General features: G+C 60.2%; 50 protein-coding genes, 1 tRNA gene and 2 riboswitches (2 of these 53 only partly in view). Of the genes, 34 read left to right on the top strand and 17 right to left on the bottom strand.

What is annotated here, in order from left to right; translation table 11 throughout:
- The 5 genes from JCM17207_RS04690 to JCM17207_RS04670 form a co-directional block, all read right to left on the bottom strand.
- Nucleotides 1–1,063, bottom strand: the 5' portion of a protein-coding gene (locus JCM17207_RS04690; protein ID WP_238316505.1) for a 6-phospho-beta-glucosidase. 374 nt of this gene lie to the left of the window's left edge; only the first 1,063 of its 1,437 coding nucleotides appear in the window; its start codon is at nt 1,061–1,063; the stop codon falls past the left edge of the window.
- 141 nt (nt 1,064–1,204) lie between these two features.
- A complete protein-coding gene (locus JCM17207_RS04685) occupies nt 1,205–2,536 on the bottom strand; it encodes a PTS sugar transporter subunit IIC (RefSeq protein ID WP_238316504.1) in 1,332 nt (443 codons plus the stop codon).
- Between the two features lie 88 nt (nt 2,537–2,624).
- Nucleotides 2,625–2,945: a PTS sugar transporter subunit IIB gene (locus JCM17207_RS04680; RefSeq protein ID WP_273494276.1), complete on the bottom strand. Its 321-nt coding sequence runs from the start codon at nt 2,943–2,945 to the stop codon at nt 2,625–2,627.
- Nucleotides 2,946–2,964: 19 nt separating this feature from the next.
- Entirely contained in the window at nt 2,965–3,282 is a 318-nt protein-coding gene (locus tag JCM17207_RS04675; RefSeq protein WP_238316502.1) for a PTS lactose/cellobiose transporter subunit IIA, read from the bottom strand.
- Between the two features lie 334 nt (nt 3,283–3,616).
- Nucleotides 3,617–4,363, bottom strand: a complete 747-nt coding sequence (locus JCM17207_RS04670) for a MurR/RpiR family transcriptional regulator (protein ID WP_238316501.1) — start codon at nt 4,361–4,363, stop codon at nt 3,617–3,619.
- Between the two features lie 249 nt (nt 4,364–4,612).
- On the opposite strand from JCM17207_RS04670, the gene JCM17207_RS04665 reads away from it, so the two are divergent.
- The 10 genes from JCM17207_RS04665 to JCM17207_RS04620 all read left to right on the top strand — a co-directional run bounded on the left by JCM17207_RS04665 (nt 4,613) and on the right by JCM17207_RS04620 (nt 16,949).
- Entirely contained in the window at nt 4,613–5,965 is a 1,353-nt protein-coding gene (locus JCM17207_RS04665) for a sugar transferase (protein ID WP_238316500.1), read from the top strand.
- A 240-nt stretch (nt 5,966–6,205) separates the two neighbouring features.
- The gene (locus tag JCM17207_RS04660; RefSeq protein ID WP_238316499.1) at nt 6,206–7,522 is read left to right on the top strand and encodes a glycosyltransferase family protein; all 1,317 of its coding nucleotides are present in this window, start codon (nt 6,206–6,208) and stop codon (nt 7,520–7,522) included.
- Nucleotides 7,503–8,720 carry a glycosyltransferase gene (locus JCM17207_RS04655; RefSeq protein WP_238316498.1) on the top strand — a complete coding sequence of 406 codons (1,218 nt, stop codon included), beginning with the start codon at nt 7,503–7,505 and terminating at the stop codon, nt 8,718–8,720. The genes JCM17207_RS04660 and JCM17207_RS04655 overlap by 20 nt, the downstream gene beginning before the upstream one ends.
- A gap of 6 nt (nt 8,721–8,726) precedes the next feature.
- The gene (locus JCM17207_RS04650; RefSeq protein ID WP_238316497.1) at nt 8,727–9,821 is read left to right on the top strand and encodes an EpsG family protein; all 1,095 of its coding nucleotides are present in this window, start codon (nt 8,727–8,729) and stop codon (nt 9,819–9,821) included.
- A 17-nt stretch (nt 9,822–9,838) separates the two neighbouring features.
- Nucleotides 9,839–10,993 carry a glycosyltransferase family protein gene (locus JCM17207_RS04645; protein ID WP_238316496.1) on the top strand — a complete coding sequence of 385 codons (1,155 nt, stop codon included), beginning with the start codon at nt 9,839–9,841 and terminating at the stop codon, nt 10,991–10,993.
- Nucleotides 10,994–11,036: 43 nt separating this feature from the next.
- Nucleotides 11,037–12,419, top strand: coding sequence for a lipopolysaccharide biosynthesis protein (locus JCM17207_RS04640; protein WP_238316495.1), 1,383 nt, complete (start codon nt 11,037–11,039; stop codon nt 12,417–12,419).
- A 40-nt stretch (nt 12,420–12,459) separates the two neighbouring features.
- A complete protein-coding gene (locus JCM17207_RS04635) occupies nt 12,460–13,506 on the top strand; it encodes a polysaccharide biosynthesis protein (protein WP_238316494.1) in 1,047 nt (348 codons plus the stop codon).
- Complete coding sequence (locus JCM17207_RS04630; protein ID WP_238316493.1) at nt 13,503–14,702, top strand: polysaccharide biosynthesis C-terminal domain-containing protein; 1,200 nt, start codon at nt 13,503–13,505, stop codon at nt 14,700–14,702. The genes JCM17207_RS04635 and JCM17207_RS04630 overlap by 4 nt, the downstream gene beginning before the upstream one ends.
- A 30-nt stretch (nt 14,703–14,732) precedes the next feature.
- Complete coding sequence (wecB, locus tag JCM17207_RS04625) at nt 14,733–15,872, top strand: non-hydrolyzing UDP-N-acetylglucosamine 2-epimerase (protein WP_238316492.1); 1,140 nt, start codon at nt 14,733–14,735, stop codon at nt 15,870–15,872.
- Between the two features lie 12 nt (nt 15,873–15,884).
- Nucleotides 15,885–16,949 carry an NAD-dependent epimerase/dehydratase family protein gene (locus JCM17207_RS04620; protein ID WP_282449846.1) on the top strand — a complete coding sequence of 355 codons (1,065 nt, stop codon included), beginning with the start codon at nt 15,885–15,887 and terminating at the stop codon, nt 16,947–16,949.
- A gap of 10 nt (nt 16,950–16,959) precedes the next feature.
- Here JCM17207_RS04620 and JCM17207_RS04615 read toward each other — a convergent pair whose 3' ends face one another.
- The 6 genes from JCM17207_RS04615 to JCM17207_RS04590 form a co-directional block, all read right to left on the bottom strand.
- A complete protein-coding gene (locus JCM17207_RS04615; RefSeq protein ID WP_238316491.1) occupies nt 16,960–17,658 on the bottom strand; it encodes a VanZ family protein in 699 nt (232 codons plus the stop codon).
- Between the two features lie 113 nt (nt 17,659–17,771).
- Nucleotides 17,772–19,235, bottom strand: a complete 1,464-nt coding sequence (locus tag JCM17207_RS04610; RefSeq protein WP_238316490.1) for a polysaccharide biosynthesis tyrosine autokinase — start codon at nt 19,233–19,235, stop codon at nt 17,772–17,774.
- 21 nt (nt 19,236–19,256) lie between these two features.
- Nucleotides 19,257–21,272 carry an MSCRAMM family protein gene (locus tag JCM17207_RS04605; RefSeq protein WP_238316489.1) on the bottom strand — a complete coding sequence of 672 codons (2,016 nt, stop codon included), beginning with the start codon at nt 21,270–21,272 and terminating at the stop codon, nt 19,257–19,259.
- On the bottom strand, nt 21,269–22,825 hold the full coding sequence (locus JCM17207_RS04600; protein WP_238316488.1) for an EAL domain-containing protein: 1,557 nt from the start codon (nt 22,823–22,825) through the stop codon (nt 21,269–21,271). Before JCM17207_RS04600 ends, JCM17207_RS04605 begins: the two co-directional genes overlap by 4 nt.
- A gap of 88 nt (nt 22,826–22,913) precedes the next feature.
- A riboswitch (cyclic di-GMP riboswitch) is annotated at nt 22,914–23,000 on the bottom strand.
- Between the two features lie 11 nt (nt 23,001–23,011).
- The gene (locus JCM17207_RS04595) at nt 23,012–24,091 is read right to left on the bottom strand and encodes an HD-GYP domain-containing protein (RefSeq protein ID WP_238316487.1); all 1,080 of its coding nucleotides are present in this window, start codon (nt 24,089–24,091) and stop codon (nt 23,012–23,014) included.
- A gap of 96 nt (nt 24,092–24,187) precedes the next feature.
- Complete coding sequence (locus JCM17207_RS04590) at nt 24,188–25,363, bottom strand: GGDEF domain-containing protein (protein WP_238316486.1); 1,176 nt, start codon at nt 25,361–25,363, stop codon at nt 24,188–24,190.
- 247 nt (nt 25,364–25,610) lie between these two features.
- A riboswitch (cyclic di-GMP riboswitch) is annotated at nt 25,611–25,702 on the top strand.
- A 57-nt stretch (nt 25,703–25,759) separates the two neighbouring features.
- Between JCM17207_RS04590 and JCM17207_RS04585 the strand changes: the two genes are divergently transcribed.
- The 24 genes from JCM17207_RS04585 to JCM17207_RS04470 all read left to right on the top strand — a co-directional run bounded on the left by JCM17207_RS04585 (nt 25,760) and on the right by JCM17207_RS04470 (nt 53,512).
- Entirely contained in the window at nt 25,760–27,607 is a 1,848-nt protein-coding gene (locus JCM17207_RS04585) for an ABC transporter ATP-binding protein (protein WP_238316485.1), read from the top strand.
- Nucleotides 27,588–28,733 (top strand): nucleotidyltransferase domain-containing protein, encoded by a 1,146-nt coding sequence (locus tag JCM17207_RS04580; protein WP_238316484.1) that lies wholly within the window; start codon nt 27,588–27,590, stop codon nt 28,731–28,733. The genes JCM17207_RS04585 and JCM17207_RS04580 overlap by 20 nt, the downstream gene beginning before the upstream one ends.
- 153 nt (nt 28,734–28,886) lie before the next feature.
- Nucleotides 28,887–29,966, top strand: coding sequence for a branched-chain amino acid aminotransferase (locus tag JCM17207_RS04575; protein WP_238316483.1), 1,080 nt, complete (start codon nt 28,887–28,889; stop codon nt 29,964–29,966).
- Between the two features lie 251 nt (nt 29,967–30,217).
- Nucleotides 30,218–30,988 (top strand): alpha/beta hydrolase, encoded by a 771-nt coding sequence (locus JCM17207_RS04570; RefSeq protein WP_238316482.1) that lies wholly within the window; start codon nt 30,218–30,220, stop codon nt 30,986–30,988.
- A 48-nt stretch (nt 30,989–31,036) separates the two neighbouring features.
- Nucleotides 31,037–31,789: an esterase family protein gene (locus tag JCM17207_RS04565; RefSeq protein WP_238316481.1), complete on the top strand. Its 753-nt coding sequence runs from the start codon at nt 31,037–31,039 to the stop codon at nt 31,787–31,789.
- Nucleotides 31,790–31,886: 97 nt separating this feature from the next.
- Nucleotides 31,887–33,092 carry an ATP-grasp domain-containing protein gene (locus tag JCM17207_RS04560; protein WP_238316480.1) on the top strand — a complete coding sequence of 402 codons (1,206 nt, stop codon included), beginning with the start codon at nt 31,887–31,889 and terminating at the stop codon, nt 33,090–33,092.
- Nucleotides 33,093–33,187: 95 nt separating this feature from the next.
- On the top strand, nt 33,188–34,015 hold the full coding sequence (locus JCM17207_RS04555) for an MYG1 family protein (RefSeq protein ID WP_238316479.1): 828 nt from the start codon (nt 33,188–33,190) through the stop codon (nt 34,013–34,015).
- Nucleotides 34,016–34,017: 2 nt separating this feature from the next.
- A complete protein-coding gene (locus tag JCM17207_RS04550; protein ID WP_238316478.1) occupies nt 34,018–34,872 on the top strand; it encodes a GNAT family N-acetyltransferase in 855 nt (284 codons plus the stop codon).
- A 309-nt stretch (nt 34,873–35,181) separates the two neighbouring features.
- Entirely contained in the window at nt 35,182–36,414 is a 1,233-nt protein-coding gene (locus JCM17207_RS04545; RefSeq protein ID WP_238316477.1) for an argininosuccinate synthase, read from the top strand.
- A 340-nt stretch (nt 36,415–36,754) separates the two neighbouring features.
- A complete protein-coding gene (argH, locus tag JCM17207_RS04540) occupies nt 36,755–38,155 on the top strand; it encodes an argininosuccinate lyase (RefSeq protein ID WP_238316476.1) in 1,401 nt (466 codons plus the stop codon).
- Nucleotides 38,152–39,090, top strand: coding sequence for an N-acetyl-gamma-glutamyl-phosphate reductase (gene argC / locus JCM17207_RS04535; RefSeq protein WP_238316475.1), 939 nt, complete (start codon nt 38,152–38,154; stop codon nt 39,088–39,090). Before argH ends, argC begins: the two co-directional genes overlap by 4 nt.
- Before the next feature lie 22 nt (nt 39,091–39,112).
- On the top strand, nt 39,113–40,339 hold the full coding sequence (gene argJ / locus JCM17207_RS04530; RefSeq protein ID WP_238316474.1) for a bifunctional glutamate N-acetyltransferase/amino-acid acetyltransferase ArgJ: 1,227 nt from the start codon (nt 39,113–39,115) through the stop codon (nt 40,337–40,339).
- Nucleotides 40,340–40,434: 95 nt separating this feature from the next.
- Complete coding sequence (argB, locus tag JCM17207_RS04525) at nt 40,435–41,289, top strand: acetylglutamate kinase (protein WP_238316473.1); 855 nt, start codon at nt 40,435–40,437, stop codon at nt 41,287–41,289.
- Nucleotides 41,290–41,354: 65 nt separating this feature from the next.
- Entirely contained in the window at nt 41,355–42,569 is a 1,215-nt protein-coding gene (locus JCM17207_RS04520; RefSeq protein WP_238316472.1) for an aspartate aminotransferase family protein, read from the top strand.
- Nucleotides 42,566–43,480, top strand: a complete 915-nt coding sequence (gene argF, locus JCM17207_RS04515) for an ornithine carbamoyltransferase (protein ID WP_238316471.1) — start codon at nt 42,566–42,568, stop codon at nt 43,478–43,480. The genes JCM17207_RS04520 and argF overlap by 4 nt, the downstream gene beginning before the upstream one ends.
- Nucleotides 43,481–43,569: 89 nt before the next feature.
- Nucleotides 43,570–43,660, top strand: a tRNA-Ser gene (locus JCM17207_RS04510).
- Between the two features lie 260 nt (nt 43,661–43,920).
- A complete protein-coding gene (locus tag JCM17207_RS04505; protein WP_238316532.1) occupies nt 43,921–45,597 on the top strand; it encodes a sensor histidine kinase in 1,677 nt (558 codons plus the stop codon).
- A 2-nt stretch (nt 45,598–45,599) separates the two neighbouring features.
- Nucleotides 45,600–46,376, top strand: a complete 777-nt coding sequence (locus tag JCM17207_RS04500) for a response regulator transcription factor (RefSeq protein ID WP_238316470.1) — start codon at nt 45,600–45,602, stop codon at nt 46,374–46,376.
- 136 nt (nt 46,377–46,512) lie between these two features.
- Nucleotides 46,513–47,577 (top strand): extracellular solute-binding protein, encoded by a 1,065-nt coding sequence (locus tag JCM17207_RS04495; protein ID WP_238316469.1) that lies wholly within the window; start codon nt 46,513–46,515, stop codon nt 47,575–47,577.
- A gap of 24 nt (nt 47,578–47,601) precedes the next feature.
- Entirely contained in the window at nt 47,602–48,690 is a 1,089-nt protein-coding gene (locus JCM17207_RS04490) for an ABC transporter ATP-binding protein (RefSeq protein WP_238316468.1), read from the top strand.
- On the top strand, nt 48,677–50,332 hold the full coding sequence (locus JCM17207_RS04485; RefSeq protein ID WP_238316467.1) for an ABC transporter permease: 1,656 nt from the start codon (nt 48,677–48,679) through the stop codon (nt 50,330–50,332). The genes JCM17207_RS04490 and JCM17207_RS04485 overlap by 14 nt, the downstream gene beginning before the upstream one ends.
- 394 nt (nt 50,333–50,726) lie before the next feature.
- Entirely contained in the window at nt 50,727–51,128 is a 402-nt protein-coding gene (locus JCM17207_RS04480) for a hypothetical protein (protein WP_238316466.1), read from the top strand.
- Complete coding sequence (locus JCM17207_RS04475) at nt 51,022–51,858, top strand: hypothetical protein (RefSeq protein ID WP_238316465.1); 837 nt, start codon at nt 51,022–51,024, stop codon at nt 51,856–51,858. Before JCM17207_RS04480 ends, JCM17207_RS04475 begins: the two co-directional genes overlap by 107 nt.
- 151 nt (nt 51,859–52,009) lie before the next feature.
- Entirely contained in the window at nt 52,010–53,512 is a 1,503-nt protein-coding gene (locus tag JCM17207_RS04470) for a beta-glucuronidase (RefSeq protein ID WP_238316464.1), read from the top strand.
- Between the two features lie 64 nt (nt 53,513–53,576).
- Here the strand turns inward: JCM17207_RS04470 and JCM17207_RS04465 are convergent, their stop codons facing one another.
- The 6 genes from JCM17207_RS04465 to JCM17207_RS04440 form a co-directional block, all read right to left on the bottom strand.
- Nucleotides 53,577–54,983: a radical SAM/SPASM domain-containing protein gene (locus JCM17207_RS04465; RefSeq protein ID WP_238316463.1), complete on the bottom strand. Its 1,407-nt coding sequence runs from the start codon at nt 54,981–54,983 to the stop codon at nt 53,577–53,579.
- A gap of 123 nt (nt 54,984–55,106) precedes the next feature.
- Complete coding sequence (locus JCM17207_RS04460) at nt 55,107–55,286, bottom strand: hypothetical protein (RefSeq protein ID WP_238316462.1); 180 nt, start codon at nt 55,284–55,286, stop codon at nt 55,107–55,109.
- 69 nt (nt 55,287–55,355) lie between these two features.
- Nucleotides 55,356–56,780 (bottom strand): radical SAM/SPASM domain-containing protein, encoded by a 1,425-nt coding sequence (locus tag JCM17207_RS04455; RefSeq protein ID WP_238316461.1) that lies wholly within the window; start codon nt 56,778–56,780, stop codon nt 55,356–55,358.
- A 142-nt stretch (nt 56,781–56,922) separates the two neighbouring features.
- A complete protein-coding gene (locus JCM17207_RS04450) occupies nt 56,923–57,093 on the bottom strand; it encodes a hypothetical protein (protein WP_238316460.1) in 171 nt (56 codons plus the stop codon).
- A gap of 86 nt (nt 57,094–57,179) precedes the next feature.
- Nucleotides 57,180–57,617 (bottom strand): S24/S26 family peptidase, encoded by a 438-nt coding sequence (locus JCM17207_RS04445; RefSeq protein ID WP_238316459.1) that lies wholly within the window; start codon nt 57,615–57,617, stop codon nt 57,180–57,182.
- Nucleotides 57,601–57,671, bottom strand: partial view of a PqqD family protein gene (locus tag JCM17207_RS04440; RefSeq protein WP_238316458.1) — the 3' end only. 211 nt of this gene lie beyond the right edge of the window; the window shows 71 of its 282 coding nt (coding positions 212–282); its start codon lies beyond the right edge, outside the window; it ends in the stop codon at nt 57,601–57,603. Before JCM17207_RS04440 ends, JCM17207_RS04445 begins: the two co-directional genes overlap by 17 nt.

The raw sequence follows: 57,671 nt of genomic DNA, 5'->3' as shown, positions 1-57,671 counted from the left end.
GCAGGCCCACCGGGTCGATCTGCCAGCCCCAGTCCGAAGCCTGAACAAAGGGGTTGCGGACCAGATCTGCCCGCTCGTTGTAGTCGTACTGGGGGTTTGAATCCTTGTGGGCGATGGCAAAGGTCATGTAATAGCTGAAACCGATGTAGTCCACACAGCCGGCTTTGAGGGCGGCCAGGTCCTCTTCGGTGATATCCATCTGATAGCCCTTCCGCTCCCACAGCTTGAGGATGTTCGGGGGGTAGAAGCCCTTGGCGTGAACGTCCATGTAGTAGAACCGGCGCTGCATGGCCCGCTCGGCCATCAGCACATCCTCCGGCTTGCAGGTGGCCGGATAGATGGGGGTCATGGCGATCATGCAGCCGATCTGGAGGCCCGGGTCGATCTCGTGGCCTTTTTTCACAGCCAGGGCGCTGGCCACCAGCTCGTAGTGGGCGGCCTGGTACATCAGCTGCTCGTGGTTGTCCCCCGGGGCGCAGATAAAGCCGGAGTTGAAGTACATGCTGTGGTCGTCGGCAAAGTTGGCCTGGTTGTTGATCTCGTTGAAGGTCATCCAGTATTTGACTTTGCCCTTGTACCGCTCAAAGCAGACCGTGGCAAACCGGACAAAGAATTCGATCAATTTCCGGTTTTTCCAGCCGCCGTAGGCGGTGGTCAGGTGGAGGGGCATCTCAAAGTGGGAGAGGGTGACCACCGGCTCGATGCCATATTTCAGGCACTCGTCGAAGAGGTCGTCGTAGAACGCAAGACCTGCCTCGTTGGGGGTCAGCTCGTCCCCGTTGGGGAAGATCCGGGCCCAGGCGATGGAGGTGCGGAAGCACTTGAACCCCATCTCGGCGAAAAGGGCGATGTCCTCTTTATAGCGGTGGTAGAAGTCGATGCCCTCGTGGTTGGGGTAGTACTCCCCTTCGAGGATGCCGTCGGTGACCCGGCGGCGGGCGGTGGCGCTGCCGGCGGTGACCACATCGGCGATGCTCAGGCCCTTGCCGCCTTCACGGTAGCCGCCTTCCAGCTGGTGTGCGGCGACCGCGCCGCCCCAGAGAAAATTCTTCGGGAAACTCATGCAAACTGCCTCCTTTTAGCAGGCTTAAAGATGGGGTGCCCCCCCTGAGACGCCGAAGGCCCTGCCCTTTTTCAGAGAGCAGGGCCTTTGGCTTGCCGTCAGGAATGGAATCTTTCGTTCGGCCCCGTGAGGGGCGGTGGATTATTCGACGCTCTCAGCCTCTTTGGCGATGTTGGCCTTGGCAGCTGCCGCCACAAAGGGCATATAGATCAGGGTGCTGACCACGACGCAGAGCACACCGACCACCAGCGAGAGGACGTTGTGGCCGCCGGAACCCAGGAAGGGAATCAGGAAGCCGGGGGTGGTCCAGCCCACGTCCAGAGTGACGGGCGGGATGATCTGGAACACGATGGTGCACAGATAGCCGATGATGTTGCAGACCAGCGGGGTGGCGATGAAGGGGATGGCGTAGATGGGGTTCATGACGATGGGCAGACCAAACATCAGGGGTTCGTTGATGTTGAACAGGCCAGGGGCCAGAGCCAGCTTGCCGATGGTCATCTGGGTCTTATCCTTCCGTGCGACCAGGAAGATGGCGATGATCAGGCCCAGGGTAGCGCCCGAGCCGCCGGTGTTGCCGAAGGCGTCGTTGATGGAAGCCCAGGTCAGGGGGAAGGGACAGCCCACGGTGGTGCCGGTGGTGCCGTAGTAAGCCAGGTTGGCCACGCCCTGCTCAGCGAACATCACGCTGCGGATGGCGCTCAGAGTGTTGGGGCCGTGGATGCCCAGAATCCACAGGAACTGCTGGGCCAGGGCGAAGATCAGAACGGTGAAGATGTTGTTGCCCAGGCTGCGGAAAGGCACCTGGATGGAGTTGTAGATGATGTACTGGATGCCGCCCTCGGTGAAGCTGTTGAACAAAAAGCTCAGGATGCCGGACACCACAAAGACGATGATGATGGGGATGACCAGGTTAAAGGACTGGGCCACGGCGGGCGGGACGCTGTCGGGCATCTTGATCCGCAGCTTCTCGTTCTTGGCCAGGGCGGGCACAGCCTCGCCCACCAGCAGGCCCACCAGGATGGCCACGAACAGACCCTGGGCGCCCATAAAGGTCATGGGCAGAGCGCCGCTCTCCTCATAGGGCGGGTAGATGATGAAGAAGACGCCCACCGCGCAGATAGCGCTCAGCAGGGTGTCGCCGCCTTTGGTCTCGGCCAGCTTATAAGCGGTCAGGAACACGATCAGCAGGGACATGATGTTGGTGGTGCCCTGCAGGATGGGGGTCAGAGTGGCCTGGTAGTCCGCCAGGTTGGGGATCAGGCTGCCCAGGTGCAGGATCTTGGCGATAAAGCCGTTGGGGTCCAGCACTGCGTAGTTGACCAGCATGACCAGCGAGCCGGCCAGGGTCATGGGGAACGCCAGGGTGAACGCGTCACGCACAGCCGCCACATGGCGCTGGCCGTTGATTTTGGCCGCAACCGGCACCAGCGTGGCTTCCATGGCGGACTGCATTTTGTCCATCATTGCCATGAGATATTTCCTCCTCTTTTTAACAGTGCCGTCTTTCGGCGGCCCTGCGGTTTCTGTGGTTTTGCGGGGGTGAGCAGCCGGCAGCCGCTTATTCCTTGCCGGCCAGCTTGAGGGCGAACTCCAGCACCTTCTTGCCGTTCATGGTGCCGTAGTCGGTCATGGGGATCACATCCACAGGCACGCCCTTGGGGTCGCAGATCTTCTTGGCGGCGGAGAGCTTATAGCGGATCTGGGGGCCCAGCAGAGCCACGTCGATGCCGTCGGTCTCCTCGTTCATCTTGGTTTCGCCGGCGGCCTCGATGTCGGCCTCCAGGCCCTTCTCCTTGGCGGCGGCCTTCATCTTATTGACCAGCAGGCTGGTGGACATACCGGCGGCACAGAACAGACGAATCTTAATCATAACAACAATCTCCTTTGCTTTTTTGCAGTTACTGGGCCATCTTGCGATAGACGGCGATGAACTTTTCTGCCAGGTCGATGACCACCATGGCGGTCATCAGGTGATCCTGGCCGTGGCACATCAGCAGGCTCATGGGCACGCTGCCGCCGTTGATCTCGGTCTGCACCAGCTCGGTCTGGAAGTTATGGGCCGCGTTGATGGTCTCGTGGGCGGCGGCAATTTTCGCATCCGCCTCGTCGAACTGCCCCTGCTGGGCCAGCTCGATGGCCTCCATGGCCAGGCTCCGGGCCTCGCCGCTGTTGACCACCAGGTTCATCACAATCGCATCGGTCAGATTCTCATCCATCTTGTTTTTCTCCTTTCTCAAAAATCCCATCTTTCGGGGGGCGGGGGTTCGTCCGGCCCCTCGTTCTGGGCTGAGTATAGCGGGGTTTCTCCGCCTTGTCACGGGTTTTGGGACCGAAAAAATCCTGTCAAACGGAAGATAATTCGTTTTTTGCGGGTAACGCTCTGTTATTTCTTTTGTGGGTTCTGCACAGGAATATTCTTTTGAGTTGGGAGATTTTTACATTCAGAGGGGCGCGTTGTTTTTTGAATGGGCGGATTTGTTTTTCTCCCCTCCCCTGCAAAAAAACGCCGCTCTGCCAAAAGCAGAGCGGCGTCAGCCGGTTTTTGTGGGATTATTCTTCTTCGTCCATCCGGGACTGATACAATCTCCGGCCCAGGATTTCCAGCAGGCAGATCACCGGGACCTGACTGGTGAGCTGGAACACATCCTGGATGCGCAGGTCGGTCATATAATAGTTAAAGTTTAAATCGCTGATCTGGGCCAGGGTACAGCTCGAGCTGTTGGTGATGGAGATCAGGGGGCAAAGCCGCTCTTTGAGCTGGCGTGCCATGTCGATGACCTGCTGGGTCTCCCCCGATACCGAGAGGGCGATGACCACTGTTCGGGAGTGGTTGGTGGTGCAGGGCGCAATGGGAGTAAAGGGGTCGTCCACAAAGGTGGAAAAATACCCCACGTTGCAGAAATACCGGGCCCCATACCGGGCCAGGGTGGCGCTGGTGCCTACCCCAATGAAGAGCAGCTGGTCGGCAGTGCGCAGTACCTGGACCGCCTGGTCGATCAGGGCCTGGGAGGCAGGCAGGGCCAGCCGGTTCAAATAGTCCTGGAGGGCCGAGATGTCCAGGTCGGCGATGTCCTTTTTGTCCTTGAGCAGCTCCTGTTTCAGCAGCAGTTTGAACTCGGTATAGCCCTCACAGCCGAACTTTTTGCACATGTGCAGCACCGTGGTGGTGGAGACATGGGCCTGGGCCGCCAGCTCCCGGATCTTCATGTAGATGACCTTTTCCCGGTTTTTGGAAACGTAATTGTAAACCGACATCTCCAGCGTGTTCAGGCTCTGGATCTCCTCGTGTGAAAACAAAGCGGTTACCCCCTTTTCCCGCCCGGCAGCGGGAGGAATAATTTTCAAAACTAAGTATACCATACTTTAAGCCGGGAGTGTACAAAAATCGCATGTCAGAGGGGAAAATCGGTTTTCCGCCGGCGAGCAGCGTTCTTGTCATTTGTGGGGGGAGCGTGTATAATAAATGTATAATCATGAAAATACAGTGGACAAAACCATCCGCTGCCTTTTGGCATAGGCGGCCGCCGATCGGGGAGGTGATCGACCATGGAAACGATGCAGCACAAATTGTTATTACGTTTTGTAAGGATTCTCAACATCGCTCTGGCGACCCTGCCCTTTGGGGTGTGCTGGTATCTCGTGTATGCTCCGCAGATGGCGCAACCCTATTACAACAAGGGCAACTGGGCCATCATCGCCCTGTTCTGCGTGTTGTATATTACATATTGCCAGATCTACGATGGACACCGAATCAGTCTGAGTCGGATCTCGGAGCTCATCGGTTCTCAGCTGCTGGCTCTTTTGCTGGCCGATGCGCTGATGTACGGAGTAATCTGGCTGTTGACCAAATACATTCCGCCGGCTCTCCCCCTCCTGGCCGCCCTTTTAGCCCAGGGGATTTTAGCCGCGGCGTGGTGTTTGTGGGCCCACCAGTGGTATTTCCACACTTTTGCACCCAAACGGACGGCGGTGATTTATGATTTTCGGGAAGGATTGGAGGATTTGATCTCTGCCTATGGTCTGGAAAAAAAGTTCTCTGTGATCGAGACGGTGGATCTGCGCGCGGCGCTGGCAGAAGATCTGGCTCTGCTGGAACGGGTGGAGGTTGTTTTTCTCTTCGGAGTTCACTCCCACGAACGGAATATAATCCTCAAACAGTGTATAGCCCAGGGGGTGGAGGTCTATTTGATCCCCACCATCGGGGATGTGCTTATGAGCGGGGCCAAGCGGATGCACCTGTTCCATCTGCCCATCCTGCGGGCGGCGCGGTATAACCCCGGGCCGGAGTATCTGTTTGTCAAGCGCGCCATTGACCTGGCGGCATCGGGGCTGGCCCTGGCGGTGTTTTCCCCGGTGATGCTAGGAGCAGCCCTGGCCATCCGCTGGACGGACGGCGGGCCGGTGTTTTATCGCCAAAAGCGGCTGACCCAGAACGGCCGGGTGTTTGAGGTGCTGAAATTCCGCAGTATGCGGGTGGATGCCGAAAAGGACGGCGTGGCCCGGCTTTCCACCGGCAAGTCCGACGACCGGATCACCCCGGTGGGGCGGGTGCTGCGGAAATACCGTCTGGACGAACTGCCCCAGCTCATCAACATCCTGCGGGGGGAGATGAGTTTGGTGGGCCCCCGGCCCGAGCGCCCCGAGATTGCGGCCCAGTACCAGCAGGAGCTGCCTGAGTTTTCCCTCCGGCTCCAGGCCAAGGCAGGTCTCACCGGTTATGCGCAAGTATACGGAAAGTATAATACCACCCCCTATGACAAGCTGAAGATGGATTTGATGTATATTGCCAACCCTAGCCTGGGGGAGGATCTTATGATCATCTTTGCTACCATCAAGATCTTGTTCCAGCCCGAGAGCACCGAAGGAGTAAACGATGGGCAAACCACGGCGGCGCAATAAATAAAGGGAAAATCAATGAAGAATTTTTTGATTGTTGCACATTACAGCCGGTTTCTCCTGCAGTTCGAGCAGAGCAATGAGCTGGTAGAGTAGATGCGGCGGGAATCGCTTGAGAAAATTCACTGCCAGACTCCTGATGGCAGGGGCACTGGACCGGCGGGCGGCAAAACGGTTTGATCGAGAGCAGGAAGTTCAGAAGATGATTTATTAGAACTACTTGAGTTAAAAAGGAAGATGGGCATGAAAAAGATTCTGGTGGTGTCCTGTACCCCCTGGAACGCAAACAACAGCGTGGGGAATACTTACGCCAACCTGTTCGATGGGATGGACGACTGCGTCATTGCTCACATGTACTGCGCCGATGGGGCCGATAATGATCCCAAAGTCAGCCGGGCCTACCAGATCACCGAGAAACAGCTGGTTCTCAATCGGCTGGGGCGGCTGCCGGTGGCTGGGGGCGAGGTGGCAGTCCAGCAGATCGCCGACACCGGGGAAACTCTGACCGGGTGGGAGCGGTCTTTCATGAGTTTTGCCAAAAAACAGCGGTGGATGATCTTGTTCTGGGCCCGGGAAGCAATCTGGAAATTGGGCCGGTGGAACAACGACGGTCTGGCACAGTTTATCCGGGAGTTTGGCCCCGATCTGGTGTTTGTTAACCTCTACGACAACGTATATATGAACCGGGTGGATCTGGCGGTGCAGCGCTTGGCGGGGGTGCCCATGGTGGGGTATATCTGGGATGACTATTACACCCTCCACCAGTTTTCCCTCTCCCCGTTCTACTGGGCCAACCGGCTGTATTTTCGGCGTTTAGTGCGGCGGGTCATCGACCGGTGCAGTCGGCTGTATGTGATTTCTGACCTGCAAAAACAAGAGTACGATCGCATTTTTCAAAAAGACTGTCACCTGCTGACCAAGGGCGGTGTCTTTGAGGGGGAGCATCCGGCGCCCAAAGCCCCGGGACGCCGTCTCCAGCTGCTGTATACCGGAAACATCGGCGCCGGGCGCTGGCGCTCCCTGGCTTTGCTGAGCCGGGTGATCCGGCGGATCAACGCTTCCTGCCCGGCGGGCCAGGGGCTGGAGCTGACCATCTATACGGCTACCCCGGCGACCCGGGCCATGAAACAGCAGCTCAACTGCCCGGGCGCTGTCCGGCTGGCCGGCAGAATCCCCTATCGGGAGGTGGCTCAAAAACAGGCCGAGGCGGACCTGCTGGTCCATGTGGAGCCCACTGGCCTCGCTCATCGGTGGGAGTCGCGGCTGAGCTTTTCCACAAAACTCATCGACTATATGCAGTCTTACCGGCCTATTTTGGCCTACGGCCTGCTGGAACAGGCATCCTTGGCCCATTTAAAGGCGAAAGATGCAGCTTTTGTGGCCACAAATGAGGCCGAGCTGGAACGTACTCTGCGGGAGATTCTGGCTCGTCCGGCCCTTCTGGAGCAGTACGCGGCAAAAGGCTGGGCTTGCGGCGCGGCCTGCCACGACATTCGCCGAATCCATGCCCTGCTGCGGCAGGATTTTGAGGAGGTTTGCAATGCGGGTTGTACAGATTAACGGTTCTTACGGTATGGCCGACAGTACCGGCCGGAACACTGCCGAGCTGCACCAGTATCTTCTGGAACAGGGGGTAGACAGCTGGGTGTTTGCCTTTAAACAAAGCGGCGACGCTTCCGAGTATCGGCAGGTGGAGGTTCTGGCAGAGCCTTTTTCTCGTCCGGTCCACGCCCTGCTCTCCCGGCTGACCGGGTTGCAGGGGTATTATTCGGCGGGGCCCACCCGGCGGCTGCTTCGCAAGCTGGATTTTCTGCGACCGGAGCTGGTGGTGTTGGGGGTGCTCCACAGCAACTGTATCTCTTTCCCAATTTTAATGAACTATTTGGCAAAAAAGAAAATTGCGGTGGTGCTAGTGCTCCATGACTGTTGGTTTTTTACCGGGCACTGCTGCCACTATACCGCAGCCGGGTGCAGCCGGTGGGAGACGGGCTGTGGCCACTGCCCCGCCCGGCGGGAGTGGAACACCAGTTGGTTTTTCGACCGCTCAGTCCGTTGTCTTAAGGATAAGCGCTGCTGGTATGCGGCGCTGGACCGGCTGGCGGTGGTGGGAGTTTCGGAGTGGATTACCAATGAGGCCCGCCGTTCCATTCTGAAAAACGCAGTGGAGATCCGCCGGATCTACAACTGGGTGGATACAAAACGGTTTCGCCCCCGAGATCCGGCTCCCCTGCGGCAGAAGCTGGGCCTGGGAGAAGAAAAAATGGTGCTGGGGGTGGCCTCTGTCTGGAGCGAAGGAAAGGGGCTGGGAATGTTCATCCGGATTGCCCGGGAGCACCCGGACATGGTTTTTGTGCTGGTGGGCCGAATGGCAGAGGGGATTCCCCTCCCCCCGAATCTGCGGGCAGTGGGCTTGGTAAAGGACCCGGAAGCACTGGCGGAATACTACGCCGCCGCGGATCTCTTCGCCAACCCCTCGGTGCAGGAGACCTTCGGCAAGACGACGGCCGAGGCTCTGGCCAGCGGGACGCCGGTCCTGGTGTACAATACCACTGCCTGCCCCGAGCTGGTGGGCGAGGGCTGCGGTCGTGTGGCGCCTTTGGGGGATGAGGCGGCCTTTTCGGCGGCGATTCCGGAGCTTCTGGCTCAGGGAAAAGAGAAATACGGGCCGGTTTGCCGGGCGTTTGCGCTTGAGCGGTTCGGCAGGGAAAAATCGTTGGCCGAATATCTGGATTTGTTCCGGGCGATGGCCCGAGGATGAGGTCTTATGATACTGCTATATACCTTTTTGGCGGCGCTGGCGGGTTATTATATCTGCTCGGTGCAGGCCGAGAGCCGGGGCCGCGGGCGGGATTTTGTCGAGGACTCCGCCTACCAAAAGCGGGTGCTGCTGGGGCCGTATGTGGTTTTGTGCATCTGGTTGGTGCTTTTGGTTGGGCTGCGGAGCGACTCCACCGGCATTGATACCTGGAACTATGTCAACAACTACAACCAGTGCGTCGCCTATCCCAACTGGGACGCCTTTAGGAGCTTTTTGGAGTCGCAAAATTACCGTGAGTGCCTGTACTGGATGAGCCTGTATGGGATGGCGAAGCTGGGGGTGCCTGCCTGGGGGACCCGCTTTGTCTATGGCGCGATCGCGGTGGTGCCGGTGCTGGTGTTTATCTACCGGCGGTCGGAGTCCCTGCTGCTGAGCATTTTTTTCTATCTTTCCCTGTCCTACTACGCTTTTGCTTTTACGGGGATCCGGCAGAGTGTGGCCATCGGTTTGATTGTGCTGGCGTATCTGCAATACGAAAAAAGAAGATGGGACCTATATCTGCTTTTTTCGGTGGCGGCAATTTTCTTTCACATTACGGCAGCCATCTTCCTGCCGGTGATCCTGCTGCGCTGGGTAAGGATGAATGAGATCACAGCATCTGCCTGCGTGCTGGGGGGTGGGGCTCTCTATCTGTTTCGGGGTCCGATTGTGGATTGGCTGGAAAGGATTGTGGAGAAAGATTACTCCGCCGATATCGGCGGGGGAAACCTCTATGTGCTATTTTTGATCGGCACGGCGGTGCTGCTCTGGATTTTTCAGTGGAGATGGATCAAAAGCGAAGAGGATCAGCTCCTCTTCTGGCTGGCCTGCATGGCGGCGGTCAGCTATGCAGTGGTCAAGGTCAGCCCGGTGTATATGCGGGCGACCTACTATTACCAGATTTTTCTGTTGGCATCCCTGCCCAATATGCTCAATTCCATCCCCGACGGACTGACCCGCCGGTTCGGCAAGCTGTGTTATGTGGCGGCAGGAATTTACTTTTTCTTCTCGATGGTGGCCTTTAGCTACCGGATTACCCCCTACGAGTGGGTGCTGTGGTAAAAGAAACGAGGGTTTACATGGGTAAAGTTTACTATTTGGCCTGGCTGACCAGCCCGGGTACAGAAGTAAAAGATTTTTTAATAAGCCCTGCTGGTCAAAATAAAGCTTGGTATATTGCGGGCAAGCTGGCAAAAGCGGTCCCCGGTCTGGAGATTATTTCTCTGGCGGAACGTTCCGCCCGGTGGGGTTTTTTCCCGGCCCAGCGGGTGCTCTGGGGCCAGGGGGCGTACTTCCGCAGTTTCTGGGGGTTCGGCAAACCGGGCCGGGTGACCCGCCGGCTTCACCGGTGGCTGCGGCAGGCCCAGTTGGCCTGGTTTTTGGCTGGGCTGGGGCCGGAGGATACGGTGGTGGCCTATCACTCTCTCCTGACCGCGGAAATTCTGCTCCGGGCAAAGGCGGCCCGGGGATTCCGGCTGGTGATGGAACTGGAAGAACTCTATCAGAATGCAGTCCCTTGTACTCCCCGGGAGCGGGCGGCGGAGAATTCCATTACCCAGGCAGCCGATGGGTATTTGTTGGCGGCTCGATCTTTGACGAAAAAAATCCCGGCGGGGCGGCCCTTTGCAGTGATCAACGGCAATTATGCCCTGCCGGAACGAGGGGAACCTGCCGCTCCGGCTTCGGATGGCCGGATTCACTGCCTCTATGCGGGAACCTTTGAGCCCGCGAAACAAGGAGCGCAGAGGGCTGTAGAGGCAGCAGAGTTTTTGCCCGAGAACTACTGCGTGCACATCTGTGGGTTTGGTACGCCGGAACAGGTGGAGAACATACAGCAGAAGATCGCTCAGGTACAATCCCGCACCCGGTGCGAGATTCGGTATGAGGGGCTTCTCACTGGTACCCCTTACGAGGAAATGCTGGCCCGGTGTCAGATTGGCTTAGATACCCTGGCGGTAGATGGCCGTTTTGTCGAAACCAGTTTTCCGTCTAAGATTCTGGTCTACCTATCTCATGGCCTGCATGTAGTCTCGGGAGGAATTCCGCCGGTGCGGGAGTCAGAAGTTAGTGATCTTTTAACTTACTACCAGAGCCAGACTCCCCAGGCGGTGGCGGCGGCCATCCAACGGGTAGAACGGGACCGCACCGCCGATCCAAGGCTGCGGCTGCAGGCTCTGGACGAAAAGGCCGGGCGGGAGATCCGGCAGCTGATGGAGCAGGTACAGAATTTGTAATAAAAACAGGGCGGCTGTTGGGATCGTCCCTGTGGGAGAAACAATGAAAAAAATGGAGATCCTCCAAAAATTCCGGCAGCTTTCCGATAAGGACCGGATTCTCTTTCAGAACGTTCTGGGGGCGTTTGTGGTTAAAGGTCTGTCGTTGGTGGTGTCCCTCTTTACCCTGCCGGCCTATATGCGTTTCTTTCAGGATCAGAACGTGCTGGGGGTGTGGTATACCGTCTTGTCGGTGCTGACCTGGGTTCTGAATTTTGACCTGGGAGTGGGCAACGGCCTGCGGAACAAGCTGGCTCTGGCCCTGGCGGTGAACGACCAGGAGCGGGCCCGGCAGGTGATTTCTTCGGCCTATTTCATGATTGGTGGGTTGATGCTGGTCCTGACGGCAGCGGGACTGGGCCTGATCCCCCTGGCAGACTGGAACCGCTTCTTTAACGTGGAGGCGGACCTGATCTCTGGTGAAACGCTGGCGCAGGTGGTGCGATATGCATTTATCGGGATTGCCCTCCAGTTTTTCCTTCGGCTCATCAGTTCGATCCTCTACGCGCTGCAAAAGTCGGCCGTGAACAACGCCATTTCCCTGGTCACCAGCGTGTTGCTGCTGGTCTTTGTGCTGCTGGCACCAGCCGGGGCCCCTGCCGACAGTCTGAAACTTTTCTCTCTGGGGTATGTGTTCTGTGCCAACCTGCCCCTGGCGGCGGCTACGGTGATGGTGTTTTGGGGGCCGCTGAAAGACTGTCGGCCCGGCCGCCGGTGGGTCAACGCCTCCTGTGCCAAAGGGGTGCTCTCTCTGGGGGGAATGTTCTTTTTCTGCCAGATTTTCTATATGGTGATCGCCAATACCAACGAGTTTTTCATCACCCAGTACACCGACCCGGCCAACGTGGTGGAGTACCAGATTTACAACAAGCTCTTTACCCTGGTCGGCACCCTTTTTATGCTGGGACTGACGCCGGTCTGGTCGGCGGTGTCCCGGGCGGTGGCCGAGGAGGATTATCTCTGGCTCCGGCGGGTCAACCGGCAGCTGCTCTGGCTGACAGCCGCTGCGGCCGCCGCTGAGTTCGCTATCCTGCCATTTTTGCAGATTCTGGTGGATTTATGGCTGGGGCCGGAGGCCATTTCCATCCGATATGACTACGCCCTGATTTTTGCACTGTTCGGTACAGCCATGATCGCGCAGACTACCGTCTCGGCCATTGCCAGCGGTACTGGGCGGATCAAGCTGCAAATGCTCTGCTATGGGCTGGGGGTGGTGGTGAAAGTAGTGGTGATCGACCTGGGCTGCCGCCTTACCGGCGAATGGATCGTGGTGGTGCTGGCCAACGCTCTGGTTCTGCTCCCCTACTGCATCCTCCAGCAGCTCGATCTGACCCGATATATCCGCCGAAAACTCTCGGAAAAACAGGCGGGACCCGCCGGGGTTTAAATGGCCCCCAGGGCCCTTTCAGGAAAGGAATGAAAATACTATGTCTGACTTCAACAATGGAACCCTGCTCATCACTGGCGGCACCGGTTCTTTCGGCTCCACCGTCCTGAAACGGTTTCTGGATTCGGACCTGAAAGAGATCCGAATCTTTTCCCGGGACGAGAAAAAACAGGACGATATGCGCCACAACCTCCAGGCCCAAAATCCCGACCTGGCCCGAAAGGTGAAATTCTATATTGGGGACGTGCGCAGCCCCCAGGCCGTGCGGGACGCCATGTGGGGGGTGGACTATGTCTTCCATGCGGCGGCCCTCAAGCAGGTGCCCAGCTGCGAGTTTTTCCCCATGGAGGCGGTGCGCACCAACATCGAGGGCACCGATAACGTCCTCCACGCGGCAGTGGAAGCGGGGGTCCAGCGGGTGGTCTGCCTATCCACCGACAAAGCCGCCTACCCCATCAACGCCATGGGCATTTCCAAGGCAATGATGGAGCACGTGGTCTACGCCAACGCCCGGGTGGCCGCCGAGCGGGGCGGCACCGTCATCTGCTGCACCCGGTACGGCAACGTTATGTGCAGCCGGGGCAGCGTGATTCCCCTCTTCATTGACCAGATCCGGGCGGGAAGTCCCATTACCATCACCGACCCGGAAATGACCCGGTTCCTCATGAACCTGGACGAGGCGGTGGAGCTGGTGCTCTTCGCTTTCACCCACGGAAAGCCGGGGGATCTGTTCATCCAGAAATCGGATGCGTCCACCATCGGGGACCTGGCCCGGGCGGTGCAGCAGCTGTTTGGGGACACCGGCACTCGGATCATCGGCACCCGCCACGGGGAAAAGCTCTATGAGACCCTCATGACCCGGGAAGAGCGGCTCCGCAGCGAGGATATGGGCCAGTATTTCCGGGTGGCGGCGGACAACCGGGACCTGAACTACGACAAATTTGTGGTGGAGGGCCAGGTGAACACCATGGCGGACGAGGCCTACACCAGCCACAACACCCGCCGGCTGGACGTAGAGGGAACCGTGAAGAAAATTCTCACCGCCGATTATGTGCAGCAGGCGCTGCGGGAGGAGGCCGGGCAATGAGAATACTGGTGACGGGGGCCGGGGGCTTTGTGGGTAAAAACCTTTTGCAGAACCTGCGGGCCATCGCCGAGGGTAAAAACCGCACCCGACCGGGGCTTTTGATCGAGGAAATCATGGAGTATCACCACAGCGACGGTCCGGCCCGGCTGGAGGAATACTGTGCCCGGGCGGACTTTGTCTTTCACCTGGCGGGGGTAAATCGCCCGGAGGACCCGGCGGAGTTTCTCGCTGGCAACCGGGACGCCACCGCCGCCCTGCTGGAGGCCCTGGACCGGCAGAAAAATCCCTGCCCGGTTCTCTTGGCCAGCTCCATCCAGGCCAGCCTGACCGGCCCTTACAGCCAGTCGGAATATGGCCGGAGCAAGCGGGCCGCCGAGGCTCTGGTCTTCGCCCATGCCTCCCGCACCGGGGGGCGGCCTTTGGTATACCGCTTCCCCAACCTGTTCGGAAAATGGGGCCGACCGGGCTACAACAGCGTGGTGGCAACCTTCTGCTACAACATTGCTCGGGGCCTGCCCATTCAGATCCGGGACCCGGAAGCCGAGCTGGAGCTGGTGTACATTGACGATCTGGTGGAGGAGATGCTGGACGCACTGGAAGGGCGGGAACACCGGTGTGAGTGCCGGGGGATGGAAAACCTGCCCGACCCCGCCGGGGCCTATTGCTGTGTGCCGATCTCCCATCGGGTGACCCTGGGGCGGATCGCCGAGCTTTTGAGCCGGTTCGAGGTTCTGCCCCAGACGATCTGGATGCCGGAGATGGGGCCCGACTCCTTCGAGAAAAAGCTCTGCGCCACCTATCTGTCCTACCTGCCCCCTGAGAAAGCCTGTACCCCCCTGCGGATGAACTGCGACGAGCGGGGCAGCTTCACCGAGCTGCTGCGCACCCCCCGCAGCGGCCAGTTCTCGGTGAATGTCTCTCGGCCCGGGGTCACCAAGGGCCAGCACTGGCACAATACCAAGTGGGAGTTTTTTGTGGTGGTGTCGGGCCACGGCCGGGTGCGCCAGCGCCGGCTGGACAGCGGCGAGGTCACCGAGTACGACCTCTCGGGGGAAAAGCTCGAGGCGGTGCGGCTTCTGCCCGGCTATACCCACAGCCTGGTGAACCTGTCCGACACCGAGGATCTGATTACTGTGATGTGGGCCAACGAGCCCTTCGACCCGTCCCGGCCCGATACCTGTTTTGAGCCGGTGTAACCCCGGCAAGTAAAAGGGAGTGGATTGTTTATGCGCAAAATCAAACTTATGACCCTGCTGGGCACCCGGCCCGAGATCATCCGGCTTTCGGCGGTCATCAAGAAATGCGACCAGTATTTTGATCAGATTCTGGTGCATACCGGCCAGAACTATGACTATACTCTCAACGGGATCTTTTTCAAGGACCTGGACCTCCGGGCGCCGGACTATTACCTGGACGCCGTGGGGGCCGATCTGGGCGAGACCATCGGCAACATCATCGCCAAGAGCTACCGGCTGATGCAGGAGCTTCAGCCCGACGCTCTGCTGGTCCTGGGGGATACCAACAGCTGTCTGGCGGCCATCTCGGCCAAGCGGCTGCACATCCCCATTTTTCACATGGAGGCAGGCAACCGCTGCTTTGACGAGTGCCTGCCCGAAGAGACCAATCGCCGGATTGTGGACCACATCGCGGATGTCAACCTCTGCTACTCGGAGCACGCCCGCCGGTACCTCAACGCCGAGGGGGTGGCCCGGGAGCGCACCTATGTCACCGGCAGCCCCATGGCCGAGGTACTCCGGGCCAATCTGCCCGCCATTGAGCGGTCGGATGTGCTTCAGCGCCTGGGCCTGGCGCCCCGGTACTATATTCTGCTCTCGGCCCACCGGGAGGAGAACATTGACACGGACGAGAATTTCCAGGCACTGTTCAACTCGGTGAATGCCCTGGCCCGGAAATACGACCTGCCCATCCTCTACTCCTGCCACCCCCGCAGCCGCAAACGGCTGGAACAGATGAATTTTGTCCTGGATGAGCGGGTTCAGCTCCACGAGCCTCTGGGGTTCCACGATTACAACAACCTTCAGATGAACGCCTACTGTGTGGTGTCCGACTCGGGGACCCTGCCGGAGGAGTCCGCCTTCTTTGCGGGGGCGGGGCATCCCTTCCCGGCAGTCTGCATCCGCACCAGCACCGAGCGGCCCGAAGCTATGGAAAAGGGCTGCTTTATCCTGGCGGGGATTACCCCGGGCGGCGTGGAGCAGGCCGTTCAGACGGCGGTGGAATTGCAGGAGAACGGCGACTTTGGTCTGCCGGTGCCCGATTACACCGAGGATGTCTCGGTCAAGGTAGTGAAGCTGATTCAGAGCTATGTGGGGGTGGTCAATACCATGGTCTGGCGCAAACGCTAAGGAGGCGCGTGCATGAACCAAATCGAGCTGAGCAACCAGACCGTCCTCATCACGGGGGCGGCGGGATTCATCGGGGCAGCCCTGGCGGCCCGTCTGCTGGAGGATGCCCCCGGGCTCCGGGTGGTGGGTCTGGATAACCTCAACCCCTACTACGACGTGCGGATCAAGCAATACCGGCTGGCCGGGCTGCGCTGCCGCCCGGGGTTCGTCTTTGTGGAAGGAGAGCTCAGCGACAAAGTCCTGGTGGATCGGCTGTTTGAGGAGTACCGGCCCGCCCTGGTGGTCAACCTGGCGGCCCAGGCCGGGGTGCGGTATTCCATCACCCATCCGGACTGCTATATCGAGTCCAACATCCAGGGATTTTATAACATTCTGGAGGCCTGCCGTCACTCCTACGACGGGGGCCGTCCCGGAGTGGCCCATTTGGTTTATGCCAGTTCTTCCAGCGTCTATGGCGCCAACACCAAGATCCCCTACTCTACCGAGGACAAGTCTGATAGTCCCGTCAGCCTCTACGCTGCCACCAAAAAGAGCAACGAACTGATGGCCCGCGCCTACGCCAAGCTCTATGCGATCCCCTCCACCGGGCTGCGTTTTTTCACCGTTTACGTCCCGGCGGGACGCCCGGATATGGCCTATTTCGGCTTTACCAATACTCTGCGGGCGGGGGGCAAAATTCGCATCTTCAATTATGGCAACTGCAAGCGGGACTTTACCTACATCGACGACATCGTCGAAGGGGTGGTGCGGGTGCTCCGCCGCCCTCCTGCCCGGGTCACCGGGCCGGACGGACTTCCCCTGCCTCCTTACGCCCTCTACAACATCGGGAATAACCAGCCAGAGAACCTTTTGGACTTTGTGGAGATCCTTCAGCAGGAGCTGGTGGCGGCGGGAGTGCTGCCGTCGGATTTCGATTTCGAGGCCCATAAAGAGCTGGTGCCCATGCAGCCCGGCGATGTGCCGGTGACCTACGCCGACACCAGCGCCCTGGAACGGGAGTTTGGGTTCCGCCCTTCTACCCCGCTGCGGGTGGGGCTGCGCCGGTTTGCCCAGTGGTATAAAGCGTTTTATTTATGAGCCGGAGCTCTCAGTACCGGGTACTCCGCCGGGGGCGGTCCGCCCCGGACAGGGAGACAAACAGGGCGCCCACAGCGGCCCCCAGGGCATTGCTGACGATATCGTTTACATCGCAGGTGCCCAGATGGGCGGCCAGCTGGATGGTCTCAATGGCTACCGAGAGGGCCAGCCCGAACAAAAAGGCAGTGTCCACCCCCCGCAGCCGGGCCGGGCAGAGCCGGAACAGCAACAGCCCCGCCGGCACAAAGAGAAGCAGGTTCAAAAAGGAGTGGCCGAGCGCCCCGATCCCGGCGCCTGAGAGCGCCCGCAGCAGGTTCTCAAAGGGAATCAGTTCCAGGGCAGCCTGGCGGGACTCCCCCAGCCGGGAAAACAGGGTGATGAAGAGGACTACCACCAGGTAGCTGCCAAAAAGCCCGGCGGCCCGGCGGTTGATCTGGCCCCGGGCGCGCCAGAACAGCCGGGCCAGATGGGCCCCGGCCCCGATGGCCCAGAGCACCAGGAAGCCATAGAGGACCAGCGGTTCCCGCCCAAAATAATCGTAGAGCAGCCAGGCAAAGCCCAGACAGCAGAGATACAGCCCCAGGAAAACCCCGGTCAGGACGGGCAGAGCCCGTCGGCTGGGCAGGGATCGCCCCGTGGCCCAAAGGGCTCCGCCCCAAATCATCAGGAAAAAGAGGGCCCAGAGAAAAAAGGTCATTTGGTTCATCATACGAGTTTCTACTCCGTTGTTGCAAGGATTGCACAAAAGTGCCGCAGGCCCGCCCCGTAAAACCGGACGGCGGGCCTGCGGTTTTTTATTTTGTTTTTCAGCGGTTGCCGTATTCAATGGCGGCTGGCGGACCGGCCATATTTTTCGGCGGAATTTTTGGCGCTGCGGCCCGAACCTGAGTTGCGGCCGTAATGGTCGTAGCTGCCGTAGCGGCTGGTCCGGCCCAGGGGTTTGGCCCGGTTGACGATGCAGCCCAGAGGTTTGATGCCCGATTTTTCCAGCCGGTCCAGCGAGTCGCGGATGGCGTTCATGCTGGAATAGTCGAACCGGATGACAAAGAGAGCCGACTGGGCGATCCGGTTCAGGCTCAGGGTCTCGGCCACCCGGCCCACCGGGGCCGAATCCATCAGCACATAGTCGTAATTCTGGGCCAGATCCTTGATCAGGGTCATCATAGCGTCCCCCAGGGGGATCTCCTTGGGCTCCAGGATGGCGGGCAACAGATCCAGGTAGCCGGTCAGGTTGGTGACTGCCTCCTCGGCGGTAGCCTCGCCGCGGTAGAGGGCGTTCAGGGTGTGGTTGTAATCCACCTTATCCAAAAACAGCCCGCCCAAACTGGGGTTGCGCACGTCCAGATCGATCAAAAGGACCTTGTGTTCCAGATCGGACAGCTGAACGGCCAGGTTGGCCGCAATGTGAGTTTTGCCCTCGTCCGGCTCGGCAGAGGTGATATAGATGCACTGATGTTCCCCGGGGCCCAGCCGGTTGTGGAGGATGTGAGCCGCCGAGACAAAACTCTCCCGGACGTTGGCCCCCACAGGGTCGTCGTCCTCCACCAGCAGGGACTGCCGGCGGCGGAAGTATTCCCGGTTTTCGGGTACCTCCCCCAGGATCTCCAGCCCCAGAGAGCCCTCGATGTCCCGGGTGTTGACCACCGTGGGCAGCAGCAAAAATTTCAGGAAGCTGAAGCCCACACCCGCAGCCAGACCCAGAGCGGCCATATACACCCACATGGAGGCGTTGACGCTGCCGCCGATCCGGTATTTTGCTTTGGGCTCGTTCACCACCGACACGCTGCCGATCTTAAGCGTCTCAATCAGGATATCAGGGGCCACCTCGTTGATGGCGTTCAGAATCTCGACCCCCTCTTCGGCGCTCCGCCAGTAGAGGGATATCTCGATGATCTGGGTGTCGCGGTACTGGGTGAGCACCAGGTTGTCGTAGATATCCGCCTCGGCGATGCCCACCAGCTTAATGTTCTGGACGGCCGCTTTCAGGGTGCGGTCGCTCTTGAGGACATAGATCACCGAGTCCACCATGTTTTCGGCCAGATAGATGTCGGTGGAGTCAGGGCTGCTGGTCTGGGAGGTAAAGCTGCCGTCCGCCGTCTGGGAGGTAACGGCGATGGCCGAGGTGATGATATACTCCTTGGACATCTCGCCCTGCATATAGGAGACCATGGACAAGAGGATGCCGATGGCCAGGCCGGCGGCGGTGGTTCCGCAGATCAGCCCCCAGTTTTTGATCAGCGCGTGAAGAAAATCTCCCAGGCGCAGGTTTAAGTGTTCGTCTTGCATGCAGTTTCTCCCTTATGTGATTCAGCGGTCCCGTCCGTCTTTTCTTCGGTTCCAGAAGGAGCGGCGGGGCTTGCCGTGGGTCGCGGATTTCCGGCCGCGGGGGTTTTCCGCCCGATAGGTGTATTTCTGCTCCGGTTCCGCCGTGGGTTCCGGCTTCGGCTCCTCCGTCGGTTCCGGTTCGGGTTCAGCCTGCGGTTCCTCAGCGGGGGCCGGTGTGGGCTCGGCCTTGGGTTCCTCCAGCGGTTCCGGTTCGGGTTCCGGGGCCGGTTCTTCGGCGGGTTCCGTCACAGCTTCCGGCGCGGGCTCTGTGGGCGGCTCTTCCGTGGGGATCGGGTCGGGTTCGGCGGGGGGCTCCGGCCCGGAGGGCGGCCCGTCGCTGCCCGCCGCCGTGACCAGTGCGGGGGCCCGCACCGGCAGCGCTTCTGCCCGGCGCCGGCGGTGGTGCACCAGAAGAACAATTCCGCCTGTCAGCGCAGCCAACGCCAGCAGAATCACACCCACGCCCGGCAGAGTCCAGACGGGAATATGGATGGTTTGGATCTCGGCCATATCCTGGATTTCGATGGCCCGGCGCTGGTCGTTCCGGCCGTCCAGCACCACAAAGTAGGCGCCCGGCTCAAGGCCTTCCAGAGTCTTGGCCATGCCGGTGGAATCCCAGACTCCCACAAGCTCATCCTGTGCGTTGTAGAGGGCTACGTTATGGTCCGAGACATGGCTGCGGAGAACCCGGTCCACTACGCTCAGTTCCACCCGGGTGATCCGGTTGGTGATGGTGTATTCTTTCTGGACCTCTTCTTCGATCCGTCCGTCCGGCGAGACGGTAAAGACCAGGTCCGCCTCGCTGAAGGTGTAGTTTTCCTGGCTGCTCAGCTGGCGCAGACGATAGGTGGTGCTCTTTTCCAGGTTGGTCAGCACCAGCTGGCCCCCGGCGTCCGAGACCACCGACACACCGCTGCCGCCCTCCCGGGCCAGCCAGAAGGAAGCCCCCTCCAGCCCGATGGTGGGATACAGTTCATCCGATACCTGGAGCAGTACGGTGGTTTTCTCACAGGAAATCTGATGCACCGGGGGCTGCACCCCGGTCTTTTTCTTTTCCATCGAGACTTCCATCGGTTCGGTATCGGCGGCATAATACTGGGGCACGGTGGATTGGGTCAGGATATAGTCCCCCAGGTACAGCTCGATGCTCTCGCCGTAGCCGGAGCTGTCGCAGAGGATCTGGTCCACCGTCTGCCCGGCGGTGTACCGCAGGGTGCCATCCTTGGTCACAATGTCCTCAGCGGCGGTGACGTCATAGACGCCCCCGGCCACCGGCTGACCGGTGTCGGCGTCGATCATCCGGATTCGGATGATATTTTTCGAGGGGGAAAGTGGGACTACCACCACCAGGGGCTCGTTCCAGTCTCGGTCCTCGTTGGCGACAAACTCGATGTTGCCGGCGGAGTCATAGCCCTCCGGCTCGTTCAGCTCGTGGAGGAAATATTGCCCCAGCTGGACCTTTTCCGGCAGGAAAAAGACGCCCTCGCTGGTGGTTTGGTACTCCCGGTATTCGACTCGGCGGGGGTAATAGGTGTTGAGGAACTGAAGCCCGCCGTCCTGGGTGTACAGTTCAAACCGGATGCCTGCCTCCTTGATGGTGGCCTCGGTCTCAGAGTCGATCACCATGACATAGACCGCTGTCTTGCCATTGCCCTCTCCCTGGCCGTAGCCGCCTCCGCCGCCGGCCACCGGGTATTCGTATTCGTCCTCGTGGTCGTCGCCGCCGCCACCTCCGCCGTCGTCGTCCCACTCGCCGTCGCCGTCCCAGGCGCTGGTTTCGTCGTCCTCCCAGCCGCCATCTTCGGAGCCGCTGCCCGCCAGACTGGTGGAGGAACCCGGGTAAGGGTCAATCAGCTCTTCCTCCGGGATTTGGATGATATAGAGCAGCAAGAGCATGACCACCAGCAGCAGAATCAACAGCAGAGCCGACATCATGTCGGCGGTGGACTGCCAGTAGTTGAGGGGCTCGCCGCCCGATTTTTTTCGCAGTTTACTCATAACTTAACCAGTTTCTCAAATTCCTGCAAAGACATGGGCTTGTGCAGGTAATACCCCTGCCCCGCTGTGCAGCCGGCCCGGCGGAGCACCGTCATCTGCTCGGAGTTTTCGATGCCGGAGGCGATCACCGGCAGGTGGAACTTTCTGGCCTGATCCAGTGCCGCCTGCAACTTTTCGGCGCCCCGGCGGGATTCGTCCGAGAAATAGCGCAGATCCAGCTTGAAGGCGTCGGTCTTGGAGTCCTTGAGGGCCATCAGCCCCATGAAATCGTCCCGGCAGCCGTCGATCGTCAGCCGGAACCCCACCTGACGGAGGGCGTCCCCCACGTCCCGGGCGGCTTCCTCACACTGGAGATAGGCATTTTCGGCCATCTCCAGCTCCAGGTAGCGGGGCGGGATGCGGTATTTGTGGACCAGATCCTTGAAAAACTGAATCAAATCGATGGCCATCAGATCGGTTTTGGAGATATTGATGGAGATGGGCACCGGCCGCAGCCCGGCGTCGATCCAGCCCCGAATGGTCTTGCAGACCGATTCCCAGATGTACTGGTCCAGCTTGGTGATAAAGCCGTTGGCCTCCACCACCGGGATAAAATCGTCCAGGGGCACAAGGCCGAACTCCCCGTGTTCCCACCGCATGAGGGCTTCGCCGCCGATGACGGCCCGGGTGTTCAGGTCGCAGATGGGCTGGATGTAAAAGATGAATTCCCCGTTTTTCAAGCCCTCCCGGATTTCGGGCATCATCCGCAGTTCGTTGCCGGGGTCCAGAGAGGCCGCAGCGGCCGCAGCGGGCATATACCCCTGCTTTTTGGGCAGCCGGTCCAGCCGTTCCAGAATCAGCTGGATCTCTTTGCCCCGGCGCAGGCGGGTCTGCTCGGCGGTGTTGGGAAGGATGTACAGATGGAAACTCTCCACAAACAGCCCCAGCTCCCGCACCAGCAGGTTCCACAGCAGCTTGTAAAACAGGTTGAACAGGATGGAGAAGATGACGCCCACGATGGAGGTATAGAACGCCACGTCGATGCCCCGCAGCACCGTCTGGATGCTCAGGATGGTAGCGTCCACCGAGCTGAAACTGATGCTGCTGATTCCCAGCACCAGGCCCAAAAAGGTGCCCAGCAGGCCCAGCGCCGTCATGGTGCCGGGGATCTGGCTGACCACGCTCTGCCAGCTGCGCAGGGCCAGGGCTTCCTCGTTGATGGTGTCCTCGATGTCACTGACAATCTGGTCGTTTTTCTGCTGTTCGCTGACCTTGGCGCGGTAGAGCTCGAACAGGCCGTCCAGGGTTTTCTGGTGAAAAAAGTATTCCAGCTGCTGCAGCGCCACCCAGGGGGTGCTGGCGCTCACATCCCGCAAACCTTCGATGTTGGCCCGGGCGGTGCGCAGCCCGTCGATGTACAACAGGGTGGGGGTCATCCCAAAGCCGAACCCCAGCAGCAGGATCAGGCACATCAGGCCGATAATAATCAGGGACAGGATATCCGGCGTAAAGGCCAGCGCCAGCGCGCCGGCAGCGGCCAGCAGCAGGCCGATCAATACAAGTAGTTTTTTCACCTGGTTCACTCCTTTCGGTGGCTGGCCATTTTGGGGCGAGCCTGAAACGGAAAAAGGCTGCAAACGCCCCGGCCGGCGGCAGGGGGGCTTTTGCAGCCTGACAATCTTAGCAGCAGCCTGCCGTAGACTCATAGCTTTGCGTCGCCGCCTTTCGACGGCTTTGCTAAATATTGGGGCGGATAGGACTTAGCGGGACGGGGCGTACAGGCGCTGGAGCACCGGTGCGGCCTGCTGGAACTGTTCCAGCAGCCGGGGGTTGAACGCGCCGCACTGGCCGTCCAAAATCATTTTCAGGGCCTGGTCGGGGGGCAGCTCTTTTTTATAGCAGCGGGGGCTCACCAAAGCGTCATAGACATCCGCCAGGGCCACGATCTGGGTCCACAGAGGGATCTCATCCCCTTTCAGGCCGTCGGGATACCCCCGGCCGTCCCACCGCTCGTGGTGATGCAGGGCGATGTCGTAGGCGTAGCGGTAAGCGGAGTGCTCCTTCATCTGGGGGATGCGGGAGAGCAGCTCGGCGCCCTTGACGGTGTGGGTTTTCATGGTATCGTATTCTTCCGGCGTCAGGCGTCCCCGTTTGTTGAGGATGGCGTCGGGAATCGAGATTTTGCCCACGTCGTGGGTGATGGCTCCCACTCCGATCAGGTTGATTTCCTCTTCTGAGAAACCCTCCCCCAGCGGGGTGTTCCGGAGCATATAACAGGCGATGTCGTGGATTCGCCGGACGTGCTCTCCCGACTCGTCGCTGCGGAACTCGATGGCGGTGGCCAGGGCCTCCACCATTCCCATGCCGATCCGGGCCATGGCCTGGGCCTGGTGGAGCAGCTGGTCCCGCTGGCGCTCCACCTCGGCGCCCAGCCGGCGCCGGGCCCGGAACAGTTCTACCACCGAATCCACCCGTCGGCGAACGATGTAGGGCACCACCGGTTTCTGGATGACGTCCATCACCCCCAGCTCATACGCCTGGCGCAGGGTGTCGCTGCCGGTCTCGGCAGTGATGAGGAACACCGGAATCTGTTCGGTCAGACCCCTGCGCTGCATCCAGCGCAGGGTGTCCAGGCCTCCCATCCGGGGCATGACCACATCCAGCAGAACGGCGCAGAGGCTCGTTTTGTGCTGCCGGATCAGCTCCAGCGCTTCTTCGCCGTCCTCGGCTTCCAGGGTGTCATAATCCGATTCGAAGAGATTTACCAGGATGGCGCGGTTCAGCTCCTGGTCATCCACGATCAGAAGTTTTTCGTTTTGGGTAGAAGATAGGGTCTCCATTTTTTCCTCCTGAGGAATTCAACGGCCAGAGGGAGCGCTGTTCGGGACAAAACCGGGGCCCGCGGGTTCGCTGCTGCACACAGGGGGATCGGGAGGTTAGTCAGGCGGACAGGCGGCCTGTTGTTTTTGATAAAAGGCTCTCTTTTCCGCATACATCCCGTCGTCCATTGCCCGCAGAAAACCGTCCAGATCCTCTGAGGTGAAGGCCGCTGTCCCCAGAGAGAGGGAGAGCCGATACGGCGCGCGGGATTCGGCGTTGCAGCGGGCCAGCTCCTGGGCCAGCCGCTCCCGCACCCGCTGGGCCTCGCTGGGCGGGGTATTTTCCAGCAGGATCACAAACTCGTCCCCGCCGTACCGGGCCACCACCGTCTTGGGGGAGACGCAGCGGCGGAGAATCTGCCCCACCAGGCAGAGTACCCGGTCACCCTCGGCGTGGCTGTATGTGTCGTTGATCTGCTTGAACTGGTTGATGTCCAGAAGGATGCCCTGGATGGGCCCGGCTTTGCGGCTCCGCTCCGAAAGATAGTTCAGATAGCGGATCAGGTAGTTGCGGTTGTACAGGCCGGTCAGGGCGTCCAGGTAAGCTTCCTCGTTCTGTAAATTGATGTACAGGGAGGTGAGCCCCAGGGCCACCGATACCCAGATCAGGGCGATGCCGTAGTGGAACAGCTGGAGCAGGCTGCCCAGATAGATGGGCAGCAAAAAGAGCAGCACCGGCATGAACAGGTATTTTTGCAGCTTTTTTTGTTGCCGCCAGACCAGGACCGCCCCGCAGGTCAGATAAAAATAGGTGACGAGGTAGTTGATCAGGACCAGAGGCCGCCGGGTATAAATATTCTCGGGGCTGATCTCGAAAAAGACGGGGAAAAACAGGTTGGCAAAGGCCAGCAGACAAAGGATCGCCGCCGGCGCTGCCAGCCGGGGGATCATCCGCCGGAGCCGGGCTGTACTGCCGCAAAGTTTGTAGTCCACATAGCAGACCCACGCAAAGGAGAACACCGCGTTGAGAAAAAAGAGCAGACAGTTGGCCAGGATGGCCAGGGCCCGCGCCCCCCAAAACAGGGTGCCGTCCAGCATAAAGGAGAGGGTCTCCACCACACAGAGGGCCAGGTTCAGCCAGCACATTCCATAAAAGAGCCTGCCGTCCAGAGTTCTGGGCCGGGCCGGGTGGCGTTTGCTGAACAGCAGCACCAGCAGCAGGCAGATGCCCAGGCCATTGGCAATTAGGATGGCGGGCAGATTCAGAGGGGCGTCGGGGTGCGCAGCGGGCACAAAATAACCTCCTTTTTGGCGGGCCGGGGCCTCGAATGGCGATCGCAGACAGAAAAAGACGCTGCAATAAAAAAGATATGTATATATTTAATCCAAAAAGAACTATGCAGCAAGGAATTTTATACTGCTAATTATATCATTTTTTGCAGACGGTGTAAAGTTGTGCACCGTACCTCGATTCTCTTGACAGAAAGTGAAATTTATGATACTTATGAACTGTTAAAATCAACGATTTCGGGGCTTTGCCCCGGCAGTTTGCCAAACTTGTCGAAAGACAGGGACGGAAAGCCCAGGTGTCTAACCGAATGTGTTTATTCGCAGGATCGACCGGCTGCGGGGGACCGATGGTCCGGCACAGAGAGGGCATTTGGCGAAAACAGCCGGGTGTATGGCCGTATGACTCTGCGAACAAAAGCAGGAGGGCAGCCGGAGCACCGGCCGCCCTCTTTTTCTTTGGGCATGAGCCGGGGCGGCCGGCTGTATGTATGGTTTTGGATGGGCGGCTGCCCGGGGGCGGGCCGCTGCGCTGAGGCGGAGGATACTGCATTGAAAAAAAGGGATCATTCCAGTCAGGTGCCGTTGGGGCAGATCCTGAGCTGGATCTGGGCCCGGGCGGGCCGGACCAAATATGGGGTGTTTGCCATTGCGCTGGCCCGGATGTGGCTGGCGCTCAATGGGGTGCTGTTCCCGCTGGTCTTCAAACGGGTGGTGGACGCCGCCACCGAGGGCCAGGGCCGGGCGTTTTTGTGGGGGTTCGTGCTGTACGGGGGGCTGCTTTTTCTCCAGGACGGGCTGATGAGCGGGCTGTTCCACATCAACCAGCGGGTGGTGTTCCGGCTGGAAACCAACCTCAAGGGCTGCCTGTACGAGGGTCTGCTCCGTACCCAGTATTCCTCCCTGAGCCAGCATTCGGGAGGCGAGCTGAACAGCCGGCTGAACAGCGACGTTTCCCTGGTGGCCAATGGACTGGTGAACATTGCCCCCGGGCTGCTGGCGCTTCTGGTCCGGATGGGAGGCGCGGCCCTGGTGCTCTATTGGTGGGAGCCCTCTTTTTTGATGGTCTACCTGGCGGCGCTGGTTCTGCTGGGGGCGGCGGTGGCGGTGCTGCGCCGCCCCATGAAAAAACTTCAGCGGGCGATGCGCCAAAAATACGACGAGGTCCAGGCGGTGCAGCAGGATACTTTGAACTACACCCTGATGATCCAGACCTTCCTGGCCCACGACAGTGCCGCGGCCGCCTGGAAACACCAAGTCGAAGGGCTGAAACAAGCGGTTTATCGGCAGAATAATTTCTCCAACCTGATGCACACCGGCTATGCGGTGCTGAGCGATCTGGGGTATCTGGGGTGCCTGCTCTGGTTTGGCGCCGGCGTGCTGAAAGGCCGGGTGTCTTACGGCACCCTGGTGGCGGCCCTCCAGCTGGTGGGGCAGATCCAGAATCCTTTTGGGAATCTGACCACCCTTTTTTCCTCCTGGTTTGCGCTCCAGGCTTCGGCCGAGCGGCTGATGGAGCTGGACGCTCTGCCCAAAGAGCCCCTGCGCCCCGATGCCCCGCCTCCCGCCATGGAGGCCATCGAAATTCAGGGCCTATCCTTTGATTACGATGGGGTGCCGGTGCTGGAAGATGTTTCCCTGGAAATTCACAAGGGGGACTGCATCGGGTTTGTGGGCGGTTCCGGCGCGGGCAAGAGCACCCTGCTCAAGCTGCTTTTGGCGCTCTACTCTTTCCGGGCGGGCAGCGTAACGGTGCGGGACGCCCAGGGCGTCCGGGAATCTCTCTCCCCTGCCACCCGGAACCTGTTTGCCTATGTGCCCCAGGGCCACAGCATCATTGCGGGGACCATCCAGCAGGTGGTGGCTTTCCGGTACGACAAAACCTACTTTACCCCCGAGGAACAGGCCCGGATCCGGCATGCCTGCGAGGCGGCCTGCGCCGGGGAATTCATCCGGAGCCTGCCCGGCGGGTACGAGGCCCGAATCGGCGAGGGGGGCGTCGGCGTGTCGGAGGGCCAGCTCCAGCGGCTGGCCATCGCCCGGGCCCTGTACTATGGGGCGCCGATCCTTCTGCTGGACGAGGCCACCAGCGCCCTGGACGAGGCCACCGAGCGCCGGGTGCTGGAGAACATCCGCGCCCTGCGGGACCGCACGGTGCTGGCGGTAACCCACAACCCCCAGGCGCTTTCCATCTGCAACCGCGTCGTGCGGGTGAAAGAGGCGAAATTGTATGAAGAAACATCCCGTTGAACTGCCCCTGCTGGAGCCGGGGGTGGACTATCTGTTGGCGCTGCTCCGGGCGGCGCTGCGCAAAGAGTGCCCGCCCCCTCTGCCCCAGGGGCTGAGCTGGGAGCGGGTCTGCCATGTTGCCCGGGCCCATCGGGTGGAAAATATGGCCTTTGGGGCGGCCAGAGAACTGGTCCGGCGGCAGGCGCCGGAGGTTGCCCGGCGCTGGGAGGAACTGTGCACGCAGAACCAGGTCCAGACCCTGACCCAGCAGGCCGAGGGTGCCCGGGTTCTGGAAGCGCTGAACCGGGCCGGCATCCCGGTGATCCTCCTCAAGGGCTCGGTTCTGCGGCGGGTTTATCCCCGGCCGGACTGGCGGCAGATGTGCGATCTGGATTTGTTTGTGGGGGAGAAAAATCTGCCCGCTGCGGCCGGGATTCTGGCGAGTCTCGGATTTCGGGCCATCGAGGACAAAAACGATCACCACCAGAGCTACGACAAGCCCCCCTATCTTCATGTGGAGCTCCACACCCGGCTGGTTCACCGCAGGGACCGGCAGCTGGACTTTTTCTCTAACCTCTGGTCCGAGGCCCAGCCCGCCGAAGGGGTGCCGGGAGCGTATATCCTGAGGCCCAACGCCTTTTATCTCCATATGCTGACCCATATGTTCCTCCATTACGGCGCGCAGGACTGCACCATCCGGGCGGTTTTGGATGTAGCTCTGTTCCGTTCGGTCTGGGGATCACAACTGGATGAGGGGGTTCTCCGCCAGGGGTTTAAGCGGCTGCATCTGGCCTGGCTGGCCGGGGCGGTGGAGCAGCTGGCGGAGAGCTGGTTCGGCCCGGAGGCCCCCCAGCCGGTGCCCCCCGGGGCGGAGGAAGTTCAGTGGAACATCTGTTACCCCTGCCTTTACGGGACCTATGGCTCCAGCCAGGCCCTGATCAAAGCCCAGAGCGGCGGGTCAAAGCTGGCCTTTATTGGGCGGCGGGTCTTTCCGCCCCTGTGGCAGCTGGAGCGTGCCTATCCCCTTTTGCGCCGGTGCCCGGTGCTGCTGCCCTTCTGCTGGCTGCACCGGCTGGCCAAGGGGCTGCTGGGCCAGCGGGGGAAAATCCACCGGGAACTGGGGTCGTTCCGGCCCCCAAAACTCTGAAAACCCCGTTCAAACCCAATATCCTACAACTTGCGCCGGGGTAAGATGAAAAAAATTGCCGCCCCTCTTGTAAAATTTTCATCGGATACTATAATTAGAAAAGTAACGGCGGCCGGCCAAGGGCTGCCCCATAACCGGAAAAGAGGGAAAATCATGTTGGATATTAAACTGACCCGCACCACCGCCCCCAAGGCGAAGCCGGAGGACGAGACGAAACTGGGCTTTGGCAAAAAGTTCACCGACCATATGTTCGTGATGGATTACACCGAGGGCAAGGGCTGGCACGACCCCCGCATTGTCCCCTACGGCCCCTTTGCGCTGGACCCCGCCTGCGTGGTGTTCCACTACGCCCAGGAGATTTTTGAGGGCATGAAGGCCTACCGCACCGCCGACGACACCATCCAGCTGTTCCGCCCCGAGTGCAACGCCCAGCGGATGCAGGATTCCGCCGACCGGCTCTGCATCCCCAAGATCCCGGTGGAGGATTACATCCAGGCCGTCAAGGCCCTGGTGGATGTGGAGCGGGACTGGGTGCCCCACACCGACGGCGCCTCCCTGTATATCCGGCCCTTTGTGTTCGCCACCGACGTGGGCCTGGGCGTCCACGCCTCCAAGGAATATATCTTCTGCATCATCTGCTCTCCCTCCGGCGCATACTACGCCGAGGGCATCAACCCGGTGCGGATCTATGTTGAGGATGAGTATATCCGCGCCGCCCCCGGCCTGACCGGATTTACCAAGTGCGGCGGCAACTATGCGGCTTCCATCAAGGCCGGCGAGCTGGCCGAGGAGCAGGGCTACGCCCAGGTGCTCTGGCTGGACGGCGTGGAGAAGAAATACGTCGAGGAAGTCGGCAGCATGAACATCATGTTCAAGATCGACGGCAAGATCTACACCGCCGCCACCGTGGGCACCGTCCTGCCCGGCGTCACCCGCCGCAGCTGCATCGAGCTGCTGCGCGACTGGGGCTATGAGGTGGTTGAGGGCAAGATCGCCATCGCCGACATCATGAAGGCCGCCCGGGAGGGCAAGCTGGAGGAAGTCTTCGGCACCGGCACCGCCGCCGTGGTCTCCCCCGTCAAGGAGCTGGTCTGGAAGGGCGAGCACGCCTACATCGGCGACGGCAAGATCGGCCCTGTCACCCAGAAGCTCTACGATACCATGACCGGTATGCAGTGGGGCCGCCTGCCCGACACCAAGGGCTGGATCGTCCCGGTGGAAAAGGTCTATTGATCCGTGGATTGATGGATTTCCGCTCCGGCAGAATCGATCTCTGAGAGCGCCGCGCAGAGGGCCGAGTGCTTTCTGTGCGGCGCTTTGCCGGTTCTGCACGCTTCTCTTAAGTAAAGTGGAAAAGGAGCGCCCTCCTTCTGCGGCCCGAAAATCCCGCCCTGGAATTGCAATCCCCCCGCCGCCGTGATACACTACTGGTGTCCTGGGCCCGGGGTTCGGGAGAGATTTTTGCAGGAGAAGGGAAACGCGGAATGGTTGAAAAATGGAGCGTGGATTACCCCGCCGTCAACGGCTGGGAAAAGCGCAATGCATACGTCTATCTGCCCGCTATGTATGAGGAGGAGCCGGAGCGCCGGTTCCCGGTGCTGTATATGTTCGACGGGCAGAATGTCTTCTGGGACGAGGACGCCACCTACGGCAAGAGCTGGGGGCTGGAAAAATTCCTGGACGAGCACCGCCTGCCCATCATTGTGGCCGCTCTCCAGTGCAACACCGGCGCCAACAACGAGCGCCTGATCGAATATTCTCCCTATCGGTTTGACGATAAAAAATACGGCCATTTCGAGGGGCGGGGCCGGTCCACCCTGGACTGGTTTATCAACGAGTTCAAGCCCTTCATCGACCAGAACGGCCGCACCCTGCCCGACCGGGCCCACACCTTTATTGCGGGCAGCTCCATGGGCGGATTGATGAGCCTCTATGCCCTGTTTCAGTACAGCGAGGTGTTCTCCCGGGCGGCGGCCCTGTCGCCCTCCATCTGGGTGGCCCCCGAAAAGCTCACTGCCCTGGTCCGCCGGGCCAAAGACCCCGCCGACATGGTGCTGTATATGGACTACGGCGCCTGTGAGATGTCCAACCACCGGGGGATGCGCCGGGCCTTCGCCGAGTTTGGGGCCCAGATCACGGCCCGGGGTGTGGCGCTGACCCAGCGGATTGTCTCCGGCGGCACCCACAGCGAAGCCAGCTGGGAGCGTCAGCTGCCTTTTATGTTCGAGACCCTGCTCTACGATCTCGATCTGTGATATTCGCCCGCCCGGAGGGGGCCGGGCCCATCGGAGGAGGAATGACCCATGGAAATGCAGTATTTCAAGGAGTACAGCCCGGCCCTGGGCCGGGAGATGGAGTGCAAGCTCTACGGCCACGCCGGCCGGCCCATGCTCTTTATCCCCTGCCAGGACGGCCGGTTTTTTGATTTCGAGAACTTTCATATGACCGACACCCTGGCCCCCTGGATCGAGTCGGGCCAGGTGATGGTCCTGTCCATCGACACCATGGATAAAGAGAGCTGGTCGGACACCAATGGCGACCCCTATTGGCGGATTCGCCGGTACGAACAGTGGATCCAGTATATCACCCAGGAGCTGGTGCCCCAGTACCAGGCCCTGGCCCAGGATCGGAACGGCTGGGGCGGGACCCCCGGGGTGATCCCCTTCGGGTGCAGCCTGGGCGCCACCCACGCCGTCAACCTCTATCTGCGGCGGCCCGACCTCTTCGACGGGTGCCTGGCCCTCAGCGGCATCTATACCGCCGAGTATGGCTTCGGCAGCTATATGGACGAGGTGGTCTACCAGAACTCGCCGGTCCACTATCTGCCGAACCTGCCCGCCGACCACCCCTATATGCAGCTCTACCGCACCAAAAAGGCGGTGATCTGCTGCGGCCGGGGCCCCTGGGAACAGCCCGCCACCACCGAGCGGCTGAAAGAGATCTTTGAGCAGAAGGGTATTCCCGTCTGGGTGGATCTCTGGGGTAGCGACGTGGCCCACGATTGGGACTGGTGGTATAAACAGGTGGTCTACTTTATGCCCTGGCTTCTGGGCTGAGGGCGGCGCAGTCCTGCGGGAAAGGGACTGCCCCGAAACCGGACAGACGCCGGGCCCGGCCCGGCGATCCAACTAGAATAGAGAGGGATTGTGTATTATGAAAAACTTTATTTTTATCTCCCCGAATTTCCCCACCAACTACTGGCAGTTCTGCTATGAGCTGAAAAACAACGGCATGAACGTTCTGGGCATCGGCGACCAGCCCTACGACGAGCTGCTGCCCGAGCTGAAGGAGAGCCTGAACGAATACTACAAGGTGGACAGCCTGGAAAACTACGACGAGGTCTACCGGGCGGTGGCCTTCTTTATCTTCAAATATGGCCGGATCGACTGGCTGGAGTCCAACAACGAGTACTGGCTGGAGCGGGACGCCGCCCTGCGCACCGACTTCCACATCACCTCGGGCTTCCAGACCAGCGATATCCCCCGGATCAAGTACAAGAGCAAGATGAAGGAATACTACCAGAAGGCGGGCATCACCACCGCCCGGTACCATCTGGTGGACGATTTCGAGGGCTGCCGCAAGTTCATCGACGAGGTGGGCTACCCGGTCGTCGTCAAGCCGGACAACGGCGTGGGCGCCTCCGACACCCACAAGCTGTCCAACGACCAGGAACTGCAGCGGTTTTTGAACATCCGCGGTTCCTGCCATCCCGACGTGCCCTATATCATGGAGGAGTTTGTCCACGCCGAGGTCAACAGCTACGACGCCATCATCGACGCCAACGGCAACCCCATCTTTGAGGCGGGCAACGTCACCCCCATGTCCATCATGGATATCGTCAACGACCGGGATAACTCCATCTATTACATCGTCAAGGACCTGCCCGAGGACACCCGGGCCGCCGGCCGGGCTACCGTCAAGAGCTTCGGGGTCAAGAGCCGGTTTGTCCACTTTGAGTTCTTCCGGATGACCGAGGACCAGGCCAGCATGGGCGAAAAGGGCAAAATCGTGGCCCTGGAGGTCAACATGCGGCCCTGCGGCGGCTTCACCCCGGATATGATCAACTTTGCCCGGTCCACCAACGTCTACAAGATCTGGGCCGACATGATCGCCTTTGGCGGCACCGATATGCCGGTGGGCGAGCACTACTACTGCGCCTACGCCGGCCGCCGGGACGGCAAGAGCTTTGTGTACAGCCACGAGCAGATCATGCAGAAGTACCAGGACAACATGATGATGGTGGAGCGGATCCCCGATGCCCTGGCCGACGCCATGGGCAACCAGATGTATGTGGCCAACTTCTCCACCAAGGAGGAGATGGACCGCTTCTACGCCGACGTTCTGGCCGTCACCGACTGAGCCCGGTTTGGCCTTCCGGCCCGAAAAAGCCCCTTTTGCGGGGGCTTTTTTGCTGACGGGCCTTCCCCTATTTTAGAGACAGAGAGGTATTCCCTATGAAAATTCCTGCCAATGGTTTCACCCACGCGGGCAAGTTCCACGCCGACGATGTGTTTGCCACGGCCCTTTTGCAGATTGTGCGCCCCGATTTCAAAGTCACCCGGGGCTTTGCGGTGCCGGAGGACTTTGACGGGATTGTATACGACATTGGGGGCGGGATGTTCGACCACCACGACGAGCCCCGCCAGACCCGACCCAACGGGGTGCCCTATGCGGCCTTCGGCCTTTTGTGGCGGATGCTGGGCCCCGGCCTGGTGGGAGAGCGCCAGGCCCGGCTGGTGGACGAGAATTTCGTCCAGCCCCTGGACCTGAACGACAACACCGGCGAGCAGAACAGCCTCTGCGACGCCATCGGCTTTTTCAACCCGGTGTGGGACTCCAAGGACGACCCCGACGCCTGCTTTGCCCAGGCGGTGGCGGTGGCCAAGCAGATCCTGGAAAAACAGATCGCCAGCGCCAACGGGGTGAACCGGGCCGACGACCGGGTCCGCCAGGCCTACGAGGCCTCTCGGGACGGCATCGTGGTCCTGCCCTGCTACCTGCCCTGGAAGAACGGCCTGTACAAGACCGACTCCCTCTTTGTGGTCTACCCCAGCCAGCGGGGGGGCTGGAGCGCCCAGTGCGTCACCGATCCCAAGACCAAAAAGTCGAAGCTGCCCTTCCCCCAGTCCTGGGCGGGCCAGAGCCCCGAGGTCATCGCCCAGAAGAGCGGCCTGGAGGGGATCAGCTTCTGCCACGCCAGCCGGTTCCTGATCACCGCCAAGGATAAGGAGACCGCCATTGCGGCCTGCCGCCTGGTGCTGAAAAACAACGGGAGAATCTGACCATGGCCGAAACCCAACATTCCCCCGCCCCGGCCTACGTCTATATGGTCCGCTGCGCCGGGGGCCAGCTCTACACTGGCTGGACCAACGACCCCGCCGCCCGGCTCCACGCCCACAAAAGCGGCAAGGGGGCCAAGGCTACCCGGGCCATGGGGGCGGTGGGGCTGGCCTATCTGGAGCCCTGCCCCGACAAAAGCGCCGCCCTCCGGCGGGAGGCTGCCCTCAAAAAGCTGACCAAGGCCGAGAAAGAGGCTCTCTGCTCTGCCTGGGCTGAGACAAACCGCCCCCGGCTCTCGGTGGCCACCCGGGCCGATGCAGCGGACATCCTGGAAATCTATAACTGGTATGTGCTGAACCACACCGCCACTTTTCAGATCACCCCCTCCACCCTGGAGGAATACGAGGCCTGGGTGGACCGGACCCTGGAATGTGCCCCCCTGCTTTTGGCCCGGGACGGGGCGGGCAAGCTGCTGGGCTACGCCTGCGCCCACCCTTGGCACGAGCGGGAGGCCTTCCGCTGGGACGTGGAGAGCACCATCTACTGTGCGCCGGAGGCCCGGGGCATGGGGGTGGCGGAAAAGCTCTACGGGGCCCTGATTGAACTGCTGCGGCTGCAAGGCTACTGGAACGTCTACGCCCTGCTGGCCGACCCCAACCCCGCCAGCGAGCGGTTCCACCAGAAGTTCGGCTTTGTCTGCCAGGGCCGCCAGGCGCGGACCGGCTACAAGTTCGGCAAATGGCAGGGGCTCTCCACTTGGGGGCTCTCCCTCCGGGAGGGCCAGGGCGCGCCCGAGCCGGTAAAAGCCCCTCTCTGCGGCGAGGAGCTTGAAAATCTACTCAAAAAATACAATCTGTAATATTCAAAACAGGCCCAAAAGCCCCGGGAGAGCGCTTCCCGGGGCTTTTGTATATTGCAAAGAAGAATGTTTGAACCAAAATGAATATAACTTGAGCTTATTCTAATATTATTGCATAAAAATGCAAAACGCCCAAAACCGGGCCCAAAAGCGGGAAAGGTTTGTGGGTTTTCTGCATTGACGCAAAAAGGGCGCGGCGTATAATAAAGACCATAGACGAGCAAAGAGAAAACGCAGCGCCGGGAGGGATGCCCGGCGCAGGAAAAAGTGTAAGACACCCATTCAAAAAACGCAAAGGAGCGATTGGTTATGAAAAAGGAAAATATCAAAAAAGTTGTGCTGGCCTATTCGGGCGGCCTGGACACCTCCATCATCATTCCCTGGCTGAAGGAGAACTACAACAACTGTGAGGTCATCGCCGTTTCGGGCGACGTGGGCCAGGGCACCGAGCTGGACGGCCTGGAAGAGAAGGCCAAGAAGACCGGTGCTTCCAAGCTGTACGTGCTGGACCTGAAGAAGGATTTCGTGGAGAACTACATCTTCCCCACCCTGAAGTTCGGCGCCAAGTACGAGGATTACCTGCTGGGCACCTCCTTTGCACGTCCCTGCATCGCCAAGGCTCTGGCTGATATCGCCATCGCTGAGGGCGCCGACGCCATCTGCCACGGCTGCACCGGCAAGGGCAACGACCAGGTCCGTTTCGAGCTGACCCTGAAAGCCTTCTGCCCCGACATGGCCATCATCGCTCCCTGGCGTGAGTGGGACATCAAAAGCCGGGATGAGGAGATCGACTACGCCGAGGCTCACAACATCCCCTTGAAGATCAGCCGTGAGACCAACTACTCCAAGGACAAGAACCTCTGGCACCTGAGCCACGAGGGCATGGACCTGGAGAACCCCGCCAACGAGCCCCAGTATTCGAAGCCCGGTTTCCTGGAGCTGGGCGTCAGCCCCGAGCAGGCTCCCGACACCCCGACCTATGTGACCATCCACTTCGAGCAGGGCATCCCCACCGCCGTCAACGGCCAGGAGATGGGCGCTGTGGAGCTGGTGGAGTACCTGAACAAGGTCGGCGGCGAGAACGGCATCGGCCTTTTGGACATCGTTGAGAACCGGCTGGTTGGCATGAAGAGCCGCGGCGTCTACGAGACCCCGGGCGGCGCCATCCTGTACAAGGCCATCAACGTGCTGGAGACCATCACCCTGGACAAGGAGAGCGCCCACTTCAAGGCCCAGCTGGCTCAGAAGTACGCCGACATCGTCTACAACGGCCAGTGGTTCACCCCCCTGCGGGAGGCTCTGGACGCCTTCGCCAACAGCCTGGAGAAGACCGTCACCGGCGACGTCAAGCTCAAGCTCTACAAGGGCAACATGATCAACGCAGGCGTCACCTCTCCCTACACCCTGTACGACGAGCAGACTGCTTCCTTCGGTGAGGACGAGGACTACAACCAGGCAGATTCCGCCGGCTTCATCAACCTGTTCGGCCTGTCCATCAAGGAGCGGGCGAAGCTGTCCAAGAACTGGCCGGAAGTGAAGTAAGACCGTTATCCCCGCTCTGCCGTTTTCTTACACTTTTCGCGCAGAGATTTTGATACCCCACCGGCACGGCTGCCGGCGGCACCGCCGCAGGAACACCCTCCTGCGGCGGCTTTGCCGTTTTTTCAATCAAAGAGGACCGCTGACAGCGGCTCCCGTACCATCTTCTGATTCGAAGGCTCGTTTCTCCCGGGGCGGCTCCTGTCGCCCCCCGGCAGGTGAGCGTTTTGATGGTTTGAAACCGCGGGATGCGGGTTTGGTCTGAAACGCTTTTTGCGCCGCTTTTTCTCGAAAAAGCGGCAGCCCGTCCTTTACCATCCAACCAAGAGAAAGGATTCTCCTCATGGCAGAACAACTCTGGAAAGGCCGCTTTTCCAAGGCGGTTGACTCCCGTGTAAACGATTTTAACTCCTCCATCCGGTTCGACCAGCGGATGATTGCCCAGGACATGAAGGGCAGCGGTGTCCACGCCGCCATGCTGGCCCGTCAGGGCATTATCTCGGAGCAGGACTGCGAGGCGATTCTGAGCGGACTGGCTTCCATCGCCGACGATCTGGCCAGCGGCGCCCTGGAGATCGACCCCGCCGCCGAGGACGTCCACACCTTTGTGGAACAGACCCTTACCGCCCGGATCGGGGACGCGGGCAAGCGTCTCCACACCGGCCGCAGCCGCAACGACCAGGTGGCCCTGGATATCCGGCTGACCCTGCGGGATTACAGCCACACCCTGCAAGGATTGATCGCCGATCTGGTCCGGGTGCTGTGCAAGAAGGCCGGTGAAAACACCGCCTCGGTGATGCCCGGCTACACCCATTTGCAGCGGGCCCAGCCCATCACCTTTGGCCACGCCCTGATGGCCTATGTCTGGATGCTGCTGCGGGATCTGGAGCGGTTCGCCGACGCCACCCGCCGGATGGACGCCCAGTGCCCCCTGGGCTCGGGCGCTCTGGCCGGCACCACCTACCCCCTGGACCGGCAGTTCACCGCCGAAAAACTGGGCTTCGCCGCCCCCTGCCCCAACAGTCTGGACGGCGTGTCCGACCGTGATTTCTGCATCGAGCTGGCCGCGGCCATCGCCACCTGCATGATGCATCTGTCCCGCCTGTCGGAGGAGATCATCCTCTGGTGCAGCTGGGAGTTCAAGTTCATCGAGCTGGACGACGCCTTCACCACCGGCTCCTCCATCATGCCCCAGAAGAAAAACCCCGACGTCACCGAGCTGATCCGGGGCAAGACCGGCCGGGTCTACGGCGACCTGAACACCCTTCTGGTCATGATGAAGGGCATCCCCCTGGCCTACAACAAGGATATGCAGGAGGACAAAGAGGCCATCTTCGACGCGGTGGATACCCTGGAGCTCTGCCTCAAGACCATCACCCCCATGCTGGACACCATGCGCACCCTGCCCGCCAACATGCGCCGGGCCGCCGCCAAAGGGTTCATCAACGCCACCGACTGCGCCGACTACCTGACCAAGAAGGGGATGCCCTTCCGGGATGCCTACAAGCTCACCGGCTGCATGGTGTCGGACTGCATCGCCAAGGACAAGGTCCTGGAAGAGCTGACCCTCGACCAGCTGAAGGGTTACAGCGACCTCTTCGAGGAGGACATTTTCCAGGCCATTGACCTGGTCAACTGCTGCGAGGGCCGCACCAGCTACGGCGGCCCCACCGCCGCCAGCGTCTGCAGCCAGATCGAGCTGGCCGAGGCAAAGCTGGCCGATTGGGAGGAGGCACAGGGATGAGCATTAAAGTTTTTATTGACGGCTCTTCCGGCACCACCGGCCTGCGGATCGCCGACCGGCTGGCCGCCCGCCCCGAGATCGAGCTGCTGAGCATCTCGGCCGAGGGCCGCAAGGACGTCAACGAGCGGGCCAAGGTCATCAACTCGGCCGACCTCGCTTTCCTCTGCCTGCCGGATGCGGCTTCCCGGGAGGTGATTCCCCTGGTGGACGAGAAGGTTAAGATCCTCGACACCTCCACCGCTTTCCGCACCGCGCCGGGCTGGGTCTACGGATTCCCCGAGCTGCGGGGCCAGCGGGAAAAGATCAAAACCGCCAACCGGGTGGCGGTGCCGGGCTGCCACGCCTCTGGATTTATCAGCCTGGCCCGGCCCCTGGTGGAGCTGGGGCTGGTCCCGGCGGACTACCCTTTCACCTGCCACAGCCTGACCGGCTATTCCGGCGGCGGCAAGAAGATGATCGGGGAATATGAGGCCGAAGACCGGCCCCGCACCTACGACGCCCCCCGGGCCTATGGCCTCAACCTCCACCACAAACACCTGCCCGAGATGCAGGTGGTCAGCGGCCTGACCGCGCCCCCCATCTTCTGCCCCATTGTGGATGACTACTACTCCGGCATGGAGGTCACTGTCCCCCTGCGGATGGAGCTTTTGAACGGGGTGACCCCCGCCCAGATCGCCGAAGGCCTGGCGGCCTATTACGCCGGGGAGGGCCAGATCACCGTCCACCCCCTGGGCGAAGTGCCTGCCGACGGGATGATCTCGGGCAACGAATTGCAGGGTACCGACCGGATGGAGCTCTACTGCACCGCCAGCCCGGACGGCACCCAGATGCTGCTGATCTCCCTTTTCGACAACCTGGGCAAAGGCTCCTCGGGAGCGGCGGTCCAGTGCATGAATATTCTGCTGGGCCTCGAGGAAACTGCGGGCCTGGAATAAACCAACAAAAGAAGGATGCAAGATGGAATATAACTTTATCGCGGGCGGCATCTGCGCGCCCAAAGGCTTTGCGGCAGCCGGCGTCCACTGCGGCATCCGCAAGAATCACAGCAAACTCGACCTGGCCCTGATCAAAGCCGACGTGCGGTGCGCGGCGGCGGGTGTGTTCACCACCAACAAGGTCTGCGGCGCCCCTATTAAAGTGGACCGGGCCCACCTGACCGACGGCTATGCCCAGGCCATTCTGGTCAACAGCGGCAATGCCAACACCTGCGCCGCCAACGGCGTGGCTCTGGCAGAAGAGTGCTGCCAGCTGGTGGGCCAGGCGCTGGGCGTCTCCCCCGAGGACGTCCTCCCCGCCTCCACCGGCGTTATTGGTCAGCCCATGGTGATCGACCCCTTTGCGGCGGGCATCCCGGCGGCGGCCGAAAAGCTGGCCGCCACCCCGGCGGGCAGCTGGGACGCAGCCACCGCCATCATGACCACCGACACCCACCAGAAGGAGTACGCCGTCCAGTTCCAGCTGGGGGGCAAGACCTGCACCCTGGGCGCCATCGGCAAGGGCAGCGGCATGATCGCCCCCAACATGGCCACCATGCTGGCTTTCTATACCACCGATGCGGCGGTGAGCCCGGCCATGCTCCAGAAGGCCCTGCGGCAGGTGGTGCCCGGCACCTACAATCAGATGAGCGTGGACCTGGACACCTCCACCAACGACACCCTGCTGATCCTGGCCTCCGGCCTTGCGGGCAACCCGGTGATTGAGGCTGAGGGGCCGGACTACGACGCTTTTGTGGCGGCCCTGACCGCCATCGCCGAGAAGATGTGCGCCGCCCACGCGGGTGACGGCGAGGGCGCCACCCACCTGATCACCTGTGAGGTCACCGGTGCGCCCGACCTGAAAACCGCCCGGGCCGTCTCCCGCAGCGTGGTCTGCTCCAACCTGTTCAAGGCGGCGGTCTTTGGCCGGGATGCCAACTGGGGCCGGATTCTCTGCGCCATCGGCTACACCCCCGGTGATTTCTCCATCGACAAGGTCTGTGTCTGGCTGTCCAGCGCGGCGGGCGAGGTCTACGTCTGCGAGAACGCCGCCTATCATCCTTACAGCGAGGAGGAGGCCGCCAAGGTTCTGGCCGAGCACGATATCCTCGTTAAGGTGGACATGGGCCTGGGCGAGGCCAGCGCCAAAGCCTGGGGCTGTGACCTGACCTACGACTATGTCAAGATCAACGGGGATTACCGGACCTGATCATTGAAAAATTTTTGCGCCGCTTTTTTCAAAAAGCGGCAAATCGTCTCCCTTTAACCGACTGTTCACCACCTGTAAATGTGAGAAGGAATCCTATGAAAAATGAACAAATGGCCCTCCTTTTCTCGGAGGCGACCCCCTACATCCAGAAATACCACGGCAAAACCATGGTCATCAAATACGGCGGCAACGCCATGATCAATGAGACGCTGAAAAACGCCGTCATGAACGACCTCGTCACCCTGACCCTGCTGGGCGTTCGGGTGGTGCTGGTCCACGGCGGCGGCCCCGCCATCAATGAGATGCTCAAGAAAGTGGGGGTCGAGAGCCATTTTGTGGGCGGCCTGCGGGTCACCGACGACGCCACCATGGAGATCGTCCAGCAGGTCCTGGCCGGTAAGGTCAACAAGGACCTGGTGGCCAAGCTCCGGGGCCGGGGCGTGGGCCTGTGCGGCATGGACGGCCAGATGCTCCGGTGCAGCGAGCTGGACGCTCAGCTGGGCCATGTGGGTGAGATCACCCGGGTGGACACCACCCTGATTTCCAGCCTGCTGGATGGCGGGTATATCCCCGTCATCGCCACCGTGGGCATGGACGATCTGGGCCGGGCCTATAACGTCAACGCCGACACCGCCGCCGCAAAGATCGCCATTGCCCTCAAGGCTGAGAAGCTGGTCTCCATGACCGATATCGCCGGCCTGCTCCGAGACAAGGACGACGAGAGCACCCTCATCCCCGAGGTGGAGGTCAGCGAGATCGAGGGCTACAAGGCCGCGGGCGTCATCGCTGGCGGCATGATCCCCAAGATCGGCGGCATGGCCGACGCCATCTACCAGGGCGTTCACGAGGCGGTCATCATCGACGGCCGGGTCCCCCATTCGATTCTTCTGGAAACCTTCTCCGACCGGGGCTCCGGCACCCTGTTCTACCGCCGCAGCCACCGGGAATGAGCTTTTCATCCCCCTCATCTTCGTATATAATAGAGACAAAAATCAGATAAGGAAGGGATCAGACCATGGATTCGGAAAAAGTCATCCGCCGGGACAACGACTATGTCCTGCATACCTATAACCGCAACCCCATCGTCATTGAAAAAGGCGCCGGCATGTACGCCGAGGGCCCCGAGGGCCAGAAATATCTGGACTTCACCAGCGGCATCGGGGTGAACAGCCTGGGCTACTGCGATCTGCGCTGGGCCGAGGCGGTGGCCGACCAGGCCCATAAGCTCCAGCACACCTCCAACCTTTACTATACCGGCCCCTGCTCCAAGCTGGCCAAGCGGCTGTGCAAGCGCACCGGCATGGACAAGGTCTTTTTCGCAAACTCCGGCGCCGAGGCCAACGAGGGCGCCATCAAGGCCGCCCGGAAATACAGCTTCGACCACTACGGCAAAGGTCGGGAGACCGTCATCACCCTGGTGAACAGCTTCCACGGCCGGACCATCGCCACCCTGACCGCCACCGGCCAGGGGGTGTTCCACAACTATTTCGGACCCTTCAACGAGGGCTTTGTCTACGCCGTCGCCGGGGACATGGAAAGCCTCAAGGATCTGGTGGACCGCCACACCTGCGCCATCATGCTGGAACTGGTTCAGGGCGAGGGCGGTGTCGTGGCCCTGGACCCCGAGTACGTTCGGGCGGTGCGGAAACTCTGCGACGAGCGGGATCTTGTCCTGATTGTGGACGAGGTCCAGACCGGCGTGGGCCGCACCGGCACCTTCCTGTGCTGCGAGCGGTATAACCTCCATCCCGACATTGTTACCCTGGCCAAGGGCCTGGGCGGCGGCCTGCCCATCGGCGCGGTGCTGCTGAACAGCAAAGTGGCCGGTGGTATGGGCCCCGGCACCCACGGCTCCACCTTCGGCGGCAACCCCATCGCCTGCGCCGGCGCCAACGCGGTGCTGGACCGGCTGGAATCCGCCTCCTTTATGGCCAACATCAACGACCGGGCCGCCCAGCTGCGGGCCGGGCTGGAAAAGCTGCCCCATGTCAAGAGCGTCTCGGGCCTGGGCCTGATGATCGGCATCGAGTTTGAGCCCGGTGTGGCCGCCGCCGATGTGCTGGCCGCCTGCCGGGAGAAGGGCCTGCTGGTCCTGACGGCCAAGACCCGCCTGCGGCTGCTGCCGCCCCTGATCCTCACCGCCCACCACGTGGAGGCCGCTCTGGCCATCCTGGGCGAGGTGCTGGCCGGGTTTGAGCCCGCCGCCCCGGCGGAAGGGAGCCAGGTATGAAACACCTGCTGAAGATGAGCGACCTCACCCCCGCCGAGCTGTACCACATCCTGGATGTGGCCGACCAGCTGAAAGCTGCCCAGAAGGCCGGGTCCACCCCGCCCCTGCTGGCGGGCAAGAGCGTGGCCCTGATGTTCTCCAAGACCTCCACCCGGACCCGCACCAGCTTTGAGGTGGGCGTCTACCAGATGGGGGGCCTGGGCAGCTATATGAACGCTGTCACCGAACTGCAGGCCGGCCGGGGTGAGCCCCTCAAGGACACCGCCCGGGTGCTGGGGCGGTACTACGACTGCATCGTCTGGCGGACCTACCGCCAGCGGGATCTGGAAGAGCTGGCCGAGTATGCCGGGGTGCCGGTGATCAACGGCCTGACCGACTACGCTCACCCCTGCCAGGTGCTGGCCGACCTGATGACCATTCGGGAGCGGTACGGCAGCCTGGCGGGCCGCAAACTCTGCTTTGTGGGGGACGGCAACAACATGGCCAACAGCCTGATCGCCGGCGGCCTGATGGCCGGGATGCAGGTGACCTGCGTCTGCCCCCGGACCTACCGCCCGGCGGCGGATGTGCTGGCCTTTGCCCGGCCCTATGGGGACTCTTTTGAGCTGCTGGAGGACCCCGCTGCCGGGGTCAAGGACGCCGATGTGGTGGTGACCGCTGTCTGGAACAACGTCGCCAATGAGGCCGAGGCCGAGCGCCGGATGCGGGAATTTTTGGGTTACCAGCTCACCGGCAGCTTGTTGGAAAACGCCAAGCCCGGCTGCATGGTGCTCCACTGTCTGCCCGCCCACCGGGGCGAGGAGATCTCGAACGCGGTGTTTGAGGCCCACGCCCAGGAGATTTTTGACGAGGCCGAAAACCGCCTCCACGTCCAGAAGGCCGTTCTGGCCATTCTGCTGGCGGGCAAATAACCCCCGGCGCGTATCAGCGAAGAAAACCCGTTCTGACCGGTTGACGGCAGAACGGGTTTTTGCTATAATATAAAGGCTGAATTTCATAGGGAGCAGTACTCAAGTGGTCGAAGAGGCGTGACTCGAAATCTCGTAGGCCGGGTGACCGGCGCCAGGGTTCAAATCCCTGCTGCTCCGCCAAACCGAGGGAACAGATGGACTTTTCGTTCATCTGTTCCCTCTTTTTTCGTTTGGAGCACATTGCCTGGCGCTGCCAGCTCCGCCGGCAAACCTCTTCGTTTGGTTTTCCGGCACACGAAAATGGATGATGGGCGAATAAATCGGGTTTTTGCTCCAGTTGACGCGTGCCGGCCAAAACAGTATAATCGAAGCAAATGGAATCCCATGGGTCAAAACAGAAAAGGGTGAGCAGGCGTATGAAGGGTCTCTCTGTGGAACGCATGTATAAAAAGAGCCGTTTTCAGCAGGAGCTGGAGCTGCATGCTTCGCGCCGTTTGATTTGCAGCATCCTTTTGGGGTGCCTCTTGTTCTACCTTGCCATTGCGGCGGTCAATACCATGAACCTGAACGCCCAACGGGACGACCATCTCAACGGCATCGCCAATACCTTCCATGAGGTATATACGAATACCAGCGATTTCCTGCTCGCCCCGGAACACGAAGAGCTTTTTCTCTCGGATATGCGGAAAAACCAGGACAATCTGCGGTATCTCATCAGCCAGTACAATGTCTCCGCCCTGGTGGAGCTGGAGCTGATCCTGACCGACCCGAGCGGCGGGGTACGGTTCACCACCTTCCCCGAAAACCAGATGAACCTCCACCGACAGGAATTCAACCGCATCGCCGTAGAGAACGCCCATCGGTTCATGCGCCCGGTCTATACCACCGTCTACCATTTCCGGGCCAACAGCTCCGAATATGTGATGATTCACCCCCTCTATCGGGATGGGGAATATCTGGGGGCTGCTGCGGTATATCTGAATGAAAACGACTGGATCAAGCTCTTTAACCGGTACCAGTACGACGCGATCCTCACCAAACCAAACGGGGATGTGATAGCCTGCTCCAACTCCTCTTTCCTCTCGCAAAAAAACGCCAACAAGTATCATCCCAACGAGTCTGACCGCTATGTAAAGATCGAGGGCAGCCGGTATTTGTGCAGCCAGCGGCTGCTGGAGGACGGTTCGGTGATCGCCTATTCCTTCATCTATTCCCCGGCCAATTCTACCTATCTCCTGATCGGCATGCTCTTCATCCTGCTGTTGGGCATCAGCTGGGCGGTGCTGTTTTCCCGCATTATGCACGCCATGTCGGCCCAGATGGCACAGTCGGTGGAAACCCTGGTAAAAGAGATCCGGATCATCCGGAAAGAGGACCCGAACCACATCATAAAAATCGACACCGGGGACGAGATCGAGGAGATCGCCCATCAGGTGAACAAGATGGTGCGGAGCATCCAGCAGCTGAGCCGGCGCAATATGGATCTGGTGCAGGTGAACAGCCGGATGGAGATGCAGAACCTTCAGGCCCAGATCAACCCCCACTTTATCTATAACACCCTGGACAACATCCGGTATCTCATCCCGGACGACCCCCAGCGCGCCCAGCAGCTGATCGGGCGGTTTATCGGCATCCTGCGGTACAGCATCAACAACACCAAGCACAATGTGACCGTGGAAGAGGACCTCAAGTATTTGCAGGATTATCTCGTGATCCAGTCCACCCGGTTCGGGGCAAATTTCTCCTACCGGATGGAGATCGCAGAGGATTGCAGGGCGTTCATCATCCCCAAACTTCTGCTTCAGCCCCTGTTGGAAAACAGCATCAAGTACGGCTTTCAGAAAAAGCCCTCCATCCACATCGAGGTCCGGGGCTGGTGCGGAGAAGACGCCCTCTATTTCTCTGTGAAGGACAACGGCGGCGGGGTGAATGAGCAGACCCTGATCCAGCTGCGGGAGATTTTGCAGTCGGAGGAGATCAATATCGAACATAATGGCCTGCAAAACATCAATCGCCGGATCCGGCTGGGCTATGGCGGAGACAGCGGGCTGACCATTGACAGCACCGAGGGGGAGGGCTTTTTGGTGCTGCTCAAGCTCCGAAAAGGAGGAATGTGAAAATGTACCGGGTTTTGCTAGTGGAAGATGAGGAGATCATCCGAAAGGGGATCCGCTATTCCGTCCCCTGGGAGGAGTATGGCTGTACGGTGATCGGCGAAGCGGAAAACGGGGAGATCGGGGAAGAAAAAATTGCCGAGCTCCGGCCGGATATCGTCATCACCGACATCACTATGCCGATGAAGAGCGGCCTGGAAATGATTGCGGACACCCATGACCAGTACAAGTACATCGCCATTATCCTGACCGGGTATTCCGAGTTTGAATACGCGCAGCAGGCCATCCACAACGGGGTGGCGGCTTATGTGCTCAAACCCCTGGACATGGAGGAGATGCGCGGCGTGCTGGAAAAGGCCGTCCAGCTGGCGAAGGATAACCAGTACCTCCAGAAACGGGAGGATGAAGCGGAAGCCGTGCGCAGCCGCACCGTCCTCGACCCCCTCAGCGAGGAAGGGGTCACCGACCCGCTGGTGCTGCGCATGGTCGCTTATCTGAAGGAGAATTTTAAAACCAAGATCACCCTTTCGGATTTGCAGGAGAAGTTCCACTACTCGGAGCGGTACATCAACCAGAAATTTCAGAAGGAGCTGGGCACCACCGTGATCGACTACCTGAACCGGTTCCGGCTCCAGAAATCCCTGGAGCTGATCCGGAAAGGAGAGATCCCCGTCTCCCAGATCGGATGGGAGTGCGGGATTGGCGAGTACAAATACTTCAACCATGTGTTCAAAAAATACATGGGCTGCTCTGTGCGGGAATACCAGAACAGCCTGAAATAAGGGAACAGGAAAAAATACCGGACAGCTTTGTTCGGTATTTTTTCCATTTATTCCGCAAAATGAGTATTATTTTTGTAGAATAAGCTCTAAAATGGAATCACCAAAAGTGCTTTGCGTAAGAAACGGAGGTTTTAGTATGAAAAAGATTTCTCGGCGTTCCTTCCTGTTGGCTACCGGTGTTCTCGCAGCTTCTGCTGCTCTGACGGCCTGCGGCGGCTCCTCTGCTGGTACCTCGACCGAGGGTTCTAACTCTGGTTCTCAGGGCGGTGGAGACCTGGTCATCTATTCGCCCAACTCGGAGGGCCTGCTGAATGCTACAATCCCCCTGTTTGAGGAGAAGTACGGCGTGAACGTCGAACTGATCCAGGCGGGCACGGGCGAGCTGGTCAAGCGGATCCAGTCCGAGAAGAACGACCCCTATGCAGACGTTCTGTTCGGCGGCTCCTGGTCGCTGATGTACTCCAACGAGGATCTGTGGGAGCCGTACGTTTCCAAAAACGATGCGAACGTGCTGGATGCCTACAAGAACAAGTGCGGCTTCATCACCGGCAACGTTCTGGACGGCAGCGTTCTGATTGTGAATACCGACCTGATCGGGGACATCAAGATTGAGGGCTACGAGGATCTGCTGAACCCCGAGCTGAAAGGCAAGATCGCCACCGCCGACCCCGCCAACTCTTCTTCTGCCTTCGCGCATCTGACCAATATGCTGCTGGCCATGGGCGGCTATGAGGACGAGAAGGCCTGGCAGTATGTCCGCGATCTGTTTGCCAACGTGGACGGCAAGATCTGCGAGAGCTCCGGCAGCGTTTACAAGGGCGTGGCCGATGGCGAGTATGTGGTGGGCCTGTCCTATGAGGACCCCTGCGCCCAGCTGGTTCTGGACGGCGCCCCCGTCAAGATCGTTTACATGAAGGAGGGCACCGTTTTCCTGCCCGCTTCCGCCACCATCATCAAGGGCGCCAAGAACATGGACAACGCCAAGCTGTTCATCGACTTCATCCTCAGCGAGGAAGTGCAGAACATCTGGGGCAGCACCCTGACCAACCGCCCTGTTATAAAGGATGCGGCCACCAACGACGCCATGGTGCCCATGTCGGAAATCAACGTCATCGAAGAGGATATCCCCTACGTCAGCTCTCACAAGGAGGAGCTGGCAGACAAGTACACTGAGATCTTCACCGATCTGCAGAGCAAGTGATGAAATTAGCTGCAGGAGGCTAGTATGAGCAGAATATCGATCAAAGATGCAGTAAAGCGGTACGGGAACAATACGGTTATCCCGGACCTGACGCTGGAGATCGGCGACGGTGAACTATTCACCTTGCTCGGCCCCTCCGGCTGCGGCAAGACCACCCTGCTCCGCATGATTGCCGGCTTCAACTCCATCGAGGGCGGCGACATCTGCTTCAACGAGAAGCGGATCAACGATATGGACCCCAGCAAGCGCAACATCGGCATGGTGTTCCAGAACTACGCCATCTTCCCCAATCTTTCGGTCCGGGAGAACGTGGCCTTCGGCCTGAAAAACCGCAAGCTGGACAAGGCCGATATCAAAAAGAAAACCGACGAGTTTCTGAACCTGATGCAGATCATGCAGTACGCCGACCGGATGCCCAACCAGCTGTCCGGCGGCCAGCAGCAGCGGATTGCCCTGGCCCGTGCCCTGGTCATCTCGCCGGATGTGCTGCTGATGGACGAGCCGCTGTCCAACCTGGACGCCAAACTCCGGGTGGAGATGCGCAGCGTCATCCGCCACACCCAGAAGAACGTGGGCATCACCACCGTCTATGTCACCCACGACCAGGAAGAGGCTATGGCCATCAGTGACCGGATTGCTGTCATGAAAGACGGCGTGATCCAGCACGTGGGCACCCCGCGGGATATCTACCAGCGCCCGAAGAACGTTTTTGTGGCCACCTTTATCGGCCGCACCAACATCGTGCACGCCCACATCAAGGACGGCGTCCTCACCTTTGCGGACGGCTACCACGAACAAATCGACGCCCTGGCGGGGGCCGGTGAACAGGATGTGCAATGCTCCATCCGCCCCGAGGAATTTGTGATCTGCCAGGAGGGCACCGAAGGCATCCGCGGCACGGTGCAGGAATGCACCTACCTGGGCCTGAATACCCACTACACCATCGACACCGATGAGGGCGACTCGGTGGAAATCGTGGAAGAGTCCACCATTGGCGAGGGTCTGAAAAAGGGCGAGAAGGTGCTGCTGAAGGTCAAGAAAGAGAAGATCAACGTCTTTAACAAGGACGGCGACCGGAATCTCATCAGGAGCGATGCTTATGAAAAACAATAATAAGTTCCGTCTTGATGTCTGGGGCATGATCACGCTGGCGACCATCGCACTGTATGCGCTGTTCCTGCTGTACCCCATGGCATACCTGATCCGGCAGTCGGTGATGGACCCCGAAACCGGCGGCTTCACCATGGCCTATTTCACCAAGTTCTTCTCCAAGAGCTACTATTTTGACACCCTGCTCAACAGCTTCAAGGTGTCCATTACGGCCACGGTTTTCTCCATCGCCATCGGCACCCCGTTGGCCTACCTGTTCACGATTTTCAAGATCAGGGGCAAAGGCCTGCTGAACATCCTCATCGTGGTGGCGTCCATGTCGGCCCCCTTCATCGGCGCCTACTCGTGGATTCTGCTGCTGGGCCGCAGCGGCGTCATCACCACCTTTTTCAAGGACCTGGGCATCACCATCCCGGACATCTACGGTTTCGGCGGCATCGTGCTGGTCATGACCCTCCAGCTGTTCCCGCTGGTGTTCCTGTATGCCAAGGGCGCCCTGAAAAACATCGACAACTCCCTGATCGAAGCCGCCGAGAACCTGGGCTGCTCTGGCATTGCCTGCTTCTTCAAGGTGGTCGTTCCCCTGATTATGCCCACCCTGCTGGCAGCGGCGCTGCTGGTGTTCATGCGCTCCTTCGCAGACTTCGGCACCCCCATGCTGATCGGTGAAGGTTACCGCACCTTCCCCGTGGTCCTCTACACCGAGTTCATCAACGAGGTCGGCGGCAGCGACGGCTTTGCGGCCGCAATCGCCGTCATTGCCATCATCATCACCACCCTGGTGTTCCTGGTTCAGAAGTACGTCTCCAACAAGAACGCATTCGCCCTGAACAGTATGCACCCCGTGGAGGAGCATCAGGCTCCCAAGGGCATCAACGCGCTGGTCCACCTTGCAGTCTATCTCATTGTGGGAATTGCCGTGCTGCCCCAGGCCTATGTGATCTACACCTCCTTCAAGAATACCCAGGGCAAGATTTTTGTGGAGGGCTACTCGCTCCAGAGCTACGAGACCGCCGTCGGCAAACTGGGCAGCAGCATCCAGAACACCATCATCATTCCCCTGCTGGCCCTGATTGTGATCGTGCTGCTGGCGGTGCTGATCGCCTACCTGGTGGTTCGCCGGCGCAACGCCCTGACCAATGTGGTGGATATCCTCTCCATGATCCCCTACATCGTGCCCGGCACGGTTCTGGGCATCGCGCTGCTGATCGGCTTCAACAAGCCCCCCATCCTCATCAGCGGCACCATGCTCATCATGGTGGTGGCCCTTATCATCCGGCGTCTGCCCTATACCATCCGCTCGTCGGTGGCCATCCTCCAGCAGATCCCCATGAGCATTGAGGAAGCCGCCATCTCCCTGGGCGCTTCCAAAATGAAAGCATTCTTCCGCATCACAGTGCCCATGATGGCCTCCGGCATCGTCTCCGGCGCCATCCTGAGCTGGGTCACCATGATCAGCGAGCTGTCCACCGCCATCATCCTCTATACCGGCCGGACAAAGACCCTGACCGTGGCCATCTACACCGAGGTCATCCGCGGCAACTACGGCACTGCGGCTGCTCTTTCCACCATTATGACCGTTCTGACCGTTCTCTCGCTGCTGCTCTTTAGCAAGCTCAATGGCGGCAAGGACATCAGCCTTTGATCCAGGAATAGCCTGTCCCGAGCACAAGTGCACAATGCCTCCGGCGTATGCCGGGGGCATTGTGCATTTCTGTATGATTGCATGACTTGGGTTTGTGTATAGTGCGGGATTACGTCCTTTTTGTTGAGCCTGCCATGAGAAGATGGTATAATTGTCATAATATCAGTGGGACTTTGGTTGTCCGCACAATACGGACAATCTTTAAGGGATCAACAAAGGAGGGGTTCTCATGAAACGACAGATTGCGCGGTTTTTGCTCTTGGCCTTTTTCCTGTTTTTGCCGGCCTGTGCCCTGCCGCTGCCCGGTACGTTGCGGATCTGCATTGACGGCGCCGCCTACTAGGACGTCAGCGGCCTGATCGCCGATTTTCAGGAGGAATACCCCCAGATTCAGGTGGAAGTGGAGGTCCTTCCCGAGGTCAAGCTGACGCTGGACGAACGCTTTCTGCCGGTGCTGGACGCCGATTCGGTGGCGTCGCGAGCGGCGGCGCTGGAACAGAACCGAGCTGCCCTGCTGGCGGGAAACGCCGGGTTTGATTTGTACCTGGTCACCGGGGGCACCAGCCAGTTTTCGCCCATGAACGGCGGCGCTCTGGTGGAGGACCCCTATGCCCTGATGGCCTCCGGCGGGCTGGAAGATCTGTCTGGCCTGGGCTGCCGCCTGGATTCCTCCGCCCTTTTGGGGGGGCGTGCTGGAGGCGGGCCAGTGGAATGGCCGCCAGTACCTGATCCCCCTCCGGGTGGAGCTGCCGGGTCTGATGGTGGATGGAGCCTCTGGCGTGGGGTTCCCCGCTGAGCGTGAGGCCTTTTTCCAGCTTCTCTGCGGGGAATATGGAGCGCAGCTGGCTGCAGCGAACATTGGCTGCGGGTTCCCACTGGCTTCCCTCTCCCGTCCGGTGGTGAATAAAGCCCAGAAAACCATCGCCCTTCGGGAGGAAGATTATACTGCCGCCCTGGCTCTGACCCGGGCACTGTACGCTCAGTACGCACAGGGACAGCAGACGGCAGCGGCGGACCGGACCATCCTGGCCGCTGCCGCCAATCCGCTGCTGTGGGCCGCATCCAACGCCGCCGGGACGGGTGTCCCGGCCGAGATGGCCTATCAGCTTGTTCCCAATGAGACCGGCGGCGCGACGGCGGATGTTGTGGCTTTCGGCTTTGTGCCCAAAGGCGGGAACACCGCGGCGGCTTCGGCGCTGCTGGAGTGGCTGCTGTCCGAGCCGGTGCAGGACGGCACCGTGCCGGTTTATAACGCTCTGGCCGGCGGGTACCCGGTGCGCAAAGGCTGCGCCGAGGGGGTTCTGGCCCATACCCGGGAATATGCGGGGGCACAGGGCAAACTGGGGCAGACCTTCCTGAACAGTCTCACCGAGGCGGAGAACCGGATCACCAGCGCAAAGTATGTCACCTGCTGTGATTTCGAGCTGGTGAACACCCTGAACGGATGGCAGAGCGGCGCGGTTCAGGATCTGGATGCCGCCCTCGACCAGCTGTATACCCAGTGGACCCAGTACCTGGAGGAATGAACCCCGCAGCGAATACTGGATGGTTTTGAAGGAAAAACCCAAAATATACAGGGTATCTGTTAAGATTTTCCTACCGGCAGCGGGGCGGGATATGCTATCATAAAATCAAAGATATTCCAGAGATTTTCCCCGGATCGAAAGGAGAACGATTATGGCAGCAACTGTCAAGCTGAATCCTTCCGCCCTGAAGGAGCTGCGGAAGGTGAACCCCTGTCTCATGTCCTACAACATCGAGATGACCGAGGTCACCGGCGGCACCTTCTGGAAGGAGTATACCCCCGCCCAGATTGCGGGCACCGAGGAGTTCCCGCCCATCAAGGACCTGCGGGAGATGGCCGGGCTGATGCAGGTCTATCCCCCCATTGACCTCTCGGGGGAGAAGGTCCGCCGCCTGGCGCGGGCATTCGGCCCGGTGTGGGTCCGGGTCTCCGGTACCTGGGCCAGCAAGACCTACTACGACTTCGACGGCTCCATGGAGGGCAAAGCTCCCGAGGGCTTTCAGAACGTGCTGACCAAAGCCCAGTGGCTGGGCCTGCTGGATTTCGTTAAGGCGGTGGGAGCCAAACTGCTGATCTCGGTGGCCAACTGCGCCGGCATCCACACTGCGGATGAACCCTGGAACCCCTCGGAGGCCGAGAAGATTTTCTCCCTCAGCAAAGAGTATGGCGTGCCCATCGACGCGGCCGAGTTCATGAACGAGCCCAACATGGTGGAGAACAGCGGCGGCCCCGAGGGCTACACCGCGGCCGACTACGCCCGGGATCAGGACCTGTTCTTCGCCTGGGTGCGAGCCAATTACCCCGAGTGCTTGCTGGTGGGGCCCTGCAACACCGGCAGTCTGGAATCCGACGACGGTGCCAAGCGGGGCGGCGGAATCGCGGACGTGCTGGGCAAAGTGGTCAGCCTGGAGGAGCTGATGGAGGGCACCCGGGAAAAGCTGGATGTGTACAGCTACCACTACTACAACGGCATTTCCGAGCGGCTGGCTTCCCTCATGCCCGAAAGCCACTGGTCGGTGGAACAGACCCTGTCCGAGCCTTATCTGGCGGTGGCCCGTCAGAACGCCCTTCTCAACGCCAAAGGGCGGGACAAGTACTGCCCCGGCGGCGAGATGTGGGTGACCGAGTCGGGCGACGCCGGCGGCGGCGGAGATACCTGGGCTTCTACCTATATGGACGTGTTCCGCACCCTGAACGAGCTGGGGGACTTCGCCGCCATCACCGACGGCATCATCTTCCACAACACCCTGGCCTCGTCGGATTATGGGTTCCTCCATCACGGAACCTTTGATCCCCGGCCCAACTATTTTGCCGTTCTGCTCTGGAACCGGCTGATGGGCACCACGGTCTATGATGCGGGCGAGCCCCTGCGGGAAGGGGCCCATGTCTTTGCCCACAGCCGCCGGGACGGCCAGGAGGGCGTGGCTTATCTGATCCTCAACAATTCCAAGACCGAGACGACCACCGTGGAGCTGCCCAAGGAGGCGGTCCGCTACACCCTGTCGGCGGATACTCTCCGCTCCACCACCATGAAGCTGAACGGCCGTCCTCTCCAGCTGGTGGGAGAGTATGGCCTGCCCTCTCTGGAGGGCGAGAGCGTGGCCGCCGGCACCCTGGAGCTGGCCCCCGCCACCTGCACCTTCCTGGTGCTGTAATTACACTATGAAATGAAAAAGGCTGCGCAGCGCCCGAAAGCGCTGTGCAGCCTTTTTTGTCTGGTTATTTTTGTGTTTCGTATTTCTCCCGGGCCGTTTGGATGGCAGCGTTGATCCGGTCGGCGTAGCCCTGTTTCCAGAAGGCGCACATCTGCCGGTCGCAGCCCATCAGGTCCTGGCTGCCGGTGGTCAGGGCGATGGCTCGGCATCCGCCGCCGCAATGGTAGCGGTATTCGCAGGCTGCACACTCGGAGTTGACGGCCAGCAGATCCTTGATCCGGCTGTCCACAAACTGCATATAGTAGCTGTCGCTTAATCCTTGCCGCAGGCCTATTTCCTGCACTTTGGGGAAAACCTCCTGCCGGGGGCTGGCGGTCATAGGCATACAGGGCAAAAGCCGCCCTTCCGGCGTAATGTAGCAGGACCAGCGCACTGCGCCGCAGAGGTAGTTGTCCAGGCAGCTTTCGGTGCCGCAGTAACAGCGGAAAATCGGCTGGGCGGGCTGATCCTGCTGCAAACGAACAATACCGCCGATTTCCAGCTGCGGGATGGGTCGGCCAGCCTGGTAGTACCAGTCAATGTAAGGCAGCATGGCGTCGATGTATTCAGTCCAGGACAAGGAATTGCCTTCGCTGTGGCGGAGCCAGAGCTCTGTCTCGTCTACATTGGCAATGCTTAGATCCTCTACCCCAATCTCCCCAAGGGCCTGGATCGTTGCAGGCAGGGCGGAAAGGTTGCCCCGGTGGATGCACATGCTGGCGGACACAGGGAATCCCCGCTGGCGGCATAGGGCCATAGCGCGGAGGGCGGCCTGCTCTGCGCCGGGTACTCCCCGCATCCAGTCGTGCCAACCCTGCGCCCCGTCGAAGCTGATAGAGAATTCAGGACGGAGGTTTCGACGCTCTAGTTCATCTAATACCGACTCGTTCAGCAGCCAGCCATTGGAATAAATCTGCCCGATCACCATTTTGTGGGAGAGAATCCGGTCCACGAGCTGCCAGAAATCCCGGCGGATCAAGGGCTCGCCGCCGGTCAGATCCAATCGAAGTATCCCGCAGGCGGCGATTTCATCAATCAGCCGGAGTGCTTCCTCAGTGGAGAGCTCCCCCAACCGGCCATCTGGTGCGTCCATATAGCAGTGCCGGCAGAGGAAATTGCACCGCCCAGTGATAGACCAAAATACACGCCGGACGAATCGGTTTTCGTAATACTGATAGTATTGACTTGCTTCCAAGGGGGAGGCGGTTTCGCAGGGGCATATATATCCCTCCGCCTGGCACTGACCCAAGGCCGACCAGAGCTGCGGGCCCAGCTGGACTTCTGAAAGGTCGGTCTGTCCGTCACAGAGAATTAGTGCTTGAAACATAGGCCGGGATAAAAGGAGAGTTTCGTTTTCCGGGCGGCGGACCAGGACCCAGTTCATGCCCTTCCAGCCGCGCAGCGCATAATTGGGGTTGAGTCTGTAATACATGGGTTTTCCTCTTGTTAAAAACAGCAGGCAAAGAAAATTCTCTGCCTGCCTGAAAAGTGGGGTCGAGATTGGTGCGTTTGTCAGGATGCTCTGTCCGACCGGCTGGGCGCTGGCTTGGGAGCCTTAACCCTTCCAGGCGTGTTTCGTGGTACAATTGCCGCTGTTACCGTTGCAGCCGTTGCCTCGATCCCAGCCAGGTACAGTACAGCTGCCGCCGGTATTGGTCTCATCCGAACCGCTGGTGGTGATCACGTCAAAGTTGTCAAACAGGACGATTTCAGCCGTAGCTTTTTCGTAAATCATAAACGTTCCTCCCCATCCAATCCAGCGGGTTATTCTCCAGAATCATTGTATAAAATTTAACGGGTACTGTCAATCGCTTGCGGTGTTTTGAGGCACTTTTGCGTTATATTCGGCCTCGGCTTTTTGGGCGGCCTCGGTGATGCGCTGGACATAACCTTCCTTCCATAGGGTGCACATGATCCGGTCGCAGCCCATCAGGTTTTGGTCCCCGTGGAGCACAGCGGTGGCCCGGCATCCGCCGCCGCACTGGTAGCGGTATTGGCAGGCGGCGCACTCGGCGTTCATTGCGAATAGATCTTTGATCCGCCGGTCCACAAATTCCAAATAAAAGCTGTCCTGCAAACCCTGACGTAGGCCGATTTCCTGCACTTTGGGAAACCGGTCCTGCTCCGGGCTGGCGGTCATGGGCATACAGGGCAAAAGCCGTCCGTCCGGCGCAATGTAGCAGGAGAAACGGGCTGCGCTGCACAGGTGACAGTTGAGGCATTTCTCCGAGCCGTCGTAAGGTTTCGCGATGATTTTATAGGGGCGATCCTGGCGCAGAACGATCACGCCGGCGAGGATCAGCTGCCGGATGGGCCGTCCGGTCTTGTAATACCAATGGATATAGGGGAGCATAGCCTCGGTGTATTCCTGCTGGGTCAGGCTGTTGCCCTCGCTGTGGCTGCACCAGAGGGGCGTCTCGGAAACGTTGGAAACTTTCAGGTCCTGTACCCCTACAGCCCGCAGTGCCTCGATGGTCTGGGGCAGGGTGTTCTGGTTGCCCCGGTGGATGCACATTTCCACGTCGGTTTGGAGCCCTCGCTCATGGCAAAGCTTCAGCGCCCGAAGGGCCGCCTGCTCCGCGCCGGGTATCCCCCGCATCCAGTCGTGCCAACCCACCCCGTCAAAGCTGATGGAGATAGCGGGCCGGAGCCCCCGCCGCTCAAATTCGTCCAGAACGGCGTTGGTCAACAGCCAGCCGTTGGTGTAAAGCTTGCCGATGGTCATGTGGTGGGCGAGGATCCGGTCCACCAGCTGCCAGAAATCCCGGCGAACCAGGGGCTCGCCGCCGGTCAGATCCACCCGCAGCACGCCACAGTCCGCCATCTGATCGATCAGATTCAAGGCATCGGCGGTAGAGAGTTCTCCCAGCAGGGCATCCGGAGCATCCATAAAGCAGTGCCGGCAGCGGAAATTGCACCGCCCGGTAATGGACCAGAAAATACTTTGGACGTAACGATTTTTGTAATACTTGTAATACTGATCTGGTTCCAGCGGCTGGGGCGCAGAGAGCGGGGCAATGACCCCCTCCTGCTCATATTGCAGGCGAGCAGCCTCCATTCCCGGTGTGAGAGGGATGCGGCTCAGATCGGTCTCGCCGTCGCAGAGCAGCAGCAGCTGAAAAGTCTCTGCCGGGAGAGGCCGGATCAAATTTTGGGGCCGCCGGATCAAAACATGGGCCATTTGTTCCCAGCCGCGGAGTATATGGCCGGGGGTGAGTTTATAAAGCATAGCGGGTCCTCAGTTCGTTTTCAGATGTGCCTGTATAAAAAACGGCAAACTCGGCCGATTATACCGGGTTTGCCGATTCGCTAGAGGGTTATAAATCGTCCCCCTATGCGTATGAGAAATAAAAATTTATGACGGCAATGACTTAATAGACTTCGCCCAGATCGTAATAGCAAGAAACGTGGTTTTGATTCGACCAGTGGCCGCAACTTGTACCACCGCCATTCACGCCACTGGTGGTGATTACATCGCTGTTGCTGAACCGGATCACCTCGGCCGAGGCTTTCTCATAGATCGATTTCTTGTTCTCCATCATAGGTACTCCTCCTTTTCTTGTTGTAATATCATAAGGCGCCGGGGGTGGTGAATCCCCGTCGCCCTATGTCGATGATGTTTTTCGGCTCAGCCGCGGGGACCGAACATCTTCCGGCGCACCCGTCCCGGCAGGGCCCGGAACCAGAGCCGCGCCCGGCGCAGCCTAAGGGTTTTTAGATAGGCCCGGTAGGCCGGACTCTGGCAGGAAATGTACTGCCCACTCTCGTCGGGGTAAAACCCCGCCATCACCCCGATGACCCACTCAGCGGGCACCGTCTCGGGCCAGAGGCGGTTGTCCCCCAGGGTGCGGTAGCCGCTTTCGGTCACCCCGATGACCCGGTGGAGGACATACTCTCCGGCAGGGCGGCGGTAGAGGGCCACATCGTACCGTTTCAGCGGGCCGCGGGCGGCGGTCAGAACCACGGTGCTTTTCCGGCTGTGGAGCAGGGGCTCCATGCTGTCCCCCGCCGTCTGGAAAAATCCTCGGCCCTGTTCCGATAGAACCTGTTCAATCCGCTGCGCCATCGTTGTCCAGCGCCAGGGCGATGGTGTTCAGAAACTCCCGCACGTCCTGCCGGG

The sequence above is a fragment of the Faecalibacterium gallinarum genome (assembly GCF_022180365.1).
In the GTDB taxonomy this organism is placed as follows: domain Bacteria; phylum Bacillota; class Clostridia; order Oscillospirales; family Ruminococcaceae; genus Faecalibacterium; species Faecalibacterium gallinarum.
The sequence above is the reverse complement of the archived record's forward strand: the minus strand, read 5'-3'. Positions and strand labels throughout refer to the sequence as shown.

Coding starts and splice junctions, on each gene's coding strand:
- JCM17207_RS04665 (WP_238316500.1), top strand. CDS start 4,613: ATGGAAACGATGCAGCACAAATTGTTATTACGTTTTGTAAGGATTCTC.
- JCM17207_RS04520 (WP_238316472.1), top strand. CDS start 41,355: ATGGATTCGGAAAAAGTCATCCGCCGGGACAACGACTATGTCCTGCAT.
- JCM17207_RS04660 (WP_238316499.1), top strand. CDS start 6,206: ATGAAAAAGATTCTGGTGGTGTCCTGTACCCCCTGGAACGCAAACAAC.
- JCM17207_RS04555 (WP_238316479.1), top strand. CDS start 33,188: ATGAAAATTCCTGCCAATGGTTTCACCCACGCGGGCAAGTTCCACGCC.
- JCM17207_RS04615 (WP_238316491.1), bottom strand. CDS start 17,658: ATGATGAACCAAATGACCTTTTTTCTCTGGGCCCTCTTTTTCCTGATG.
- JCM17207_RS04485 (WP_238316467.1), top strand. CDS start 48,677: ATGAAAAACAATAATAAGTTCCGTCTTGATGTCTGGGGCATGATCACG.
- JCM17207_RS04620 (WP_282449846.1), top strand. CDS start 15,885: ATGAACCAAATCGAGCTGAGCAACCAGACCGTCCTCATCACGGGGGCG.
- argC (WP_238316475.1), top strand. CDS start 38,152: ATGAGCATTAAAGTTTTTATTGACGGCTCTTCCGGCACCACCGGCCTG.
- JCM17207_RS04465 (WP_238316463.1), bottom strand. CDS start 54,983: ATGTATTACAGACTCAACCCCAATTATGCGCTGCGCGGCTGGAAGGGC.
- JCM17207_RS04630 (WP_238316493.1), top strand. CDS start 13,503: ATGAGAATACTGGTGACGGGGGCCGGGGGCTTTGTGGGTAAAAACCTT.
- JCM17207_RS04470 (WP_238316464.1), top strand. CDS start 52,010: ATGGCAGCAACTGTCAAGCTGAATCCTTCCGCCCTGAAGGAGCTGCGG.
- JCM17207_RS04655 (WP_238316498.1), top strand. CDS start 7,503: ATGCGGGTTGTACAGATTAACGGTTCTTACGGTATGGCCGACAGTACC.
- JCM17207_RS04635 (WP_238316494.1), top strand. CDS start 12,460: ATGTCTGACTTCAACAATGGAACCCTGCTCATCACTGGCGGCACCGGT.
- argH (WP_238316476.1), top strand. CDS start 36,755: ATGGCAGAACAACTCTGGAAAGGCCGCTTTTCCAAGGCGGTTGACTCC.
- JCM17207_RS04645 (WP_238316496.1), top strand. CDS start 9,839: ATGGGTAAAGTTTACTATTTGGCCTGGCTGACCAGCCCGGGTACAGAA.
- JCM17207_RS04550 (WP_238316478.1), top strand. CDS start 34,018: ATGGCCGAAACCCAACATTCCCCCGCCCCGGCCTACGTCTATATGGTC.
- JCM17207_RS04495 (WP_238316469.1), top strand. CDS start 46,513: ATGAAAAAGATTTCTCGGCGTTCCTTCCTGTTGGCTACCGGTGTTCTC.
- JCM17207_RS04575 (WP_238316483.1), top strand. CDS start 28,887: ATGTTGGATATTAAACTGACCCGCACCACCGCCCCCAAGGCGAAGCCG.
- JCM17207_RS04500 (WP_238316470.1), top strand. CDS start 45,600: ATGTACCGGGTTTTGCTAGTGGAAGATGAGGAGATCATCCGAAAGGGG.
- JCM17207_RS04460 (WP_238316462.1), bottom strand. CDS start 55,286: ATGATTTACGAAAAAGCTACGGCTGAAATCGTCCTGTTTGACAACTTT.
- JCM17207_RS04640 (WP_238316495.1), top strand. CDS start 11,037: ATGAAAAAAATGGAGATCCTCCAAAAATTCCGGCAGCTTTCCGATAAG.
- argF (WP_238316471.1), top strand. CDS start 42,566: ATGAAACACCTGCTGAAGATGAGCGACCTCACCCCCGCCGAGCTGTAC.
- JCM17207_RS04545 (WP_238316477.1), top strand. CDS start 35,182: ATGAAAAAGGAAAATATCAAAAAAGTTGTGCTGGCCTATTCGGGCGGC.
- JCM17207_RS04685 (WP_238316504.1), bottom strand. CDS start 2,536: ATGGCAATGATGGACAAAATGCAGTCCGCCATGGAAGCCACGCTGGTG.
- JCM17207_RS04445 (WP_238316459.1), bottom strand. CDS start 57,617: ATGGCGCAGCGGATTGAACAGGTTCTATCGGAACAGGGCCGAGGATTT.
- argJ (WP_238316474.1), top strand. CDS start 39,113: ATGGAATATAACTTTATCGCGGGCGGCATCTGCGCGCCCAAAGGCTTT.
- JCM17207_RS04605 (WP_238316489.1), bottom strand. CDS start 21,272: ATGAGTAAACTGCGAAAAAAATCGGGCGGCGAGCCCCTCAACTACTGG.
- JCM17207_RS04610 (WP_238316490.1), bottom strand. CDS start 19,235: ATGCAAGACGAACACTTAAACCTGCGCCTGGGAGATTTTCTTCACGCG.
- JCM17207_RS04450 (WP_238316460.1), bottom strand. CDS start 57,093: ATGATGGAGAACAAGAAATCGATCTATGAGAAAGCCTCGGCCGAGGTG.
- JCM17207_RS04580 (WP_238316484.1), top strand. CDS start 27,588: ATGAAGAAACATCCCGTTGAACTGCCCCTGCTGGAGCCGGGGGTGGAC.
- JCM17207_RS04560 (WP_238316480.1), top strand. CDS start 31,887: ATGAAAAACTTTATTTTTATCTCCCCGAATTTCCCCACCAACTACTGG.
- JCM17207_RS04570 (WP_238316482.1), top strand. CDS start 30,218: ATGGTTGAAAAATGGAGCGTGGATTACCCCGCCGTCAACGGCTGGGAA.
- JCM17207_RS04490 (WP_238316468.1), top strand. CDS start 47,602: ATGAGCAGAATATCGATCAAAGATGCAGTAAAGCGGTACGGGAACAAT.
- JCM17207_RS04585 (WP_238316485.1), top strand. CDS start 25,760: ATGACTCTGCGAACAAAAGCAGGAGGGCAGCCGGAGCACCGGCCGCCC.
- JCM17207_RS04595 (WP_238316487.1), bottom strand. CDS start 24,091: ATGGAGACCCTATCTTCTACCCAAAACGAAAAACTTCTGATCGTGGAT.
- JCM17207_RS04565 (WP_238316481.1), top strand. CDS start 31,037: ATGGAAATGCAGTATTTCAAGGAGTACAGCCCGGCCCTGGGCCGGGAG.
- wecB (WP_238316492.1), top strand. CDS start 14,733: ATGCGCAAAATCAAACTTATGACCCTGCTGGGCACCCGGCCCGAGATC.
- JCM17207_RS04505 (WP_238316532.1), top strand. CDS start 43,921: ATGTATAAAAAGAGCCGTTTTCAGCAGGAGCTGGAGCTGCATGCTTCG.
- JCM17207_RS04675 (WP_238316502.1), bottom strand. CDS start 3,282: ATGGATGAGAATCTGACCGATGCGATTGTGATGAACCTGGTGGTCAAC.
- JCM17207_RS04455 (WP_238316461.1), bottom strand. CDS start 56,780: ATGCTTTATAAACTCACCCCCGGCCATATACTCCGCGGCTGGGAACAA.
- JCM17207_RS04650 (WP_238316497.1), top strand. CDS start 8,727: ATGATACTGCTATATACCTTTTTGGCGGCGCTGGCGGGTTATTATATC.
- argB (WP_238316473.1), top strand. CDS start 40,435: ATGAAAAATGAACAAATGGCCCTCCTTTTCTCGGAGGCGACCCCCTAC.